The organism is Tabrizicola oligotrophica (assembly GCF_011008935.1).
In the GTDB taxonomy this organism is placed as follows: Bacteria; Pseudomonadota; Alphaproteobacteria; order Rhodobacterales; family Rhodobacteraceae; genus Tabrizicola_A; species Tabrizicola_A oligotrophica.
Map to the genome: position 1 here is coordinate 54175 of NZ_JAAIVJ010000003.1, position 55749 is coordinate 109923.

General features: G+C 64.8%; 55 protein-coding genes and 1 tRNA gene (2 of these 56 cut by a window edge). 26 read left to right on the forward strand and 30 right to left on the reverse strand.

The features are described 5' to 3' along the window. The 5 genes from G4Z14_RS06760 to G4Z14_RS06780 all read right to left on the reverse strand — a co-directional run. On the reverse strand, window positions 1-178 hold the beginning of the coding sequence (locus G4Z14_RS06760) for a 4a-hydroxytetrahydrobiopterin dehydratase (RefSeq protein WP_321573011.1). It extends 191 nt beyond the left edge of the window; only the first 178 of its 369 coding nucleotides appear in the window; its start codon is at window positions 176-178; its stop codon lies beyond the left edge, outside the window. After that, window positions 178-783: a glutathione S-transferase family protein gene (locus tag G4Z14_RS06765; protein WP_164624042.1), complete on the reverse strand. Its 606-nt coding sequence runs from the start codon at window positions 781-783 to the stop codon at window positions 178-180. Before G4Z14_RS06765 ends, G4Z14_RS06760 begins: the two co-directional genes overlap by 1 nt. A 20-nt stretch (window positions 784-803) precedes the next feature. Beyond that, complete coding sequence (locus G4Z14_RS06770) at window positions 804-1934, reverse strand: GNAT family N-acetyltransferase (protein WP_164624680.1); 1131 nt, start codon at window positions 1932-1934, stop codon at window positions 804-806. A gap of 85 nt (window positions 1935-2019) precedes the next feature. Continuing rightward, window positions 2020-2790, reverse strand: a complete 771-nt coding sequence (locus G4Z14_RS06775) for a glycerophosphodiester phosphodiesterase family protein (RefSeq protein ID WP_164624043.1) — start codon at window positions 2788-2790, stop codon at window positions 2020-2022. A 10-nt stretch (window positions 2791-2800) separates the two neighbouring features. Continuing rightward, on the reverse strand, window positions 2801-3262 hold the full coding sequence (locus tag G4Z14_RS06780) for a RidA family protein (RefSeq protein ID WP_164624044.1): 462 nt from the start codon (window positions 3260-3262) through the stop codon (window positions 2801-2803). Between the two features lie 157 nt (window positions 3263-3419). On the opposite strand from G4Z14_RS06780, the gene G4Z14_RS06785 reads away from it, so the two are divergent. Genes G4Z14_RS06785 through lpxK form a run of 3 tightly spaced genes read left to right on the forward strand, consistent with a single transcriptional unit; the run spans window position 3420 to window position 5835 of the window. Next, window positions 3420-3665: a DUF4170 domain-containing protein gene (locus tag G4Z14_RS06785; protein ID WP_164624045.1), complete on the forward strand. Its 246-nt coding sequence runs from the start codon at window positions 3420-3422 to the stop codon at window positions 3663-3665. Window positions 3666-3676: 11 nt separating this feature from the next. After that, window positions 3677-4846: a 3-deoxy-D-manno-octulosonic acid transferase gene (locus tag G4Z14_RS06790; protein ID WP_164624046.1), complete on the forward strand. Its 1170-nt coding sequence runs from the start codon at window positions 3677-3679 to the stop codon at window positions 4844-4846. After that, window positions 4846-5835: a tetraacyldisaccharide 4'-kinase gene (gene lpxK / locus G4Z14_RS06795; RefSeq protein ID WP_164624047.1), complete on the forward strand. Its 990-nt coding sequence runs from the start codon at window positions 4846-4848 to the stop codon at window positions 5833-5835. The genes G4Z14_RS06790 and lpxK overlap by 1 nt, the downstream gene beginning before the upstream one ends. Window positions 5836-5872: 37 nt before the next feature. Here the strand turns inward: lpxK and G4Z14_RS06800 are convergent, their stop codons facing one another. Continuing rightward, entirely contained in the window at window positions 5873-6358 is a 486-nt protein-coding gene (locus tag G4Z14_RS06800; RefSeq protein ID WP_164624048.1) for a peroxiredoxin, read from the reverse strand. 80 nt (window positions 6359-6438) lie between these two features. Between G4Z14_RS06800 and G4Z14_RS06805 the strand changes: the two genes are divergently transcribed. Both G4Z14_RS06805 and rsmD read left to right on the forward strand, forming a co-directional pair. Then, on the forward strand, window positions 6439-7647 hold the full coding sequence (locus G4Z14_RS06805; RefSeq protein ID WP_164624049.1) for an NAD(P)/FAD-dependent oxidoreductase: 1209 nt from the start codon (window positions 6439-6441) through the stop codon (window positions 7645-7647). Beyond that, the gene (gene rsmD, locus G4Z14_RS06810) at window positions 7644-8204 is read left to right on the forward strand and encodes a 16S rRNA (guanine(966)-N(2))-methyltransferase RsmD (RefSeq protein ID WP_164624050.1); all 561 of its coding nucleotides are present in this window, start codon (window positions 7644-7646) and stop codon (window positions 8202-8204) included. Before G4Z14_RS06805 ends, rsmD begins: the two co-directional genes overlap by 4 nt. A 15-nt stretch (window positions 8205-8219) precedes the next feature. On the opposite strand, the gene G4Z14_RS19155 is transcribed toward rsmD, so the two are convergent. Further along, window positions 8220-8882: a nuclear transport factor 2 family protein gene (locus G4Z14_RS19155; RefSeq protein WP_164624051.1), complete on the reverse strand. Its 663-nt coding sequence runs from the start codon at window positions 8880-8882 to the stop codon at window positions 8220-8222. 124 nt (window positions 8883-9006) lie between these two features. Here G4Z14_RS19155 and G4Z14_RS06820 point away from each other — a divergent pair, with 124 nt between their 5' ends. Then, entirely contained in the window at window positions 9007-9768 is a 762-nt protein-coding gene (locus G4Z14_RS06820) for a TSUP family transporter (RefSeq protein ID WP_164624052.1), read from the forward strand. A 44-nt stretch (window positions 9769-9812) separates the two neighbouring features. On the opposite strand, the gene gltB is transcribed toward G4Z14_RS06820, so the two are convergent. The 5 genes from gltB to G4Z14_RS06845 all read right to left on the reverse strand — a co-directional run bounded on the left by gltB (window position 9813) and on the right by G4Z14_RS06845 (window position 18448). Beyond that, the gene (gene gltB / locus G4Z14_RS06825) at window positions 9813-14351 is read right to left on the reverse strand and encodes a glutamate synthase large subunit (protein WP_164624053.1); all 4539 of its coding nucleotides are present in this window, start codon (window positions 14349-14351) and stop codon (window positions 9813-9815) included. Then, window positions 14338-15039 carry a hypothetical protein gene (locus G4Z14_RS06830; protein ID WP_227751578.1) on the reverse strand — a complete coding sequence of 234 codons (702 nt, stop codon included), beginning with the start codon at window positions 15037-15039 and terminating at the stop codon, window positions 14338-14340. Before G4Z14_RS06830 ends, gltB begins: the two co-directional genes overlap by 14 nt. A 14-nt stretch (window positions 15040-15053) precedes the next feature. Continuing rightward, entirely contained in the window at window positions 15054-16490 is a 1437-nt protein-coding gene (locus G4Z14_RS06835; protein ID WP_164624055.1) for an NAD(P)-dependent oxidoreductase, read from the reverse strand. A 173-nt stretch (window positions 16491-16663) separates the two neighbouring features. Further along, complete coding sequence (locus G4Z14_RS06840; protein WP_164624056.1) at window positions 16664-17464, reverse strand: undecaprenyl-diphosphate phosphatase; 801 nt, start codon at window positions 17462-17464, stop codon at window positions 16664-16666. Next, on the reverse strand, window positions 17465-18448 hold the full coding sequence (locus G4Z14_RS06845) for a complex I NDUFA9 subunit family protein (protein WP_164624057.1): 984 nt from the start codon (window positions 18446-18448) through the stop codon (window positions 17465-17467). Window positions 18449-18629: 181 nt separating this feature from the next. On the opposite strand from G4Z14_RS06845, the gene G4Z14_RS06850 reads away from it, so the two are divergent. The 8 genes from G4Z14_RS06850 (at window position 18630) to G4Z14_RS06885 (ending at window position 23550) form a co-directional block, all read left to right on the forward strand. Continuing rightward, window positions 18630-18714 (forward strand) — tRNA-Leu (locus G4Z14_RS06850). 116 nt (window positions 18715-18830) lie between these two features. Further along, entirely contained in the window at window positions 18831-19445 is a 615-nt protein-coding gene (locus G4Z14_RS06855; protein WP_164624058.1) for a ribonuclease D, read from the forward strand. Next, a complete protein-coding gene (locus tag G4Z14_RS06860; protein ID WP_164624059.1) occupies window positions 19426-20391 on the forward strand; it encodes a KpsF/GutQ family sugar-phosphate isomerase in 966 nt (321 codons plus the stop codon). Before G4Z14_RS06855 ends, G4Z14_RS06860 begins: the two co-directional genes overlap by 20 nt. Before the next feature lies 1 nt (window position 20392). Continuing rightward, window positions 20393-20995, forward strand: a complete 603-nt coding sequence (gene lptC, locus G4Z14_RS06865) for an LPS export ABC transporter periplasmic protein LptC (RefSeq protein WP_321573012.1) — start codon at window positions 20393-20395, stop codon at window positions 20993-20995. 12 nt (window positions 20996-21007) lie between these two features. After that, complete coding sequence (locus G4Z14_RS06870; RefSeq protein WP_164624060.1) at window positions 21008-21502, forward strand: LptA/OstA family protein; 495 nt, start codon at window positions 21008-21010, stop codon at window positions 21500-21502. Further along, entirely contained in the window at window positions 21502-22260 is a 759-nt protein-coding gene (gene lptB / locus G4Z14_RS06875) for an LPS export ABC transporter ATP-binding protein (protein WP_164624061.1), read from the forward strand. Before G4Z14_RS06870 ends, lptB begins: the two co-directional genes overlap by 1 nt. Window positions 22261-22473: 213 nt before the next feature. Further along, complete coding sequence (hpf, locus tag G4Z14_RS06880; protein ID WP_164624062.1) at window positions 22474-23049, forward strand: ribosome hibernation-promoting factor, HPF/YfiA family; 576 nt, start codon at window positions 22474-22476, stop codon at window positions 23047-23049. Between the two features lie 36 nt (window positions 23050-23085). After that, window positions 23086-23550: a PTS sugar transporter subunit IIA gene (locus tag G4Z14_RS06885; protein WP_164624063.1), complete on the forward strand. Its 465-nt coding sequence runs from the start codon at window positions 23086-23088 to the stop codon at window positions 23548-23550. A 7-nt stretch (window positions 23551-23557) separates the two neighbouring features. Here G4Z14_RS06885 and G4Z14_RS06890 read toward each other — a convergent pair whose 3' ends face one another. From G4Z14_RS06890 to cysQ, 7 genes are all read right to left on the reverse strand, one after another. Beyond that, on the reverse strand, window positions 23558-25255 hold the full coding sequence (locus G4Z14_RS06890; RefSeq protein WP_164624064.1) for a beta-1,6-N-acetylglucosaminyltransferase: 1698 nt from the start codon (window positions 25253-25255) through the stop codon (window positions 23558-23560). Continuing rightward, window positions 25252-26241 carry a glycosyltransferase family 2 protein gene (locus G4Z14_RS06895; protein ID WP_164624065.1) on the reverse strand — a complete coding sequence of 330 codons (990 nt, stop codon included), beginning with the start codon at window positions 26239-26241 and terminating at the stop codon, window positions 25252-25254. The genes G4Z14_RS06890 and G4Z14_RS06895 overlap by 4 nt, the downstream gene beginning before the upstream one ends. 63 nt (window positions 26242-26304) lie before the next feature. Beyond that, window positions 26305-27471, reverse strand: a complete 1167-nt coding sequence (locus tag G4Z14_RS06900; RefSeq protein WP_164624066.1) for a glycosyltransferase family 4 protein — start codon at window positions 27469-27471, stop codon at window positions 26305-26307. Window positions 27472-27510: 39 nt separating this feature from the next. Continuing rightward, a complete protein-coding gene (gene galU / locus G4Z14_RS06905) occupies window positions 27511-28404 on the reverse strand; it encodes a UTP--glucose-1-phosphate uridylyltransferase GalU (RefSeq protein ID WP_164624067.1) in 894 nt (297 codons plus the stop codon). Window positions 28405-28561: 157 nt separating this feature from the next. Beyond that, complete coding sequence (locus G4Z14_RS06910; protein WP_164624068.1) at window positions 28562-29797, reverse strand: glycosyltransferase family 2 protein; 1236 nt, start codon at window positions 29795-29797, stop codon at window positions 28562-28564. Next, on the reverse strand, window positions 29794-30582 hold the full coding sequence (locus G4Z14_RS06915) for a 3-deoxy-manno-octulosonate cytidylyltransferase (RefSeq protein ID WP_164624069.1): 789 nt from the start codon (window positions 30580-30582) through the stop codon (window positions 29794-29796). The genes G4Z14_RS06910 and G4Z14_RS06915 overlap by 4 nt, the downstream gene beginning before the upstream one ends. Further along, complete coding sequence (gene cysQ / locus G4Z14_RS06920) at window positions 30579-31373, reverse strand: 3'(2'),5'-bisphosphate nucleotidase CysQ (protein ID WP_164624070.1); 795 nt, start codon at window positions 31371-31373, stop codon at window positions 30579-30581. Before cysQ ends, G4Z14_RS06915 begins: the two co-directional genes overlap by 4 nt. Before the next feature lie 138 nt (window positions 31374-31511). Between cysQ and G4Z14_RS06925 the strand changes: the two genes are divergently transcribed. The 5 genes from G4Z14_RS06925 to radC all read left to right on the forward strand — a co-directional run bounded on the left by G4Z14_RS06925 (window position 31512) and on the right by radC (window position 37162). Continuing rightward, complete coding sequence (locus G4Z14_RS06925) at window positions 31512-32336, forward strand: ABC transporter permease (RefSeq protein WP_164624071.1); 825 nt, start codon at window positions 31512-31514, stop codon at window positions 32334-32336. After that, on the forward strand, window positions 32333-32950 hold the full coding sequence (locus tag G4Z14_RS06930; RefSeq protein ID WP_164624072.1) for an SH3 domain-containing protein: 618 nt from the start codon (window positions 32333-32335) through the stop codon (window positions 32948-32950). The genes G4Z14_RS06925 and G4Z14_RS06930 overlap by 4 nt, the downstream gene beginning before the upstream one ends. A gap of 198 nt (window positions 32951-33148) precedes the next feature. Then, window positions 33149-35056, forward strand: coding sequence for a molecular chaperone DnaK (gene dnaK / locus G4Z14_RS06935; RefSeq protein ID WP_164624074.1), 1908 nt, complete (start codon window positions 33149-33151; stop codon window positions 35054-35056). 72 nt (window positions 35057-35128) lie between these two features. Further along, window positions 35129-36286 carry a molecular chaperone DnaJ gene (gene dnaJ, locus G4Z14_RS06940; protein ID WP_164624076.1) on the forward strand — a complete coding sequence of 386 codons (1158 nt, stop codon included), beginning with the start codon at window positions 35129-35131 and terminating at the stop codon, window positions 36284-36286. 111 nt (window positions 36287-36397) lie between these two features. Continuing rightward, entirely contained in the window at window positions 36398-37162 is a 765-nt protein-coding gene (gene radC / locus G4Z14_RS06945; protein WP_164624077.1) for a RadC family protein, read from the forward strand. Here radC and G4Z14_RS06950 read toward each other — a convergent pair. From G4Z14_RS06950 to secA, 3 genes are all read right to left on the reverse strand, one after another. Further along, on the reverse strand, window positions 37159-38667 hold the full coding sequence (locus G4Z14_RS06950) for a phosphate ABC transporter substrate-binding/OmpA family protein (RefSeq protein WP_164624079.1): 1509 nt from the start codon (window positions 38665-38667) through the stop codon (window positions 37159-37161). The genes radC and G4Z14_RS06950 overlap by 4 nt on opposite strands. A gap of 18 nt (window positions 38668-38685) precedes the next feature. Beyond that, window positions 38686-39696 (reverse strand): hypothetical protein, encoded by a 1011-nt coding sequence (locus tag G4Z14_RS06955; RefSeq protein ID WP_164624080.1) that lies wholly within the window; start codon window positions 39694-39696, stop codon window positions 38686-38688. A gap of 129 nt (window positions 39697-39825) precedes the next feature. Then, the gene (gene secA / locus G4Z14_RS06960; protein WP_164624082.1) at window positions 39826-42564 is read right to left on the reverse strand and encodes a preprotein translocase subunit SecA; all 2739 of its coding nucleotides are present in this window, start codon (window positions 42562-42564) and stop codon (window positions 39826-39828) included. Between the two features lie 185 nt (window positions 42565-42749). Here secA and G4Z14_RS06965 point away from each other — a divergent pair, with 185 nt between their 5' ends. The 4 genes from G4Z14_RS06965 to G4Z14_RS06980 all read left to right on the forward strand — a co-directional run bounded on the left by G4Z14_RS06965 (window position 42750) and on the right by G4Z14_RS06980 (window position 45612). Beyond that, window positions 42750-43601 (forward strand): peptidylprolyl isomerase, encoded by an 852-nt coding sequence (locus G4Z14_RS06965; RefSeq protein WP_164624085.1) that lies wholly within the window; start codon window positions 42750-42752, stop codon window positions 43599-43601. Window positions 43602-43622: 21 nt separating this feature from the next. After that, on the forward strand, window positions 43623-44966 hold the full coding sequence (argJ, locus tag G4Z14_RS06970) for a bifunctional glutamate N-acetyltransferase/amino-acid acetyltransferase ArgJ (RefSeq protein ID WP_164624087.1): 1344 nt from the start codon (window positions 43623-43625) through the stop codon (window positions 44964-44966). Then, window positions 44963-45361 carry a (deoxy)nucleoside triphosphate pyrophosphohydrolase gene (locus G4Z14_RS06975; protein WP_164624089.1) on the forward strand — a complete coding sequence of 133 codons (399 nt, stop codon included), beginning with the start codon at window positions 44963-44965 and terminating at the stop codon, window positions 45359-45361. Before argJ ends, G4Z14_RS06975 begins: the two co-directional genes overlap by 4 nt. A gap of 110 nt (window positions 45362-45471) precedes the next feature. After that, on the forward strand, window positions 45472-45612 hold the full coding sequence (locus G4Z14_RS06980; RefSeq protein ID WP_164624091.1) for a hypothetical protein: 141 nt from the start codon (window positions 45472-45474) through the stop codon (window positions 45610-45612). Window positions 45613-45679: 67 nt separating this feature from the next. Here G4Z14_RS06980 and infB read toward each other — a convergent pair whose 3' ends face one another. The 6 genes from infB to G4Z14_RS07010 all read right to left on the reverse strand — a co-directional run bounded on the left by infB (window position 45680) and on the right by G4Z14_RS07010 (window position 52353). Next, a complete protein-coding gene (gene infB, locus G4Z14_RS06985) occupies window positions 45680-48289 on the reverse strand; it encodes a translation initiation factor IF-2 (protein WP_164624093.1) in 2610 nt (869 codons plus the stop codon). A gap of 5 nt (window positions 48290-48294) precedes the next feature. Further along, window positions 48295-48930 carry an RNA-binding protein gene (locus tag G4Z14_RS06990; protein WP_164624096.1) on the reverse strand — a complete coding sequence of 212 codons (636 nt, stop codon included), beginning with the start codon at window positions 48928-48930 and terminating at the stop codon, window positions 48295-48297. A gap of 23 nt (window positions 48931-48953) precedes the next feature. Then, window positions 48954-50561, reverse strand: coding sequence for a transcription termination factor NusA (nusA, locus tag G4Z14_RS06995; RefSeq protein WP_164624098.1), 1608 nt, complete (start codon window positions 50559-50561; stop codon window positions 48954-48956). A gap of 14 nt (window positions 50562-50575) precedes the next feature. Beyond that, a complete protein-coding gene (gene rimP / locus G4Z14_RS07000) occupies window positions 50576-51181 on the reverse strand; it encodes a ribosome maturation factor RimP (RefSeq protein ID WP_164624100.1) in 606 nt (201 codons plus the stop codon). A 152-nt stretch (window positions 51182-51333) separates the two neighbouring features. Beyond that, window positions 51334-51690: a cupin domain-containing protein gene (locus G4Z14_RS07005; RefSeq protein WP_164624102.1), complete on the reverse strand. Its 357-nt coding sequence runs from the start codon at window positions 51688-51690 to the stop codon at window positions 51334-51336. 12 nt (window positions 51691-51702) lie between these two features. After that, window positions 51703-52353, reverse strand: a complete 651-nt coding sequence (locus G4Z14_RS07010) for a carbonic anhydrase (protein WP_164624104.1) — start codon at window positions 52351-52353, stop codon at window positions 51703-51705. A gap of 135 nt (window positions 52354-52488) precedes the next feature. Between G4Z14_RS07010 and G4Z14_RS07015 the strand changes: the two genes are divergently transcribed. From G4Z14_RS07015 to G4Z14_RS07025, 3 genes are read left to right on the forward strand one after another with little or no spacing between them, the layout of a single operon-like run. Continuing rightward, window positions 52489-52878: a hypothetical protein gene (locus G4Z14_RS07015; RefSeq protein WP_227751579.1), complete on the forward strand. Its 390-nt coding sequence runs from the start codon at window positions 52489-52491 to the stop codon at window positions 52876-52878. Between the two features lie 54 nt (window positions 52879-52932). Next, on the forward strand, window positions 52933-54354 hold the full coding sequence (locus G4Z14_RS07020; RefSeq protein ID WP_407703806.1) for a leucyl aminopeptidase family protein: 1422 nt from the start codon (window positions 52933-52935) through the stop codon (window positions 54352-54354). Between the two features lie 9 nt (window positions 54355-54363). Next, window positions 54364-55185, forward strand: coding sequence for a C40 family peptidase (locus G4Z14_RS07025; RefSeq protein ID WP_164624106.1), 822 nt, complete (start codon window positions 54364-54366; stop codon window positions 55183-55185). On the opposite strand, the gene G4Z14_RS07030 is transcribed toward G4Z14_RS07025, so the two are convergent. After that, window positions 55182-55514, reverse strand: a complete 333-nt coding sequence (locus G4Z14_RS07030) for a DUF2794 domain-containing protein (RefSeq protein WP_164624688.1) — start codon at window positions 55512-55514, stop codon at window positions 55182-55184. The genes G4Z14_RS07025 and G4Z14_RS07030 overlap by 4 nt on opposite strands. Before the next feature lie 48 nt (window positions 55515-55562). Further along, window positions 55563-55749: the end of an asparaginase gene (locus G4Z14_RS07035; protein ID WP_164624108.1), read on the reverse strand. 806 nt of this gene lie beyond the right edge of the window; the window shows 187 of its 993 coding nt (coding positions 807-993); its start codon lies off the right edge, out of view; it ends in the stop codon at window positions 55563-55565.

Sequence of the window (55749 nt, forward strand, 5' to 3'; positions counted from 1 at the left end):
GATGGTGGTTCGCTTTTTCCGCCGCGAGCGCCGCGCGGGACATGAAGCCCCAGGCTTCGGAAAAGGACCGGAACTTCCAGACCTTGCGGATGGCATCGCGGTCCGGCACCGGCCCCCAGCCGGTTTCGCCCAAGGGCGGCAGCGCGGTCTCGCGTTCGGCTATGGTCAAGCGGTCCATCATGCCCCCCTTTTCATCAGCGCATCATCCAGCGCGTTTGCCCGCACCAGGGCCGGGCGGCCCTTGATCCGGTCCCAATAGGCCACCAGCTCTGGCGTGGCCGGCAGCGTGTCAAAGCCCAGCCCCCAGCCGATCTGGCTGCCGACATAGACATCTGCCGCCGAAAACCGATCACCACAGAAATAGCGGTTCGCGCCAAGATGGCCAGATAGCGTGGACAGAACATCCGCCATGCTGCCATAGCCGACGCGGCCTTTCATCTCGGGTGCAGGCTCCCACCCCATCGAGCCATTGACGACGGCCTGTTCCAGCGGACCGGCGCCAAAGAACATCCAGCGAAAGAACTCGCCCCGGCGGACCGGCAACAGACCGGAGTCGGGGAAAACCTCGGCCAGATAGGTACAGATTGCCGCCGCCTCGGTGATGATCTGGTCATCATGCACCAGCGCCGGCACCTTGCCCATCGGGTTCACCGCCAGATAGGTCGGGGCCTTCATCATGGCACCAAAGGCCAGCACAACCGTCTGATAGGGCCGGCCAATCTCTTCCAGCATCCAGCGGACCATGCGGCCGCGCGACATGGGGTTGGTGTAGAAGGTCAGCATGTCGGCTCCTGTCGCCCTTGTCAGCTTTCCCCATCCACTTTCCGGAACGGACCATAAGCGGTCAAGACCTCTATCTCCTCGCCCACGGCGCGGCGTTCCTGATCCAGATAGCGCGCCACTGCCCGCGCAAGACCGGGATCGGCGATCCAATGCAGCGAGTGGGTTGCGTGTGGCAGATAGCCCCGTGCCAGTTTGTGCTCCCCCTGCGCCCCGGCCTCGACCCGGGAAAGGCCCCGGGCAATGGCCCAGTCGATGGCCTGATAGTAGCACAGTTCGAAATGCAGGCAGGGGTAATCGGCGATGCAACCCCAGTACCGACCATAAAGCGCCTCGCGTCCGATGAAGTTCAACGCCCCGGCGACAGGCCGCGCCCCGTCAAAGGCCAGCACCAGCAGCACGTCGCCGCGCATGCTGCGGTGGATCTCGTCAAAGAACCCGCGTGTCAGGTAGGGCCGGCCCCATTTGCGACCGCCGGTGTCTTGATAGAAGGCCCAGAAGGCATCCCAATGGGCAGAGGTGATCTCTTCGCCAGTCAGGGCGCGGAGGGTCAGCCCATGGGCCAGTGCGGTTTCGCGTTCCTTGCGGATCATCTTGCGCTTGCGGCTGGACAGATCGGCCAGAAACGCCGCGAAATCGGCGTAACCCCGGTTTTCCCAATGGAACTGCTGGGTGATGCGATGCAGCGTGCCCTGCACCCCGGCCAGCGCCAGCGCCTCCGCCTCGGTGCAGAAGGTGATGTGCAGCGAGGACAGGCCGTTGGCCTTCGTCACCGCGATCGCCGCCTGCATGAGCGTCGCGCGAAGGGTCTCGGGGCCAAGAAAGCGCCGGCCCGTCACCGGCGTAAACGGCACGGCACCCTGCAATTTCGGGTAATAACGCCCACCTGCGCGGTCGTAGGCCTCGGCCCAGCCGTGATCGAAGATGTATTCGCCCTGACTGTGCGTCTTGACGTAAAGCGGCATCGCCGCGACCACCCGGTCATCGTGCCGCACCACCAGCGGCCGGGCCTGCCAGCCCGTGCCCGCGCCGGTCGAGGTGGAGGCTTCCAGCGCCAGCAGGAAGCGATGGGTGGTGAAAGGATCCAGCGCCCGGCCCGAAACCGCCTCGGGGCAGGCAAGCGCATCCCAGATCTCCGCCGGGATTGCCGCCATGTTTTCAAGCAGTTCGACCGTCTCGGCCACGCAGAAGCCCTCGGGGGAAATTGCAACGCAAAGGATGCAACCCCCGACCGAAAGGTCAAGCCGGAAGCGACGCCAGATAGCCTTCGAAGGTCACATTGTCGGCAACCTTGCGGGCAAGGCTCTCCTCCTGCGGGCTGCGGATGGTCCAGGTCAGGATCGCGGCCCCGCCGGCCTTCAGCGCGGCGACACGCGGGCTGGCCAGATCGGCGGCCTCGTGGCTGATGAACGACGCCCCGACCCGGTCGTAATCGGCGATATGGCGCAACTCGTCGCAGCGCGCCGGCGGCAGGGGCGCCCAGCCGTCATGGTCATAGGCCGCCGTTGTCAGCCCGTGTGGGACGGCGGGGGCAAGGCGGGCCATGTTGGCCACCGCATGCGGGTTGAAGGACATCACGGCAACCGGCGCCTGATAGCCAGCCAGGGCCCGCGTCACCGCCGCCTCCAGCCGTCCGTCGGTTTCGGCCATGCGGTCGGTCTGGTCCTTGATCTCGATCAGCACCGGCACGCGGCCCGCCACCAGCGCCAGCACCTCGGGCAAGGTCGGGATGCAATCGTCGCAATCGCGCAAGCGGATGCGGCCCAGTTCGGCGGCGGTATAGTCCTTCACAAAGCCCGTGGCGTCGGTCAGGCGCTCCAGCCATTCGTCATGGAACACCACCGCCTGACCGTCCGCGGTGCCCTGCACGTCGATCTCGATGCCATAGCCCGCTGCCACGGCCGCACGAATGGCCGCGGGCGAGTTTTCGGGCCGCCGCTCGGCCCGGTTGTGCAGGGCACGATGGGCAAGCGGCAGGCGCAGGAACACGGCAGGCAGGGGCATCGTCATGGCCGTGCGCTCAGCGGATCTGGAAGATGCCTTCGATCTCGACCGCCACGCCCAGAGGCAGCGAGGCGGCCGACACCGCCGACCGCGCGTGCCGCCCGGCATCGCCAAGGGCTGCCACCATGAAATCGGACGCGCCGTTGATGACCTTGGGCTGGTCGATGAAATCGGCGGTGGAGTTGACAAAGCCCACCAGTTTGACCGCCCGCACCACGCGCGACAGATCGCCGCCGCAGGCCTTCTTCAGCTGCGCCAGCAGCGAGACGGCGCAGGACTTGGCCGCTTCGGCGCCCGCCGCCACATCCAGGTCGGCGCCGAGACGCCCCTTGATGAGCCCGGCCGCGTTCTGGCTGATCTGGCCCGAGATATGCACCAGATCGCCCACCTGCACGAAGGGTACATAATTGGCCGCGGGGGCGGGCGCGTCGGGCAGGGTGACGCCAAGCTCGGCAAGACGGGTTTCGATGCTGGACATGAGAGGAACCTCGGGATTGGGAGTCGGGAATTGGAATTTCGCGGCGAAGCTAGCGGCGTGGCGCGGTCGGGGCAAGGCCGCATCGGCGCTGCCCCGCTTGTCCCCGCCCGGCCCTGCCGCTAGGTTGCGCTCCAACGCGCGCCCGAAAGGATCTGCCATGACCCAACGCCTGCATCTCGTCTTTGGTGGCGAGTTGATCGACCCGCAGAAGAACGTGTTCCGCGAGGTGAAGGACATTCACATCGTCGGCATGTTTCCCGACTATGCCACCGCGTTCTCGGCCTGGAAGGCCGAGGCGCAGCGCACGGTCGACAATGCCCATATGCGTTATTACATCGCCCATATTCACCGGCTGCGCGATGAAAGCTCGGCCGTGTCGGCAACCGAAGAACTGGGCGCATGACGCACTGACCCATGGCCCTTTCGATTGGTCGGCGCCTTTACAACCTGACAAGCCGCCGCGAAGCGCCGGAGGGGCCGTCATGGCCGCCGCGGCCCAAGGGCCGGTTGATCTGGCTGCATGCGCCACGGGCCGAAGCGGTGCAGGGGTTGGTGCAGCTGGCCAACAAACTGGCGGAAGAAGACGGGCTGGCCACGCTCATGACCGGTCCCGCCGAAAGCGGCACGCTCGCCCCGCCCACCGATCAGCCTGCCGAGGTGAAGGCTTTTCTCAACCATTGGCAGCCCGATGTTCTAGTGCTGGCCGAAGGCGAGATTCGTCCGGCCCTGCTGTTTGAAGCCGAGGCGCGGGCCATCCCCGTCATGGTGGTCGACGGGCGCGAGCCCTATCTGTCGCGGGGCCGGGATGGTTGGTTTCCGGGGCTTCTGCGCGGGGCGGTGCAGTCGTTGCGCCAGGTCTTCGCGCTGGATGACACCGCCGCGCGCGCCTGGCGCAAGGCCGGGGCCGCGCAGGTTGAAACCGCCGGTCGCATGGAAGAACTGTCGGCCGCCCTGCCCTGTCATGAGGGCGAGCGGTCGGCCCTGGCCGAGGCGATGAAGACGCGGCCGGTCTGGCTTGCCGCCGCCGTGCCTCAGGCCGAAGAAGGCGCCGTCATCGCCGCCCATCGCGCGGCCCTGCGGCTGTCGCATCGGCTTTTGCTGATCTTTGTTCCCGACAACTGCACCCGCGTCGACGCGCTTGCCAAGGAGTTGGAGGCGCAGGAGGGCTGGATCGTCGCCCGCCGCGACCGCGAGGATGAGATCGACGCCGAAACCTCGATCTATCTGCCTGACAGCGATCAGGAATTCGGCCTGTGGTATCGGCTGGCTCCCGTCACCTATCTGGGCGGCAGCCTTGCCGGCACCGGGGTCCAGCGCAGCCCGCTGGAGCCGGCGGCGCTGGGATCGGCGATCATTCACGGCCCGCGCCCGGGCGCGCATGGCGCGATGATCGGGCGGCTGGGGGCGGCCAGCGGCGCACGGGCGGTCGGATCTGCGGCGGATCTGGCCGAAGCCCTGGCCGACCTGCTGGCCCCGGACCGCGCCGCGCTGATGGCACAGGCGGCGTGGACAGTCGCCTCGGACGGGGCGGAAGTCACCGAGAGGGTGCTGCGACGCCTGCGTCAACTGATCGGAGACGGCTGATGCGCCCGCCCGGTTTCTGGCAGAACCCGCCCGATCGTCCCGGCCTTGTGGCGTGGTGGCTTGCGCCCTTGGGTCGGATTTACGCCGCAGCGACGGCACGCCGGCTGCGCCAGCCGGGGTTCAAGGCCCCGGTGCCGGTGATCTGCATCGGCAACCTGAACGCAGGCGGAACCGGCAAGACCCCGACGGCCATGGCGCTGGTGGACCGCCTGATGCAGCGTGGCGCCAAGGTCCATGTCGTCAGCCGGGGCTATGGCGGCAACCTGCCCGGCCCGGTGCGGGTGGACCTTGCGCGCCATAGCGCGGCAGAGGTCGGGGATGAGCCGCTGCTGCTGGCTGCCTTTGCGCCGACATGGGTGGCAAAGGACCGGGCGGCAGGGGTGAAACAGGCGGTGGCCGGGGGGGCCGGCGTGATCCTTCTGGATGACGGGTTCCAAAATCCCGCCGTGGTCAAGGATCTGTCGCTTGTCGTCGTCGATGCCGAACAGGGCTTCGGAAACGGGCGCTGCCTGCCCGCCGGTCCGTTGCGCGAACCCGTGGCGGTTGGCCTCGCCCGTGCCGATCTGGTGCTTTCGATCGGGCCGCAGGCGGCACAGGCGACATTCGCCGCGCACTGGGGTTCCGCCATCCACCCGCCCCTGCTGCGCGGCCATCTGCACCCGATTGAAATGGGCATCGACTGGCAATCCGAACGGGTCATCGCTTTTGCGGGCATTGGCAGGCCGGAAAAGTTCTTTGCCACCCTGCGCAGTCTTGGCGCCACAATCCTTCGGGCCGAGGCGCTGGACGACCATCAGCCACTCTCGGACACGCTGATCCGGCGGCTTGAGGCCGAGGCCCTGCTTGCCGGGGCGCAGCTTGTCACCACCGAAAAAGACGCGGCACGTCTGCCTGCTGCCTTCCGGTCATCGGTGCTGTCGCTGCCAGTGCGGCTGCACCTTGACGACTGGTCGGCGATTGACGCGGCGTTCACGCGGCTGGGTCTGTGAACGGCCGGGGCAGAACAAGCCACCCCGGCCTGCCGCATCAAATGGCCGCGACCATCGCCTCGCCGCCCGAAATCTCGCAGGCACTGGTTTCCTGACCCTGGTTCAACACCTGCACAACGCCATCGACGGCATAAAGCGCATAGCGTTTGGAGCGGTCAAAGAATGCCAGATGCGGCACCGTGAACGCCTGTCCGATGGCCTTGGTATAGGAGGCATCGCCGTCGGCCAGGAAGGTGATGCCCGGAGTGGCCCCCGTGGCTTCGCCCCAAGCCTTCATGACGAAGGGATCGTTGACCGCAAGGCAGATCACCTCATCCACGCCCTTGGCCTTCAGCTTGTCCATCACCCTCAGGAACGACGGCACATGCGAGGTGGTGCAAGTGCCGGTAAAGGCGCCGGGCAGGCCGAAGATCACGACCTTGCGGCCCTTCAGCTTGGTTTCCATGTCCACCGCTTCGGCTCCGTTCTCGCCCATTCGCAGAACCTTGCCCCCCGGCAGTTTATCCCCGACAGAAATCGTCATTCCAACAGTCCTCGCGCGTTGCGTTTCATCCCGCCCCGGATATAGGCTCCGCCCGGGCATTCGACCAGAGGGAGCGGGCAATGACGCATGTGGTTGTGGTAGGAGCGGGTCAGGCGGGATCGGCCGTGGTGGCAAAGCTGCGGGGTCTGGGCTTTGACGGCCAGATCACCATGATCGGCGAAGAACCCGCCCCCCCCTATCAGCGCCCGCCGCTGTCGAAGGCCTATCTTCTGGGCGAGATGGAGGAAGAACGGCTCTGGCTGCGGTCGAACGCCTATTACGCCGAAAACAACGTGACGATGAAGCTGGGGGTCAAGGTCACGGCCATTGACCGCGCCACAAAGACTCTGACGGCGGGCGGCGAAACCCTGTCTTACGATCATCTGGTGCTGACCACCGGCTCGACCCCGCGCCGGCTGCCGGCAGCCATCGGTGGCGAGCTGGCCGGGGTCTACACCGTGCGCACGCTGGCCGATGTCGACGCCATGCGCGCCGAGTTCCAGGCCGGCCACCGGGTGGTGATCGTCGGCGGCGGCTATATCGGGCTGGAAGCGGCCGCCGTCGCCCGCAAGTTCGGGCTTGAGGTGACAGTGCTGGAAATGGCTCCGCGCATCCTGCAGCGCGTCGCGGCCCCCGAAACCAGCGACTACATCCGCAAGCTGCACAGTGACCATGGCGTGACCATTCTGGAATCCACCGGGCTGGACCGGCTTTTGGGCGAGGGCCGTGTGACCGGCGTTCGCCTGGCGGACGGGCGCGAGCTGCCGGCCGATTTCGTGATTGCCGGGGTCGGCATCATTCCCGGTCAGGCGCTGGCCGAAGCGGCAGGCCTGGAAATCGAGAACGGCATCAAGACCGACGCCCACGGCCGGACCTCGGACCCGGCGATCTGGTCGGCGGGGGACTGCGCATCCTTCCCCTACAAGGGCGGACGCATCCGGCTGGAATCGGTGGGCAATGCCATTGATCAGGCCGACCTTGTCGCCGAAAACATCATGGGCGCGAACAAGGAGTATGCCGCGAAACCGTGGTTCTGGTCGGACCAGTACGAGTGCAAGCTGCAAATCGCAGGCCTGAACACCGGCTATGACAACATCGTCACCCGCGGGCCGGATGGCGAGGCGGTGAGCTTCTGGTATTATCAGGGCGACACCCTGCTGGCGGTCGATGCGATGAACGACCCACGCGGCTATATGGTGGGCAAGCGGCTGATCGAAATGGGAAAATCCCCTGCCAAGGCACAGGTGGCGGACCTGTCGATTGCCATCAAGGATCTTCTGAAGGCATGAGGATCGTCGGAGGTCGCGCGCGGGGCCTGAAGCTGGCCGAAGTGGGCGCAGGCGACCCCCGGGCGCATCTGCGGCCCACCTCGGACCGGGTGCGCGAGGCGATCTTCAACCTGCTGGTGAACGGCGGCTATGGCAACCCGCTGCACGGCGCGCGGGTGCTGGACCTGTTCGCGGGGACCGGAGCGCTGGGGCTGGAAGCCCTGTCGCGCGGGGCCTTGCACGCCACCTTCATCGAGAACGGCAAGGCGGCGCTGGCGCTCTTGACCCGCAACATCGCGTTGATGCGGGCAGAGGCGGAGACGGCGATCCACCGCCGCGATGCCCTCACCCCCGGCCCGAATCCCGCGGCACCTTTCGAGGTGATCTTCCTTGATCCGCCCTATGGCAAGGCCATGGGCGAGGCCGCCTTGCAGGCCGTGTTGGCAGGGGGCTGGATCGCGCCCGGCGCCCTGATCGTCTGGGAAGAAGGCACCCCCCCTGCCCTTCCCGACGGCGTAGCCCTGGAGGATCAGCGCAAGTACGGCGATACGCTGGTGACGATCGCCCGCGCGCCCTGATCGGCCCGGCTCTGCTTACCCCCGCGCCTTGCGATAGCTGTCTTTCAGCGCGATCCTGTCGCCGTCGAAGGCAAAGACATCGCAGCCGCACAGATCCACGTCCCTTCCCGCCTTGTCGGTGCCGATGAAGCGCCATGACGACATCCCGGTTTCCCCCGAAACCGCATGGGTGCCTTCCGTCCATGCCGCCTGCGGAAAGCTGTCGAAAATCGCGGCATAGGCGGCCCGCACTGCAGCGCGGCCCTCGTGGCGTGTGCCCACCACCTCTGGCCCGGCAGCAGAATGAAAAGCGCAGTCCTCGGCCATGCAGGCCATCACCCCCTCCAGATCGCGGGCGTTGAAGGCCTGCATCAACCGTTCCATCGTGGCGCGGCGCCGATGGGCGATATGGTCGTCCACCACCTCGACCTCAAGGAAGGCGAGGTAATCCTTGCCCGCATTGGTGACGTTATGCTCCACCCCCTCGCGGCGGGAATAGGGGATGTGGCGGGACAGATGCGCAGTCATCGTCTGGTTCCGCGGCAGGTCGAGGCCCAGCGTGCCATCGGTCAGCGGCACGATGACATAATCGTGGCCGTGGCGATGCCACCCCGTCTCGGCCCCCGGCTCGAACTGCCATTCGGTCACTTTGAAGCGGTCATCATCCAGATGCAGAACGGCTTTGGCGCTTGGCGGCATCGCGGGCTCCTTCGGTTTCGCCCAGCCTATGTCCGGCCGGCGGCCCGGTCAGCCGTTTTCCGCGCTGGCTTTACATTCCGTGCGCCACTGGAAAGAAAGGCCCGATGCCAGAAAGGCCGCGCCCATGTTCGAAATCGCCACCCACCTCGCGCTTCTCCTGATCGTTGCGGCCTTTGTCGCGGGGTTTGTCGATTCCATCGCGGGCGGCGGCGGGCTGATCGCCATGCCGATGCTGCTGATCGCAGGGGCCTCGCCGCTGGAGGCTCTGGCGACCAACAAATTGCAGGGCGCTTTCGGAGCCGGCACGGCAACGGTGGCCTATGCCCGCGCCGGCCATGTGCGGCTTGGAGAACAGTTGGGCATGGCGACGGTTTCTGCCCTTGCCGCGGCGGCAGGGGCCGTGGTGGCCAAGGCGATGCCGGCCGACATCCTGCGCCTTCTCATGCCGGTGATCCTTGTCGCCGTCGCGGCCTTCTTCGCGCTGAAACCGGGGCTTACCGATCTGGAACAAGTGCAGCGGCTGGCGCCTGCCGCCTTCACCTTTACCGCCGTGCCGCTGATTGCCGGCTATGACGGATTCTTCGGGCCGGGGACCGGCAGTTTCTTCATGCTGGCCTTTGTCCTGCTGGCGGGGCTTGGGATGCTCAGGGCCACGGCGCACACCAAACTGCTGAACTTTGCGTCCAACATCGGATCTCTGGCCGTATTCATCCCTTCCGGCGCAATGTGGTGGGGGGTCGGCATCGGCATGGGACTGGCGCAGATCGCCGGGGCCGCGCTTGGGGCGAAGATGGCGATTCGGGTGGGCGCACGACTTATCAAGCCCTTGATCGTGACGGTGTCTGTCGCCATGGCGCTGCGCCTGTTGTGGCAGGCGCTCGGCTGACACCCCTTCAATGAAAAAGGCCCCCGCGCGGGGGGCCTGATCCTTTACTCCGCCGGAACTTTCATCGGCTCATCCGACAAGGGGTGGGCCAGATGCGGCAGCATCTCGCGCGGGCAGACTTGCAGGAAGTTCGCCCGCTCGCCTTCCCAGTTCGCCAGAATGCGGCTTGCCAGCCGGCTGCCGGTCTCGGCCGCATGAGCCTCGACCAGGCCTTTCAACTGCGCCTCCCAGTGGCCATGGCCGATGCCGCAGGTGACAAGGCTTTCGGGGTTGACGAAATCCTCGGCCGTGCCCGCCGGGTCATAGATATAGGCCATGCCGCCGGTCATGCCCGCAGCGAAGTTGGCACCGATCCGGCCAAGGATCACGGCCACACCGCCGGTCATGTATTCACACCCGTTGGAACCGCAGCCCTCGACCACCACCGAGGCGCCCGAGTTGCGCACCGCAAAGCGTTCGCCCGCGCGGCCGGCGGCATAGAGGAAGCCGTCGGTCGCGCCGTAAAGCACGGTATTGCCGATGATGGTGTTGTCCGAGGCCGTCAGCGGCGAAGACATCTGCGGCCGCACGGTAATCGTGCCGCCTGAAAGGCCCTTGCCGACATAGTCGTTGGCATCGCCCTGCACCTCGATCTTGAGGCCCCGCACCGCAAAGGCCCCCAGCGACTGACCGCAAGAGCCCGAGAGCTTCACGGTCAGATGGTCGGGCTGAAGATTGTTCTTCATGCCGAACTTCTTGACGATGTGCGACGAGGCCCGGGTGCCGATGGTGCGCAGCGTGTTGCGCACGGCGTAGCTGAGTTGCATCTTCTCGCCGTCTTCAAAGAAGCGGTGTCCGTCCTTGATGATTTCCGCATCCAGCGTGTCCGGCACCGCATTCCGGGGCTTCGAGCGGTCATAGGTGATGCGGTTTGCCCCATCCACTGTGATAAGCAGCGGGTTGAGGTCCAGATCATCCAGATGCGCCGAACCGCGCGAGACCTGCGTCAGCAGATCCGCCCGACCGATGATCTCATCCATCGACCGCGCGCCGATGGCGGCGAGGATTTCCCGCACTTCCTGCGCGTAGAAGGTAATCAGGTTCACCACCTTGTCGGCGCTGCCGGTGAACTTGTCGCGCAGCTTCTGGTCCTGGGTGCAAACCCCAACCGGGCAGGTGTTCGACTGGCACTGACGCACCATGATGCAGCCCATCGCGATCAGGGCCGCCGTGCCGATGCCGTATTCCTCGGCACCCAGCATGGCCGCCATCACGATATCGCGCCCGGTGCGCAGACCGCCGTCGGTGCGCAGCGTCACCCGCTCGCGCAGGTTGTTCATCGACAGCACCTGATGCGCCTCGGTCAGGCCCATTTCCCACGGCAGGCCAGCGTATTTGATCGACGTGGCCGGGCTGGCCCCGGTGCCGCCATTATGGCCCGAGATCAGAATGATGTCGGCCTTGGCCTTGGCCACGCCTGCGGCGATGGTGCCCACGCCCGAGGCCGCCACCAGCTTCACCGTCACCTTGCAGCGTGGGTTGATCTGCTTCAGGTCATAGATCAACTGGGCAAGGTCTTCGATCGAATAGATGTCGTGGTGCGGCGGGGGCGAAATCAGCGTCACGCCCTTGGTCGAATGGCGCAGCCGCGCGATCAGTTCGGTCACCTTCATGCCCGGAAGCTGGCCGCCCTCGCCGGGCTTCGCCCCTTGGGCGACCTTGATTTCCAGCTCTTCGCAGGCGTTCAGATATTCCGCCGTCACGCCAAAGCGGCCCGAGGCCACCTGCTTGATCTTGGCACAGGGGTTGTCGCCGTTCGGGAACGGATGCTGGTGCACCGGGTCCTCGCCACCCTCGCCCGAATCCGACTTCGCGCCGATGCGGTTCATGGCGATGTTCAGCGTCATATGCGCTTCGGGGCTAAGGGCACCCAAGGACATGCCGGGCGTGACAAAGCGCTTGCGGATCGAGGTGATGCTTTCCACCTCTTCAATTGGCACCGCCTTGCCAAGCGCCTTGATGTCCAGAAGGTCGCGGATGTGGATCGGCGGGTTGGCCCGCATTGCCGCCGAATACTGCTTCCAGATGTCATAGGACGCCCGGTCACAGGCCGATTGCAGCATGTGCATGGTTTGGGCCTCCCAGGCATGCTTTTCGCCCGAGCGCCGCGCCTTGTAGATGCCGCCGATGGGCAGAACGTCGGAACCGCCCAGCCAGCCCTTCGCGTGAATTTCCTCCAGCTTCTGCTCGATCCCGTGCAGACCGATGCCGGAAATCCGGCTTTGCATGCCGGGGAAATATTCCGCCACCATGGCGCGGCTCAGACCCACAGCCTCGAAGTTCAGGCCGCCGCGATAGGAGGAGATCACCGAAATCCCCATCTTCGACATGATCTTCAAGAGACCCGCGTCGATCGCATCGCGGTAAAGCCGCATGGCATCGGTGAGCGAGCCTTCCAGCAGGCCACGGTTGATGCGGTCGGCCAAGGAATCTTCGGCCAGATAGGCGTTCACCGTGGTCGCGCCGCAGCCGATCAGCACGGCGAAATAATGCGCGTCGATGCATTCCGCCGAACGGACGTTGATCGAACAGAAGGTGCGCAGGCCCTTGCGGGTCAGCCAGGAATGAATGGCGCTGGTCGCAAGGATCATCGGCATGCCGACCTTGCCCGTCCCCTGATGTTCGTCGGTCAGCACAAGCTGGCCCGCACCCGAGCGCACGGCGTCTTCGGCCTCGGCCCGGATACGCTCCAGCGCCTGCCGCAGGTCATCATGGCCGGGCGTCACCGGGAAGGTGCAGTCGATAAACGCCACCTGTGCGCCAAAGCGCTTCACCAGCACCTCATACTCGGCATTGCCGATGAAGGGGCTTTCCAGCACCAGAATCTCGGTCTGGCTGGAGTTTTCGTCCAGCACGTTGCGCAGGTTGCCGAAGCGGGTTTTCAGCGACATCACCCGGCCTTCGCGCAAGCTGTCGATCGGCGGGTTGGTGACCTGAGAGAAGTTCTGCCGGAAGAAATGGCTGAGCGGCCGGTAGATCGACGACAGCACGGCGGCGGGCGTATCATCGCCCATCGAGGCGACCATTTCCTTGCCGTCTTCGGCCATCGGCGTCAGGACCTGTTCCAGCTCCTCCACCGAATAGCCGGCGGCGATCTGGCGCTTGCGCAGCTCGGCCCCCTGGAACTGCGCTCTTTCCGGCACGTCTTTCAGAAGCGCGTTCAGGTCAACGATCTTGCCGATCCAGTCGCCATAGGGCTGTGCGGCGGCGAGTTTGTTCTTCAACTCGGTGTCGTGGTAAAGCTTGCCCGCCGCCATATCGACGGCAATCATCTGCCCCGGTCCCAGCGCGCCCTTTTCGCGGATCGTGGTTTCATCGACCGGCACCATGCCGGCCTCGGACCCGGCGATCAGCAGGCCGTCGCCCGTCACCACATAGCGCATCGGCCGCAGCCCGTTGCGGTCAAGCCCGCCGCAGACCCAGCGGCCATCGGTCATGGCCAGCGCCGCCGGGCCGTCCCAGGGCTCGATCACCGAATTGCAGTAGGAATACATGTCAGCCCAGGCCTTGGGCATGTTGGTGGTGGCCTTCGACCAGGCTTCCGGCACCAGCATGGTTTTCGCCATCGGCGCCGACCGGCCCGAGCGTACCAGAACCTCGAACACCGAATCCAGCGCACCCGAATCCGACGTGCCGCCGGGGATGATCGGCTTGATGTCTTCGGCCATGTCGCCGAAGGCCGAGGAGGCCATGCGAATCTCATGGCTCTTCATCCAGTTGACGTTGCCCTTCAGCGTGTTGATCTCGCCGTTATGCGCGAGCATGCGGAACGGTTGCGCCAGCCACCACTGCGGGAAGGTGTTGGTGGAATAGCGCTGGTGGTAGATCGCAAAGGCGCTTTCAAACCGCTCGTCTTCCAGATCGGGGTAGAAGGTCGAGACCTGCTCGGCCAGCATCATGCCCTTGTAGATAATCGAGCGGCACGACAGGCTGCACAGGTACATCCCGGCGATGCCCGAGGCGGTTGCCGCCTTTTCGATCCGACGGCGGATGATGTACAGCTCGCGCTCGAACTGCTCCTGGTCGATGTCCTTTTCGCAGCGGATCAGGATCTGCTCGATTTCCGGGCGCGTGGCATTGGCCTTGTCGCCCAGAACGCTGGTGTCCACCGGCACATGGCGCCAGCCATAGATGTAATGGCCCATGCGCAGCACTTCGGTTTCCACGATGGTCCGGCAACGCTCCTGCGCGCCGAAATCGGTGCGCGGCAGGAAAACCTGACCAACCGCGATCAGCTTGTGCAGATCGGGCTCATGCCCGGTGCGGCGCACCTGATCGTAGAAGAACTTGACCGGGATCTGCACATGGATGCCCGCGCCGTCGCCGGTCTTGCCATCGGCATCGACCGCGCCGCGGTGCCAGACCGCCTTCAGCGCGTTGATGCCGTTTTCCACGACCTTGCGCGAGGGCTTGCCCGAGACCGAAACCACCAGACCGACGCCGCAAGACGAATGCTCATCCTCGGCCTTGTAAAGCCCGTTGGCATCCAGCCAGGCGCGCTTTTCTTCCTCAGCTTTCACCCAGGCTGCATCAAAGTTGGTCATGGGTCAGGCCCTCCTTGGAAAGCTGCGACAGCACGGCGTCACAGTCGAAAATCGGTTGAGTGGATTCAAAGCCCTTGTCGCCGGGGCGAAAGAACTTCACCGGGTGGCCGTCCATCGGCAGCCAGCCGCCATTGCCGTCGTCCCATTCGGACGCGCCCGAGAAGAACATCCGCCAGTCGCGGCTGATGTATTCATTCCCCCGCGCCCGGCGCAGGATGGTGCCGGCAGCATCGGTTTCGGTGTATTCGAATTCGGTCTCGTCCAGCGTCACGCCGTCGATGGTCACGGTCTTGCCGGTCAGCCGGTCATAGCCGCGCACTTTGGAATGCTCGCCCGTGTCCTTCGACAGCTCGAAGATGAAGTCGTCGCGCCCGGTTTCAACCAGTGTGCTGAAGCTGGCCGGATCGTCGGGGTTCGCATCCAGCGTCTGCGTCACCACCGGGTTCAGCTCGATGCTTTCGATCCACTGGGTCTCGTCGTCGATCCGGCTCAGGAAGAACGGACCTTCCTGATCGAAATCCGCCCGCCATTTGTGCCCCGCCGGATCGGCCTCGCAGGTGTAGTAATTCGCCACATAGCAGCCGCGCGACTGCACGGTCAGATAGGTCGCACAGCCCTCGGGCGCAACAAAGCTGCCCGCAAAGGCGGGGGAGGCGGCAAGCAGAAACGGCAGGGCGAGGGCTTTCATCGGTGAACCTGACGTCATTCCGCCGCAACGGCGTTCGGTTGAGCCAGATAGCCAAGGATCGCCTCGGCCGCCTCGCGGCCATCGCGGATCGCCCAGACCACAAGGCTCGCGCCCCGCACGATGTCGCCGGCGGCATAGACGCCGGGCAGATTGGTGGCATGGCTGCGGAAATCGGCCTTGACGGTGCCCCAGCGGGTGACGCCCAGATCCGGCACGCCCCAGAGCGTCGGAAGATCTTCCGGCTCGAACCCCAGCGCCTGCACCACCAGCTCGGCCGGCTCGGCGTAATCCGCGCCCTCGATCACTTCCGGCGACTGGCGGCCCGAGGCATCCGGCGCACCAAGGCGCATCTTCTGCACCAGAACCCCGTCAACCGCGCCATTGCCGGTAAAGCCCCGGGGGGCCGAGAGCCAGACGAAATCGACGCCTTCCTCCTCGGCGTTCTGCACTTCGCGCATCGAGCCGGGCATGTTCGCCTTGTCGCGGCGGTAAAGGCACTTCACTGAAACCGCACCCTGCCGAATGGCGGTGCGCACGCAATCCATCGCGGTATCGCCGCCGCCGATCACCACCACGCGCTTGCCCTTGGCATCCAGCGTGCCGTTGTCGAACTCGGCCACATCATCGCCAAAGGACTTGCGGTTGGAGGCGGTTAGGTAGTCGAGCGCCTTGACGATGCCCGACAGACCCGCGCCCGGCGCCTCGATGGCGCGCACCTTGTAGACGCCGGTCGCAATCAGCACCGCGTCATGCTGGCCGCGGATGGCATCGAACGAGATGTCCACGCCCACGTTGCAATTCATCACGAACTGCACCCCGGCCTTTTCCAGCTGTTCGATGCGCTGCATCACCACCGGCTTTTCCAGCTTGAAGCCGGGGATGCCATAGGTCAGCAGCCCGCCCGCGCGGTCGTAGCGGTCATAGACCGTGACCTGCACGCCCTGCCGGCGCAGCATGTCGGCGGCAGCAAGACCACCCGGGCCAGCGCCGATGATGCCGACCGATTCCGAACGCTCGGCATGGGGCTTGATCGGCTGGACCCAGCCCTGTTCCCATGCGGTGTCGGTGATGTATTTCTCCACCGCGCCGATCGTCACCGTGCCGTGGCCCGACTGTTCGATGACGCAGTTGCCCTCGCACAGCCGGTCCTGCGGGCAGATGCGGCCGCAGATTTCGGGGAAGGTGTTGGTGGCCTGACTGATCTCATAGGCCTCTTGCAGCCGGCCCTCGGCGGTGAGGCGCAGCCAGTCGGGGATGTTGTTGTGCAGCGGGCAATGCGACTGGCAATAGGGCACGCCACACTGGCTGCAGCGGCTGGCCTGTTCGGCCGCCTTTTCCGAGGCAAATTCGCGGTAGATTTCGTGGAAATCGGTCGCCCGGTTGGCCGCTTCGCGCTTGGTCGGCATTTCCTTGCCGACCGTGACGAATTTCAGCATCTTCTGCGTGGCCATGGCTGCGCGCCCCCAAAGGATTTTCGACAGAGTTTTCTTCCGTCGCAGGGATACTTTGGGATGCCGACAAATAAAAGTCAGCACAGCTGACCTATTGGCGGTAATTTCCGCCCCTATACGCCCAGCTTCTCATTTATCTCGCAAAAAATGGTCAGCTAGATTTACCTATTTCCTCAATACCCCAGCGAAAGCGCCCCAAGCGCGGCGGCGCCGAGGATGATTCGCCACCAGCCGAACAGCACATAGCCATGCCGGCTGATGTAGCCGAGCAGCCATTTCACCACGATGACACCCGTCAAGAACGCCAGCCCGAACCCGACGCCGATCTCGGACAGCGCCGAAAAGTCCAGCACGTCGCGGTTCTTCAACAGATCATAGCCCACCGCCGCCGCCATGGTCGGCATTGACAGGAAGAACGAAAACTCCGCCGCCGCGCGCTTTTCGACGCCAAGAAACAGCGCGCCGACGATGGTGGCACCAGACCGGGACACGCCGGGAATCATCGCCAGACATTGCACCACCCCGATCACCAGCGCCTTGCGGAACGGCAGCGCCGTGGCGTCATGGTGCCGGGGCTCCGGGGCAAGCCGGTCAACGAACAGCAGCACCACGCCACCAAGGATCAGCATGACCGCGATCAGGCGCGGCGTTTCGAACAGCACGGACTTGATGAAGTCATGCGCCAGAACGCCCACCACCACGGCGGGCAGAAAGGCAAGCGTCACCGAAGCGACAAAGCGCGCCGAGGCCGGGTCACGATGGACTGTCGAGAACACCTGCCAGAGCTTGCCGAAATAGACGGTCAGAAGTGCCAGCACTGCGCCAAGCTGGATCACCACCTCAAAGGTCTTGCCGGCACTTTCAAAGCCCAGAAAATGCGAGGACAAGAGCAGATGCCCAGTGGAGGATACCGGCAGGAACTCGGTCAGGCCCTCGACAAGGCCCAGAAAAGCAGCGGTCAGCAGATCGCCCAATCAGGCTTTCCGCAGATTCTTGGCCGATTCCATGATGGCGGCATACTGGCCCGAGGGCCGGTGGCACCACAGATATTCCGGCAGCACCGAGTCCATGTCGGTGGGTTCAATCCCCAGATCGGCAAAGCCCCTGGCGCCCGCCGAGACTACGTTGTCGGATTTCAGGCTGTCGACCTGATCGCGGGTCAGGATCTTGTTCGGGATCAGGCCCAGCGTCAGGGCAGAGCCGAAATCAAGCGCCGTGGCCATGGCCTTGGCCACGAAGAACGGCGTGTTCAGCACCAGACGGCGGCGGCGGATGATGCCCAGCATCTTGCCCATCAGGTCACGGAAGGTCGCCACTTCCGGTCCGCCGAGTTCATAGATGCCATGGGCCTGCCCCAGCACACCCTTGACTGCAGCCTGCGCCACATCGTCGACATGCACCGGCTGGAAACGGGTGCCGGCACCGACAACCGGCAGGATCGCCCCAAGGCGGGACATCGCGGCAAAGCGGTTGAAGAAATGGTCCTCGGAGCCGAAGATCACTGACGGCCGCAGGATCATGGCATTCGGGAAGGCCGCCAGAACGGCCTTCTCGCCCTCGCCCTTCGACCGCGCATAAAGGCTGCCGCCTTCGGGATTGGCGCCGATGGCCGAGATATGCACCAGTGTCTGCACGCCGCTTGCCGCCGCGATGCGCGCGATGCGGCCCGGCGCTTCGGCCTGCACGGCGCTGAAGTTGTTCTTGCCGCCGCGGTCAAAGGTGCCGACGCAGTTCACCACCGCATCCGACCCCGCCATGGCAGCGGCCACCGAGGCATCGTTGCGCACATTGCACAGCACCGGCTCCACCTGACCGACGACGCCATAGGGCTTGACGTGCAGCGCCTCGTTCGGGCGGCGCACCGCCACCCGCACCCGCCAGCCTGCCTGCGCCATGCGCCGGGCAATATAACGCCCGACGAAACCCGAACCGCCGTAGATGGTGACAAGCTTGCTCATGGCCAAACCCCTTGCTGGCACACGGAGGACCGGCCTCCGGTTTGGCCCTGAATAGCTTTGCCGCCGGTCACGGGCAAGACCAAAGGCCGTTTTCACGTCGCGACGAAAAAACACAAAAAGCCGCCGAAAAGCCCGTTGACTCCCCCATTTGCCGCGGCTACACCCCGCCCCACTGAAGCGTGCCCAGATGGCGGAATTGGTAGACGCACTGGTTTCAGGTACCAGCGCCGCAAGGCGTGGAGGTTCGAGTCCTCTTCTGGGCACCAACTACTCTCAAGAGGCCGCCTTCGGGCGGTCTTTTGCTTTTCGGCCCGCGTCAACGTTGACCCCTCCCCTTGGCAGGTCTAAGCCGAAGCCGACATATTCGGAACGGAACCCCGCCTTGACCATCCACCTGCACGCAAATGACCTGCCTGACGGCCTGACCCTTGGCCCGATCGTGGCGATCGACACCGAGACCATGGGCCTTGACCCGCGCCGCGACCGGCTTTGCGTGGTGCAGCTGTCGGATGGCAAGGGCGACGCCCATCTGGTGCAGATCGCCCGTGGCCAGACCAGCGCGCCCAATCTGGAGCGGCTTCTGACCGATCCGGCGGTGCTGAAGCTGTTTCACTTTGGCCGCTTTGACGTGGCCGCGCTGCAAAAGGCCTTTGGCGTCCGCACGGCGCCGGTCTGGTGCACGAAGATCGCCTCGAAGCTGATCCGCACCTACACCGACCGGCACGGGCTGAAGTACCTGCTGGCGGAATATGTCGGGGTCGATGTGTCCAAGGCGCAGCAGACTTCGGACTGGGGCTCGGCGACACTGACCGAGGCGCAGAAGGAATATGCCGCCTCGGACGTGCTGTATCTGCACAAGCTGAAGGACGCGCTGGAGGCGATCCTGCTGCGCGAGGGCCGGATGGATCTGGCGCAGCGCTGCTTTGATTTCCTGCCTGCCCGGGCGGAACTGGATCTTCTGGGATGGGACGAGCCGAATGATCTCTTCCACCACTGATTTTCTGGCCACCGGCCGCCGCGTCATCGCGCGCGAGACCGAGGCCCTGGGCATTCTGGGCGACAGCCTTGGCGACAGTTTCGGCCGCGCGGTGGAACTGATCCTTGCCGCGCAGGGCCGGGTGATCGTTTCGGGCATGGGAAAATCGGGCCATATCGCGCGCAAGATCGCGGCGACATTCGCCTCCACCGGGACGCCCGCGCACTTCGTCCATCCCGCCGAGGCCAGCCACGGCGATCTGGGCATGGTGACGTCGGGCGACGTGGCGCTGGTGCTGTCGAATTCGGGCGAGACCTCGGAACTGGCCGACATCATCGCCCATACCCGGCGGTTCTCCATCCCGCTGATCGGGATTGCCAGCCGCGAAGGCTCGACCCTGCTGCGGCAATCCGATGTGGCGATCTTGCTGCCGCAGGTGCCGGAAGCCTGCGAAACCGGGATCGTGCCGACCACCTCCACCACCATGACGCTGGCGCTTGGCGATGCGCTGGCGATTGCGCTGATGGAACACCGGCGGTTCACGCCCGAGCATTTCCGCATGTTCCACCCCGGCGGCAAGCTGGGCGCGAAGCTGCTGAAGGTCGCGGACCTGATGCATGACGAGGTGCCGCTGATCGGCTGGGACCGCCCCATGGGCGAGGCGCTGATCGAGATCAGCCGCAAGGGGTTTGGCGTCGTGGGCGTGACCGATGATGCCGGGCTTCTGGCCGGCATCATCACCGACGGCGACCTGCGGCGGCATATGGAGGGGCTTCTGGCCCTGACCGCCGGGCAGGTGATGACGAAGAACCCCCGCGCCATCGCGCCCGAGGCACTGGCCGAAAAGGCTGTGGCCGAGATGAACGACCGCAAGATCACCAGCCTGTTCGTGGTCGATCCGGCCGATCCCGGCAAGCCGCTGGGCATCGTCCACATCCACGATTGCCTGCGCGCCGGAGTGGTCTGAGGTGGCCCGCCCGGCCAGCGACAACCTGCATTCCAGGGTGGTGATGATCCTGAAAGTCAGCTTGCCGCTGGTGGCGCTGGCAATCCTGTCCTCGCTTTTCCTGATCTCACCGCCGATCGACCCCGAGGATGCCATCCCCTATGCCGATGTCGAAATCGCTGACCGCCTGGCCGAGCCCCGCATGACCGGCGCGGGTTTTGCGACCGTCACCTCGGACGGCGCAACGCTGACACTTTCTGCCGACCGGGCAGCGCCTGTTGCCGGCGGGGCAGAGGTGGCGGGGCTGCGTGGACAGCTTGCGTCTGCCGACGGGGCGGTGACCGAAATCACGGCTGCCGCCGGAAAACTTGACCGCACAGCGGGTCAGCTGGAGTTGCACGACGGGGTCAGACTTTCCACATCGACCGGGTATGAGGTGGTGACCGACAGCCTGACCATGGGCACCGACCGCAGCTTTCTGGAAAGCGGCGGGCCGGTCACCGCGACGGCGCCGATGGGAGAGCTGACTTCGGGTGGCCTGCGACTGGACCGCGCGGCGGATGGCTCTACCCATCTTCTGGTTTTCAACAAGGGCGTTCGCCTGATATACCGGCCCCAGCCTTGACGGATTTTCCCGATGCTTGATCGTTTCTTCCCCGCTTTGCTTGCCTTGGCCCTTGGCCTTGCCAGCGCTCCGGCCATGGCGCAGGGGACAGAGGTTTCCTTCGGCGGGCTGAAGGCCGATACCGGCCTGCCCGTCGAAGTGACCGCCGAAAGCCTGTCGGTCAATCAGGCCGACGGCACCGCGATCTTTGCCGGCGAAGTTCTGGTCAAGCAGGGCGAGATGCGCCTGCAGGCCGGCGAGGTGAAGGTGGAATATGATGCAACCGGCAAGGCCATTGACCGGCTGCACGCGACCGGCGGCGTCCTGATGGTCAATGCCACCGACGCGGCCGAGGCCGCCGAAGCCGTCTACACTATCGCTTCGGGCGAAGTGGTGATGATGGGCGGCGTACTGATGACCCAGGGCGCCACCGCGATCAAGGGCGACACGCTGCACATCAACCTGAAAACCGGCACCGGGCGCATGGAGGGCGGCGTGACCACCACCTTCATGCCGGGGGGCAACTGATGAGCCGTCCAGATCTTGGCGTCACCGAAGGCACAGGCGGCCTGACGATCCGCGCGCTGCGCAAAAGCTACAAGCGCCGCCCGGTGATCCGCGACGTGTCGATGCAGTTGAACCGCGGCGAGGTCGTCGCGCTTCTGGGCCCGAACGGCTCGGGCAAGACCACGACCTTCTATTCCATCGCCGGGCTGGTGACGCCCGAGGGCGGGCAGGTGTTGATCGACGGGCGCGATGTGACCGCGCTGCCGATGTATCGCCGGGCGCGCCTGGGCATCGGCTATCTGCCGCAAGAGGTGTCGATCTTCCGGGGCCTGTCGGTTGAAGACAACATTCTGGCCGTGCTGGAGATTCGCGAAGGCGATCGGCACAAGCGGCGCGAGCGGCTGGAAGAACTCCTCAGCGAGTTTTCCATCACCCATCTGCGCCGCGCCCCAGCGCTGGCCCTGTCAGGCGGAGAACGCCGGCGGGTCGAGATCGCCCGCTGTCTGGCTGCCGATCCGAAATACCTGCTGCTGGACGAGCCGTTCGCCGGGGTTGACCCGATTGCAGTCGGGGAAATCCGCCATCTGGTCCATGATCTGAAATCGCGCGGCATCGGCGTTCTCATCACCGACCACAACGTGCGCGAAACGCTGGAAATTGTTGATCGCGCTTATATTTTGCACGATGGCACGGTGCTGAAGCACGGCACAACCGACGAAATCATCCGCGATGAAATGGTGCGCCGTGTCTATCTCGGCGAGAACTTCCGCATCATTTGACCGAAGGCCATACGCCGCAGTTGACAAGTGCCCCTGCGCGTCCCCAAATGAAGGGGATGCAACCGTCACTTGCCCTTCACGGTCCTGACGATGCGGCCAGCCCCCGGCCCCGCCATGATCGCCGGTTGACTGCCAGACCCCCCATAAGAACAACGAAAAATTCACAGACCTCGGCGGAAGTCCGGGGCTGATCACCTGCGCGAAGGAGGCATCATGCGCTATCAAATCAGCGGTAAACAAATCGACATCGGTGAGGCGCTTCAGACCCATGTGAAGGCCGAACTTGGCGAAGTTGTGGAGAAGTATGCCCAGCGGCCGACCGAGGCGGTGGTGGTGTTTTCCAAATCCGCGCATGAGTATGTCTGCGAGGCGACCATTCACCTGTCGACCGGGCTGAATGCCCAGGCCAAGGGGCATGCCGCCGAAATCTATGCCGCCTTTGAATCCTGCCGCGAGAAGATGGACAAGCAGCTGCGCCGCTACAAGCGCCGCATCCGCAACCATCACCAGAACCGTCCGGCCCCTGTTGAATTCGGCGGGGCGTCCTCGTATATCCTCGCGCCAACAGAGGAACCCGAAGACGGTGACTCCGGCGAATTGCAGCCGATCGTCATTGCCGAGATGGAGACGAAGATTCCTTCGATCACCGTCGGCGAAGCGGTCATGCAGCTTGAGCTGGGCAGTCAGCGGATGCTGGTGTTCCGCAATGAGGGACATGGCGGGGTGAACGTCGTATATCGCCGGGATGACGGCAATATCGGCTGGATCGACCCGCGCAACAGCAAATGAGCCGTCCGTCACGGGCGGCGGATACGGGAACGGCCGATGGACCTGTCTAAACTTCTGACCCCTGCCGCGGTGCGGGTGCTGGGCCAGATGACGTCGAAGAAGCGTCTCTTCCAGGAACTGGGGGAGATCGCTTCGCAGGCCTATGGCCTGACCGCCGCCACCGCCATCGACGGGCTGCAAGAGCGCGAGAGCCTTGGACCGACGGGTGTGGGCAATGGCATTGCCCTGCCCCACGCCCGTCTGGTCGGGATGGAGAAGATCACCGGCATCTTCCTGCGGCTGGAAAAGCCGCTGGATTATGAAAGCGTCGACCGCCAGCCGGTCGACCTGGTGTTCTGCCTGCTTGCCCCCAAGGATTCCGGGGTGGACCATCTGAAGGCTCTGGCGCTGGTCAGCCGGACGATGCGCGATGCCGGCACCTGCGCCAAGCTGCGCGCCAACAGCGACCCGTCCAAGCTGTATGCCATCCTGACCGAAGCCAAGGCGCCGGCTGCCGCCTGAGGGTGGATCACTTGACCAGATAAGGCCGGCCGCGGCGGGATGTTCCGTTTGGTAGCGCCCCGGAGGTCGGGAAATCGCCCATGAGAACCGGCTGCATCCCCTGATTGCGCAGGTTTTGCAGAAATTGCCCAAAGCCGGTCAGATCGGCGAGTCGCGGCGCCTCGGTCAGGCGGCGCATGGAGCGTGGGCTGATCTCGTCAACGATGGTCTGCAACGGCTCCATCGGGCTTTCGACGAATTCGGCCAGCGTCCAGGTGCGGACCCGCGCCTTGACCCAGGAGGCCCGCAGGATCGACAGAAATTCCGCCTCGATCTTCTGCAACTGCGCCGCCTCGCGCCGGATATCCCCGAAATTGCGGTTCGAATGGAACAGCGGGATCGCCCAGGCCCCGGAAATTACCGAAATCTGCGCGTTTGAATCGCCCGCGACGAAGCCTGCAAGCTTCTGATTGTCGGCCGGCCCGAACTGGAAACACTGACGCTCGCCCCGGGTGTTCCAGATCAGGTTGGTCAGAAAGCTTTTCGAGTTGTAGTCGCGCATCGCCGCGCTGTCGGAAAGCGCGCCGTTGTAGACCGCATCGCCTGCCGCGAAATGCACCCGTTCCGGCGCGAAAAGATGGCCATGAACCCGGGTGCCGGTGGCCTTGCCAAGCCAGATCTCGAAATTTTCGAACAGGTCGGAAAAGCCCTCGAACACGGAATAGGGCGCGGCGGTGCGGCCGTTTTCCCAGTTCACGTTCGGATAGCGCGATTGCATGTAAAGCCCGGCCCGGCCCTTTGTCCGCCGCTCGACCGCGCGGGCAAAGAGCCGGTCAATCTTGCCGGGGTTCGGTTCGGCCGCCGGCTGGTTGCCGGGATCGTCGGACAGGAACGTGGCGTAAAGCCGTGCCGCATGCGGCCAGATCTTGCGCGCGACAAAGCAATCGGACCGGCGCAGGATTTGCAGGTGGTCATCGTAGAAGATGTGCGGCTTGCCCTGGAAATCGAACTTCGACAGCGTCAGCGATCGGCTTTCGACATTGGCCGAGACCTGACGGACCAGCGTCTGGAAGTAGGATTCGTCGGGAATCCAAACCCGGCGGAAATAGCGGTCGATCTCCTCCCGCTCCGGGTTTTCCAGGATGGCCGACAGGGTTTGCCGCGTCAGGCACCACCACTGGCTGCCCAGATGCGGCACGATACCCGCCGGGATGCGACGGCGAAAGCGCAGGCGGCGCTGCAGGCGGACATAGCCGTCAAACAGCCGCCGTTGCTTGCGCCACGAAAACGGGAACCGCAGGGTGAAGCGTTCGACATCCAGCCCGCCGATGGTCCAGCCGACATCTTCGGTGGTGACGCTTTCGATGAAATCGGTGCGCTGGCGTTCGTCGAGATAGCGCACCAGCTCTTCCACCGGGCGCAGCGGCAGGCAGGAACCGGAGGACAGATAGACGTGCCGCACCTTCGGAAAGTGCCGCAGCATGATGGTCGAGGCTTCCTGTGTGGCAGCAACGATGCCCCAGGTGCCCCATTCACAGGCATGCCGCCCGGAAAACCGCACGTTCTGCAAATCGGCCAGCGCCCGCACCAGCCCGTCATAGGCCTTGCGCTTCACCCGCTTGTCGACATGGATCACCACCGGGCAGTCATGCGTGGCCCAGTGCCGCGCCACCTGCGCCGCCCGGTCCAGTGCCGTGTGGCACAGCATGACGAAGCCGACGGTCACGCCCAGTTCCCCTTCGACATCAGGCCCAAAATCTCCAGCTGGCGCCAGTTGATGTATTTCTCGGACCATTTGCACCACAGATCGGGCTCTCTGGCCATGGCCAGCCGATAGGCGCGATATTCGTGGCTGTTGGCGTAGTGCTGCTTGCGCTCCATCTCTTCTTCGGCCTTGCGCGCGAAGGTGTCGAGAAACTTGGCATGAAGCAACACGCCCGAAGCCTTTTCTCCGCCCCATTCGTCATAGACCTGATTGAGCCCGCGCGGCAAAAGCATGTGGGTCGAGGAAGCATAGGCATAAGACCGATGCCATTTGACAAGCGGGACCTTGTTCAACGCCGGCGCCCGTTCAGGCAGGTCGGCGAAGAATACCCGGGCGCGTGGGCCGCCCTGGATCCACAGGTTGCCGTATTTGCGGTTACGCTCGATCGTGTAATTGCCGCTGTCGAACCACTGCGCGATTTCGAACGGGTCCTGCCCTTCGTGATAGGTCTGCGCGTCAAACGGTCCCTTGGGATACATGTCAAGAAGCATCGCCGAAAACGACTTGATCGACGAGGCGTCCAGCCAATCGGTCAGCGCCCGCAGCGGCCGCGTGTCGCAGAACGGATAGACGAAGAATTCGTCCGGATCGACGACAAGGCACCAGTGGTCGTGCCCGTATTTGAATTGCAGCCAGTTCAGCCAGTCGACTCCGAAACGCGACCGTTTATAGCTGTGGCCCGTGGTCCACAGCGACACATCCGGCTGCGCCGCCAGGTATTCCCGGCCCCCGTCATCGCTGCCATTGTCCACCATCAGGAAGTGGTTAACGCCGAGGTCGCGATAATAGCTCAGAAAGAACGGCAGCCGCACCCGTTCATTGCGGAAGGTCGAGTAAAGCAGGATGTTGCCGGGGGCGATCCGCGCCGTGCGCTCCGACACCGCCCGCAGCTCCCGGCGTTTGCGAAAAGCCCGGATCAGCCAGCGCTTGCGCGCAAGCCGAAGCATGTATCTGGAAAAGACGCTCAAACCCCAGACTTTCTGCTCACTGCCTCATCCGTTCCAGCATGGTTATCCGCCAAGACTTAAGACCGCGTTGAAATGATCCGCCCAGAGAAGGCGGATCGGCGGCTCTGTTCCGGGCCTGCCATCTTGTGGAAAAGCCGATTGCCTCACGATTGCTTCCACCCAAGAATATATGTCGTCCGGGGGCAGGTAAACTGCCTTGTTCCCAATGGTTTCACGGGTAACCGGCAGGTCTGCGGCGATCACGGGGATGCCAAGACTGGCGGCCTCGAGCGGGGGAAGGCCGAACCCTTCGGCGCGGCTTGGCGCCAGAAGCGCCGTGGCACGCGACAGAAGTGCTGCGACGGCCCCGTCGGACAATCCGTTGATTTCCTGAACGGGACCACCGCGAGGAAGGGCATCAAGCCGGGCCAGCAGGTCTTTGTCTGCCCAGCCCCGATTGCCGATGATGAACAATGTCGGGGCCGGCTGTGGCAGGCGCTCCCAGACATCAAGCAAAAGCGGATGGTTCTTGCGCGGCTCGATGGTGCCAAGGCACAGGTAGAAAGGCGGTGTCGGCGCCAGCCCTTCGGGCAGGGCGGCAGGGTCGGGCTGCGCAAGATCGACGCCCAAGGGCGCCACCAGGGCAGGGGGAATGCGGCCCAGCCGGGCAAACTGCGCCTCGGTGCCCTGCCGCGTCGTGTTGGTCAGATGGATCACCCGGTCGGCATGATGCGCCACCGCCGCCAGCTTGCGCCGGAAGACCTGCACCGTATCGGGGCGGACAAACTCGGGGTGATCCAGCGGGATCGTGTCATGCACCATCACGGTGACGGACAATCCCGCCGCCTTCAGCGCGGCAAGCCCCTGATCGGTCAGGTTCGCATGTCCGACGTTGAAATAGGTCGTGGCAGGCGGCAGGCGGCGCAACAGGCGGGAAAGACCGGACCGGGCGGCACGGGCCAGGGCGGTCTTCCTTGCCGCGGTTTCCGCCCGGGCGCGTGTCTTGTCCTTGCGGTGCAGAAGGCGCGACAAGAGATCTGCGGGCGGCAGCGGGGCCTCTGCCTGCAGCAGGTGCAAAAGCCGGGCGCAACCGGACCGGTCCAGCAGCAGCCAGCCCGCCGCCGTGCGGATCAAGGCAAACAGCGGAGCGGCCTCCGACAGGAAATGGCGCAGATAGGCAAGTTCGACCCGGTCGATGCCCGTCAGCGGCCCCCTGCCCAAGCGCGACACCAGCCGCGTCAGATCAAGAAGCCGCGCCGCCGCCACCGCTTACTGCGCGGCCTTTTGCAGCGCCATCATGTCCTGCAGATAGGCGCCGAATTCCTCGCGCAGGTCGGGCCGGGCAAGGCCGAAGGCCACGGTGGCCTGCAAGAACCCGGCCTTCGAACCGCAATCATAGCGCTGGCCGCGGAACCGGTAGCCATAGACCTTGCCGGTCCTGGTTTCCTCGGCGATGGCGTCGGTCAGCTGGATTTCGCCGCCCGTGCCCTGCTTCAGCTTGTTCAGGTTGGTCAGCACCTTGGGCGACAGAATATAGCGCCCGATCACCGCCAGATTCGAAGGCGCATCCTCGGGCTTTGGCTTTTCCACCATGCCCTTGGCCTGCACGATCGAACCCATGTCCTCGGCAATGTCGAGAACGCCATAGGACGAGGCCTTGGCCGGCGGCACCTCCATCGCGGCGACCATATTGCCGCCGGTCTGGTCATAGGCTTCCATCATCTGCTGCAGGCAGGGCTTTTCGGCGGCGATCACGTCGTCGGGCAACAGGACGGCAAAGGGCTCATCGCCGATCAGGCGGCGGGCGCACCAGACGGCATGGCCAAGACCCATCGGGCGGTTCTGCCGCAGATAGGCGATGGCCCCGGAATCCATGTTGGTTTCCTTGAGAATCTCCAGAAGCTCGTCCTTGCCGGCCTTGCGAAGTGTGTTTTCCAGTTCCGGGGCGTGGTCGAAGTAATCTTCAAGTGCGGATTTGCCGCGCGAGGTGACGAAGATGAACTCCTTGATACCGGCCGCGCGGGCCTCGTCGATCGCATACTGGATCAACGGCCGGTCGACCAAGGTCATGATTTCTTTCGGGATCGACTTCGTCGCGGGCAGGAAGCGCGTGCCCATGCCGGCAACCGGGAAAACTGCCTTCGTAACTTTCTTGGCCTTCATCGTAACAACCTTCGGTCTGCCCGCCTTGTTTTTGCCATATTACGCACCAGCGGGAAACAATTAACAGGTTTTCCGCCGACTATGGCGGTTCCTAACTGCACATTACGTCACTTTACACACAATTCTGGCAAGATTGCGGGGAATAACCCGTCAATTCTCACCGAACCGGGCGAAACGGTGCGACACGCGCCGTTTCCTCGGCAACGCGAGCCGAAAACCGCGTCAGGCGCAGGCGCGGGCCTTGACGGGTGGACCAGCCGAACAGACCGCCGGTTTGCAGCCAGAAGCCCTGGTCGGTGAACTGGACGCGATGGGCGCGCGGGCTGGGGGCAAGGCAGAAGACGGTGACGATTTCGCCTGCCGCGACGGCCGCCGCCGCCTGACGCAACAGGCGCGGCTTTTGCCACGGCCGCCCGGCGATGACGCGCCCCGGCTTCGGCCCGGTGCCGGCAAGGCGCAAGAACTCCGACGGCACAGCGGCAATCGGCGGCAGCGGGCCCAGCGGGCGGGCCATGCCATCGTCCCATCCGGCTGCAAGCGTGTCCAGCAGGGCCTCGGCCTCGGGCGGCGAAAGCCGGTTTTCGGCGCGCAGGCGGGCAACGCGGTCGCGCTGAGCCTCGATCGCGGGGAGGGTGTCCAGCTCCAGCATCTCGGGCGCGTGGCGGCGCAGGAAGACGGCGATGCTGGCCGCAATCTCGTACAGGCTGGTCGGCACCCGATCCTGCCGCCGCCGCGCGCTGGCGGCAAAGGCGTGATGGACCCGGGCTTCGGGTACAATGGCGGTCAGCCCCTGCGGGGCAAGGCGCAGGCCGATGTCGGCATCTTCAAGATAGAACCGGTAGGCCGGATCAAACCCGCCAGCCGCCAGCAGGCTTGAGCGGCGGAAAGCGCAATTGGTGCCAACGGGTTTGACCGCACGCAGCAGGGTTCCCGCGTGCAGGCTGATGCCAGAGGTGATCGGCAACGGATGGTCCTGCCCGGCAGCATCGGTTTCCGCCGCCGCCCACTGCAGCGAAATCCCGTTGCGGCCAAGGGTATATCCCGTGGCCGCAACCACCTGCGGATCAAGAAAGGCGCGCGCCAGACGGCTGGCCCATGTGGGCTCTGGCACGGCGTCATCGTCGATGAAGGCCACCACCTCGCCCTGCGCCACGCCAAGCCCCATGTTGCGGGCAAGACTGATGTTGTTGCCGGGGTTGGCCACGACCCCCGCGGTGCAGCCCGCAGCGCGCATCGCGTTGCAGGCCTGCTCGCTGGAAGCGCCGTCCGCCACCAGCCGGATTTCCAGCGCCGGATGATCCTGTTGCTGCAAAGCCAGCAGACAGCGCCGCAATGTTACCGGCCTTTGCCAACTGACAATCACCACCGAGACACTGGGCAGCGTCTGGCTCATCCCATCGCGGCCATCATGGCCTCGATCACCGGCACGTCGCTGGGGTTGTTCAGTTCCCAGAACTGGCGGCCCTTGGCCTGCACTTCGACGCACAGCACATGGCGGCCGTTTTCAAGGAAGCGCAGCTGCTCCAGCCCCTCCAGCTTTTCCAGGGGACCGACCAGCCACGCGGGATAAGCCGCCAGCGCGGCGGGGCGATAGGCATAGACGCCAACATGATGGAACACCGGGGTTGCCTCGTCGTCGGCATAGGTCTTGCCGGTAAAGGGGATCACCTCTTTCGAGAAGTAAAGCCCGCGCATCCCCGCCCCGAACACCGCCGTCGTGCCCCCCACCCGGCCCGCGCGGCGGTCGGCGAGCAGGCCATTCAGCCCACGCCCGTCGCAGCGCAGAACCGGGGTGGCAATGTCGGCGGCAGGATCGGCGATCAGGCCCTTGACCAGATCCTCGACGAACCAGGCCGGCGTCAGCGGCGCGTCGCCCTGCAGGTTCACCACCACATCGAACCCCGGCAGCTTTGCCGCCACTTCGGCGCAGCGCTCGGTGCCGTTCTGGGCGTCCGGGGAGGTCATCACCACCTCGGCCCCGAAGCTTTCGGCATGGGTGCGGATGCGGTCGTCATCGGTGGCCACCACCACCCGGTCAACGCCCGCAACTGCCATGGCGGCCTCCCACGAGCGGCGGATCAAGGTCTTGTCGCCATCGGGACCTTTCAGCGAAACCAAGGGCTTGCCGGGATATCGGGTCGAGGCATAGCGGGCGGGAATGGCAACGAGAACGCTCATTTCTTCAGGTCCACGCCGGGCGCATGGGCGATGAAGAACGGGTTGTCCCAGCCGGACTTGCCGTAGGTCAAAGGCGTATGGTCGTCAAACCGCACCACCTGCCCGCCCGCGCCGCGCAGCACGGCGTCGCCGGCGGCGGTGTCCCATTCCATGGTGCGGCCAAGGCGCGGGTAAAGGTCGGCCTCACCGGTCGCCACCAGACAGAACTTCAGGCTGGAGCCCGCGGATTTCATGTCCTTGCAGGCATATTTGCCGATGTAGTCGTCGGTTGCCGCATCGCGGTGCGACTTCGAGGCCACCACCATCAGCGCGCCATTGTCGGGGGCCGAGACCTTGACCGGCTGCACCGGCCCTGTGGCATCCTTTGCCAAAATGCCGGTTTCCTCGACCGACTGGCCGTCGGCCTGCGTGTAGAACAGCCGCCCCTGTGCGGGGGCATAGACCACTCCGCGCAGCGGCACGCCATCTTCGACATAGGCGATGTTCACCGTGAAATCGCCGCGGCGCTGGACGAATTCCTTGGTGCCATCCAGCGGATCGACGATCAGGAAGGTCTGGGCGGTCAGCGCGTGGCTGTCGGCCTGCTCTTCGGTGATCAGCACCACGTCGGGAAACGCCGCCCTGAGCCCCGCCGAGATCAGCGCATCGGCCGCCTCGTCGGCCTCGGTCACCGGGCTGGCGTCGCCCTTCACCTTCACCTCGAAATCCGGGCCGTTGTAGACCTGCATGATGGCCTCCCCCGCCTCGAGCGCAAGGCGGCGGATGATCGGGATCAGGCGGTCGAAATCCATGGGAACTCCTGGGCAGGCGGGCCATCACGGCCTTGACGTTGATTTAACACAGAGCGGCCTTTATCATGTGCTGAAAAGGGAACAACAAGATTTCCCGCGCAAACCGGGCGGCAAGGCCCCGGATGAGGTAGTGCAGCGATGTTCCGTCCCACCGCGCCGACAAGCCGGATCGGCAGCACCTTCGCGCTGCTCGAGCTGATCTTCCATGCCTCGGTGCGTCACGTCCGCAAGTCGAACGGCAATGCGATCGTGGGTCTTCTGGTGTCCATCGCGCAATCGCTGGTCGGCATCGGGGTGATGCTGCTGATGTTCAACCTGATCGGCCGCAGTGTCGGCACGCAGGTACGCGGCGATTTCATCCTTTACATCATGTCGGGCATCTTCAGCTTCATGACCCATGCCAAGGCGATCAAGGCGGTGTCCGGGGCCGAAGGGCCGACCTCGTCAATGATGAAGCACGCGCCGATGAACACCATCGTTTCGGTCTCGGCCGCGGCGCTTTCGGCGCTTTACATGCAAACCCTGTCAGCGGCGGTGATCCTGTTCGGCTATCATGCGCTCTGGACGCCGATCTCGATTGACGAACCGGTGGGCGTGGCCGCGATGTATCTGCTGTCGTGGTCGTCGGGCATCGGCATCGGGCTGATCTTCAAGGCGATCACGCCTTGGGCGCCCGACTTCTTCTCGGTGGCCACCACGGCCTATACGCGTGCGAATTTCGTCTTTTCCGGCAAGATGTTCGTGGCCAACATGACGTCGATGTACATCCTGTCGGTCTTCATGTGGAACCCCTTGTTCCACTGCATCGACCAGACCCGCGGCTACATGTTCCTGAATTACGAGCCGCGCTATACTTCGGCGCTTTATCCGGTCATCACGACCTTCGTCCTTCTGGTCATCGGCCTGATGATGGAGCGGTATACCGAAAAGCACATCTCGGCGAGCTGGAACGCCAAGCGATGAAGCTTTGGCTTGGCCTCGCGCTCGCGGCCACGCCGGTCATGGCCGAAACGGCCTATCCCTCCTTGCATGATGTGGCCGGCGTGGCGGCAACCGATGTGCTGAACATCCGCGCCGAACCCCGAAGCGCAAGCGCAATCATCGGAAGTCTCACGGCGACTGAAACCGGTATCGAGGTCGTCGCCATCAGCCCCGACGGCAGGTGGGGACGGGTCAATACCGGCGAGACCTCGGGTTGGGCGGCCTTGGCCTATCTGCGGGTGCAGGACAGGCCGGCGTGGTTCGCATTGCAGGGGAGCCTGCACTGCGCGGGGGCCGAGCCGTTCTGGGCCGCACAGATCGACCCGGCAGGCGCCGGGCTCGTCACCTTTGGCACACCGGAGACCGACGATCTCCCGTTGCAGATTCAAGCTCTCTGGCCGGGGGATGACTGGCGCCCGGTTGCCGGCCTGAGCCTTGCCTCGGCGACAGCGACCGGCATGGCCGTGATCCGCGCCGAGAGCTGTTCCGACGGCATGTCAGACCGGGCGTCCGGCCTTGGAATCGACCTGTTCCTCAACCTCGGCAACGGTGGCGAGGCCCGGGCGCTGCGCGGCTGCTGCGCCCTTGCCCCATGAGCCGTTGCCCCTCCGTCCGATTTCTGCGCATTCGAGCCAGATTCGATTGCCAAGCCCGCTTGCGGCCCCAAAATCCCCTCCCTATATACGCCCAGAAGCCGGACCGGGCGGCCGCCTGTTCCGGGTCTCACATGGGATCGGGTCGGGATGCCTTCTTGGGTTCCGCCCCACAACATCGCCGAAGGAAAGGGACCACTCATGGCCAAAGTCATTGGTATTGACCTCGGGACGACCAACTCTTGCGTTGCCATCATGGACGGCTCGCAGCCCCGGATCATTGAAAACTCGGAAGGTGCGCGCACCACGCCCTCGATCGTCGGCTTTACCGACACCGAGCGTCTTGTCGGTCAGGCCGCCAAGCGTCAGGCGGTGACGAATGCCGCCAACACCATCTTCGCGGTCAAGCGTCTGATCGGGCGCCGCTATGACGATCCGGTGATCGTCAAGGACCAGAAGAACATGCCCTACAAGATTCTCAACGGCGGCAACGGCGACGCCTGGGTCGAGGCTCGCGGCGAGAAGTATTCGCCGAGCCAGGTTTCCGCCTTCATCCTGCAGAAGATGAAGGAAACCGCCGAGGCCTATCTGGGCGAAACCGTGACGCAGGCCGTCATCACCGTTCCGGCCTATTTCAACGACGCCCAGCGTCAGGCCACCAAGGACGCCGGCAAGATCGCCGGGCTTGAGGTGCTGCGCATCATCAACGAACCGACCGCTGCCGCGCTGGCCTATGGTCTGGACAAGAAAGAGACCAAGACCATCGCCGTCTATGACCTTGGCGGCGGCACCTTCGACATCACCATTCTGGAAATCGACGACGGCCTGTTCGAAGTGAAATCCACCAATGGGGATACCTTCCTTGGCGGTGAAGACTTCGACATGCGCATCGTCAACTATCTGTCGGACGAGTTCAAAAAGGAACATGGCGTCGATCTGTCGATGGACAAGATGGCCCTGCAGCGCCTGAAAGAGGCGGCGGAGAAGGCCAAGATCGAGCTGTCGTCCAGCCAGCAGACCGAAATCAACCAGCCGTTCATCTCGATGGACAAGAACACCGGGCAGCCCTTGCACCTGGTGGTCAAGCTGACCCGCGCCAAGCTGGAAAGCCTGGTCGACGACCTGATCAAGAAGTCGATCAAGCCCTGTCAGGCCGCTATCAAGGATGCCGGCGTGTCGATCTCGGACATCGACGAGGTGGTGCTGGTCGGCGGCATGACCCGCATGCCGCGCGTCATCGAGGAAGTGACCAAGTTCTTCGGCAAGGAACCCCACAAGGGCGTGAACCCCGATGAAGTGGTGGCCGCCGGTGCCGCCATTCAGGCCGGCGTGCTGCAGGGCGACGTGAAGGATGTGGTCCTTCTGGACGTGACCCCGCTGTCGCTGGGCATCGAAACGCTGGGTGGCGTCTTCACCCGCCTAATCGACCGCAACACCACGATCCCGACCAAGAAGAGCCAGATCTTCTCGACCGCCGAGGATAACCAGAACGCCGTGACGCTGCGGGTGTTCCAGGGCGAGCGCGAGATGGCGGCCGACAACAAGATGCTGGGCCAGTTCAATCTGGAACAGATCCCGCCGGCCCCGCGTGGCATGCCGCAGATCGAGGTCACCTTCGACATCGACGCCAACGGCATCGTGACAGTGAAGGCCAAGGACAAGGGCACCAACCGCGAACAGGCCATCACCATTCAGGCCTCGGGCGGGTTGTCGGACGATGACATCGAAAAGATGATCAAGGACGCCGAGGCGAACGCCGAAGCCGACAAGGAACGCCGCGAACTGGTGGAAACCAAGAACCAGGGCGAAAGCCTGCTGCACTCGACGCAGAAGTCGCTCAAGGATCACAGCGACAAGGTGGACCCGTCCACGGTTGAAGTGATCGAACTGGCGATGGGCCCCCTGGAAGAGGCGCTGAAGGGCGACGATGTCGGCAAGATCAAGGGCGCGATCCAGAACCTGACCGAAGCCGCGATGAAGCTGGGCGAAGCGATCTACAAGGCGCAGCAGGCCGAAGGCGGCGATGCCGAGGAGCCCGGTCCGCGTGACGTGGATGATGACATCATCGACGCCGACTTCGAAGATATGGGCAACAGCAAGCGGAAGTGATCCGCAGGGAACTTCCGGGGGCGGCCTTGAAAAGGGCCGCCCTTCGCCTGTTCCCCATCTTTGGGGTTTGCCATGGCAAAACGCGACTATTACGACGTGCTGGGTGCCAAGAAGGGCGCATCGGCCGATGAGCTGAAAAAGGCCTATCGCCAGAAGGCGAAAGAGCTTCACCCCGACCGCAACTCCGACAACCCCAACGCCGAGTCCCAGTTCAAGGAAGTGAACGAGGCCTATGACGTGTTGAAGGATGCCGACAAGAAGGCCGCCTATGACCGCTACGGTCATGCCGCCTTTGAGGGCGGCATGGGCGGTGGCGGACAGCGTGGCGGCTTTCAGGGCGGTGGTCAGGGCGATTTTGCCAGCGCCTTTTCGGATGTGTTCGAAGACCTGTTCGGCGATTTCATGGGGCGCGGTGGCGGTGGAGGCGGCGGGCGCAGCCGGGCACAGCGCGGCTCTGACCTGCGCTATAACCTGCGCGTCTCGCTCGACGAGGCTTTTGCCGGGGTGCAGAAAACCATCAACGTGCCGACCTCGGTTGCCTGCGAGGCCTGCCACGGCACCGGCGCCGAAGGCGGCTCCGAGCCGACCACCTGCCCGACCTGCTCGGGCATGGGCAAGGTGCGGGCGCAGCAGGGTTTTTTCACCGTGGAACGCACCTGCCCGACCTGCTCGGGCGCGGGGCAGATCGTCAAGAACCCCTGCAAGTCCTGCCACGGCCATGGCCGGATCGAGAAGGAACGCGCGCTGTCGGTGAACATCCCGGCAGGCGTCGAAACCGGCACGCGCATCCGCCTGGCGGGGGAGGGCGAGGCCGGCCTGCGCGGCGGGCCGACGGGCGATCTCTACATCTTCATCGAGGTGAAAGAGCATCCGATCTTCCAGCGCGACGGGGTGCATCTGTTCTGCCGCGTGCCGATCAGCTTTACCGCAGCCGCCCTTGGCGGCGAAGTCGAAGTGCCGACGATCGACGGCGGCAAGGCGCGGGTGAAAGTGCCCGCGGGCAGCCAGACCGGCAAGCAGATGCGGCTGCGCGGCAAGGGCATGCCTGCGCTGCGCGGCGCGGGCGCGGGCGACATGCTGCTGGAGCTTGCCGTCGAGACGCCGGTGAACCTGACTACGCGACAGAAGGAACTGCTGCGCGAGTTCGAAGCGCTTTCCGAAGAGAACAACCCCGAGGGGTCGAGCTTTTTTTCCAAGGTCAAGGGCTTCTGGGACGGCATGAAAAGCTGACCTGGCGCGCGTCGTGCGCCTTCGGCTTCTCCTTGCGGGGAGCGCCGGAGGCGACGACGAGCAAAGGCGGTCGTTAACCGTTTTTTCATGATGCTGTGCCACCCTTGCGCCATGGCTCAGCAAGGTTTCTCCGACGGCATCCTGCCACTTTTCCCCGCCGAGGACAGTGACGAGGCGCTGGCAACTCCGGTTTCGGGCCGGTTGCCGAGCTATATCGCCAGCCACCGCGCCCGCCTGCGCACCCGCTTCCGCGAGGGCGGGGCTGCGGCCCTGCCGGATTATGAGTTGCTGGAACTGGTGTTGTTCCGCGCCGTTCCGCGGCAGGATGTCAAACCGCTGGCGCATCTGCTGCTGGAGACGTTCGGCGATTTCAACCGCGTCATCACCGCCAGCCCGGCCCGGCTGTCGCTGGTCAAGGGCGTGGGAGAGGCGATTATCACCGAACTGAAGATCGTCGAGGCCGCAGCCCATCGCATGATGCGCGCCCGCGTGCTGCACCGGCCGGTGCTGTCGTCGTGGGATGCGCTGCTCGACTATTGCCACACCACCATGGCCCACCGCGAGACCGAGCAGTTCCGCATCCTGTTCCTAGACCGCAAGAATGTCCTGATTGCGGATGAGGAGCAGGCCAAAGGCACGGTCGACCACGTGCCGGTCTACCCGCGCGAAGTGGTAAAACGGGCGCTGGAGCTGAATGCCTCGGCGCTGATTCTGGTCCACAACCACCCCTCGGGCGACCCGACGCCGTCAGAGGCTGACCTCAGCATGACCCATCAGGTGCAGGATGCCGCGCAGGTACTGGGCCTTGTGCTGCACGATCATCTGATCATCGGAAAGTCGCGCGAAATCAGCTTGCGCTCCGCCGGGTATCTTTAGGGGGCCTTGCGCGCCTCCGGCACGGCCCAGACCTCAACCCGCCGGTTCAGCCTGCGGCCTGCCGTGGTCTGGTCGCAGGCCATCGGCAGGGCCTCGCCAAAGGGTTCGACGCGCGGCAGCTGGTCGGTCGGCAATCCGGGCAGGGCGGCGCGCAACGCTTCCCGCACCTGTTCCGCCCGGTCGCGTGACAGACCCAGATTTTCGGCCGCCACGCCGGACCCATCCGAAAAGCCCGCCAGCACCAGATCCTGCCCGGCGACGACACCGGCCTCGATCATCCGCGCAAGGTCGGCCAACGTGTCGCGGCTGGCTGCATCCAGTTCGGTCGAGCCATCCTGAAACCGGAAGGTGTAGGACAGCCGGTCCGCCCCGTCCATCGCATCCACCAGACGCTTGAGATCCTCCAGCGTGATGTCTGCGCCAGCGCCCTGAATGGCATTGATCAGGCGCAGCCCGTCGCCGGTCATGGCCTGACGGGTCAAGCCCCGCCCGACAAGCCCGGCCGCCTCGACCACCTCTTGCGCCGGAGGCAGGGCAAGGAATTCCAGAAACTCGCGGGCGACCAGCGGCAGGCGGCGGCGCGGGGTCAGGAAATAGACCGGCAAGGTCAGCGGGTAATCCTCGGCCTTCACCGCCAAGGGCGTGGCTTGCAGCGGAAAGCCGCAGCTGTCGGTCAGACCGGGCACCCGCGCGGCCCCGGTGACGGACCGGCCCGTCACCGCCAGCGCCCAGGGGTCGCGCGCCACGGCCTCGGCCAGTGCCTCGGGCGTGTCATGCACCACAGCGGCGGCAATCTTGCGGCCCAACCGTGCGGCAAGGGCGCGGCTCAGATCGGCCTCGTCCGACAAGCCGTGCAGCACCATGGGCATGTCCGCCCCGCCCAACTCGGACCAGTTGGTCACGTCGCCGGTCAGGGCGCGGGCCAGATCGGGAGTGGAAATCGCGTGCAGCGGATTGTCCGGCGCCGTGATCGCAACCAGAGGGTCAAGCCCCAACGTGCGGCTGCCAAAGGCCGGATCACCGGCGGCCGCAAGCATCAACTCTGCCCGCCCGGAGGCAAGCGCGTCATGAGCCGCGCCAGAACCAAGCGGCTGGAAGCTGAACTCGGCCAGAACCTTGCCCGTTGCCGGATCGACCAGCCGCGTCGGCGCATCCGGGGCCTCCGGCGCGCGAAGCTGCCAGCCCTGACTGCGGGCGAAGCCCGACACCAGACCGGGAACCAGCTTTTCGCCAAGTGCCGCGGCGCCGACGATGCGGATCACTGCCTTGGGGGCCGTCAGGTCCGGGCAGGCCGGTCCGTCGCAGATCACCCCCTGCGCATCGACCGTCAGCAGGCCATAGGCGCTGTCGATGCGGTAGAACTCGCCGTCATAGCCCTGCAGCTGCCCAGAAACGGCCAGCGCCCCATCGCGCGAGGTCAGCGTCACGTCCTGCGCCCCGGCGTGCGAGGCAAGGCCCGAAAAGACAAGCGCGGCGAGAACCGCCGCGCGCATCAGGAGCGTCATGACTGTGGGCCTGATCCGTTAATTTGCGGCGGCCATATTCAGGTCAAGCACAAGATTCTTCAACACCAGATAATCGCCCACCGCATCGCATTGCGGCATGGCTAGCGTCAGATCGGTGACAAAGACCGTGCCGCCGGTGCTGGTCAGCGTCTCGGCAAGCAGCTCACGGCCGCAGGTCTTGTCGGTGACGGCGGCTTCGACCACCACCTCGGGCCTGATGGCGGGATCAGCCGGGAAGGTGTAGATCTCGGCCAGCAACGGATTGGGCGCAGTTGCGTCGCCCAGCTGCGTCAGGAAACCGCCTTTCGCCTCCAGCCCCGGCGGGGGCAGATGCGGGTCGGCGGCCGAGACATGGCCCGGCCCGCCATAGCTGGCCTCGCCTTCGAAGGCATGCAGCTGGAAGGCGTCGTCGGCCTGCCACTGCACGCCAAAGCGGCGCAGGGTGGCCAGTTCGGGCATGGCAAGCTCGCCCCTGGCCTTGGTGCCGTCGGCGAAGGCAACTTCCACCACCGACTGGCTCTCTAGCGCCGGAAGCGCAGTGAACAGCGCGCCGGTCGAGGTGGTCTGACCGGTCACAGCCAGCCCGCCATGCTGCAGCACGACACGCTGGCCCGGATAGCAGGGGGCGACAAGCGTCACGCCGATCATGGCGTTCGGTTCGGTCATCAGGTCGAGCGAAACGTCGCAGGCCGTGGCGGTCGACACTTCGGGCGTCGCCGACGCCGGGCTGGCTTTGCGAACCTCGACCTTTACCTGAGGCGCAGGCGGAAGCGTGGCCTCGGGCACCGTCGCGGCAAGTGGGGCTGCCGGCAAGGGAGCCGTGCTGTCTGCCGGTTTTGTCACCGACGCGGCCGCCGCGGCCTCTGGCCCGGCGGCAACGGTTTCGACCTTGGCAGGTTTGTTCGTCAGATCGGCCGAAGCCACCGGCCTCGGGGCAGGCTTGTTGCCCATGCTTTGAACCAGATGCCCCGCCGCCAGCGCCACTGCCAGAACGACAATTCCACTCGCCGCCTTACGTTTCACATCCATCGTCACACCCAATAAAGCCAGAATTTCCTGGCTGCACCCTGTCAGCGAATCCGGGCAATCCAATGGCGGAAACTTGGAATGTTTCCGCCGGATAAACGAACAAGGGGCGGTCCAAGCCGCCCCTTTCCGTCATTCCAGCTTGCCGTGGCAGTGCTTGAACTTTTCGCCCGAACCGCAGGGACAGGGATCGTTGCGCGAAGGGTTGCCCCAGGTCGCCGGATCGGCCTCGTCAAAGCCGGCCAAAGCCTCTGCGGCCACGGGTGCAGCAACCGCCGCCACCCCGGCGGCCATCAGCTCGCCATTGGCCTTGGCCTGCGCCTGCTGGGCCTGATAGGCGGCGAGTTGCGCCTGATACTGCTCCATCAGCGCCTTTTGCTCTTCTTCCGAGATCGGGCGGATCTGCGACAGTTTCTGCGTCACATCCTGCCGCAGCGAATCGAGCATGTTCTCGAACAGCTGGAAGGCTTCGGTCTTGTATTCGTTCAGCGGGTCGCGCTGGGCATAGCCGCGGAACCCCACGACCGAGCGCAGGTGATCCAGCCGCAAGAGATGCTCGCGCCATTTCGCGTCGATGGTCTGCAACAGGAGCTGCTTTTCGATCGACCGCATCGCCTCGGCGCCAAAGGCGGCCAGCTTTTCGTCCATCATGGCATCCGACTGGGCGGTCAACCGCTCGGTCATCGCCAGCTGATCGACGCCTTCTTCGGCGGCCCAAGCGGCAATCGGCAGATCCATGGACAGCTTTTCGCGGACCGAAACCGTCAGCCCGGCGATGTCCCACTGATCGGCGTAGGACTTCGGCGGCATGTGATCGTCGATCAGGTCTTCCACGACCTGATGGCGCATGTCGCGGACGATGTCGCCCAGATCGTCGGCCTCCATGATCTCCAGCCGCTGGGCAAAGATCGCCTTGCGCTGGTCGTTCATCACGTCGTCGAACTTCAGAAGCTGCTTGCGGATGTCGAAGTTGCGCCCCTCGACCTTGGCCTGCGCGCGCTCCAGCGATTTGTTGACCCAGGGGTGAACGATGGCCTCGCCTTCCTTCATCCCCAGCTTGGACAGCACGTTGTCCAGCCGCTCCGAGCCGAAAATCCGCATCAGATCGTCTTCCAGCGACAGGAAGAAGGCCGAGCGGCCAGGGTCGCCCTGACGGCCCGAACGGCCGCGCAGCTGGTTGTCGATCCGACGGGATTCGTGGCGTTCGGTGCCAAGGACAAACAGGCCGCCCGCGGCCTTGACCGCCTCTTCGGCGGCCTTGTGTTCTTCCTCGATGCGGGCGCGGATGGCGGCGTGGTCGGCTTCGGGATGCGCGGCGATGGCCTGCATGATCTTGAACTCGACATTGCCGCCGAGTTTGATGTCGGTGCCGCGACCGGCCATGTTGGTGGCAATCGTCACCGCGTTCAGCTTGCCCGCGTCGGCAACGATCTGGGCCTCCTGTTCGTGCTGGCGGGCGTTCAGCACGTTGTGGTGAATGCCTGCCTCTTTCAGAAGGCCCGACAGGAATTCGGATTTCTCGATCGAGGTGGTGCCGACCAGAATCGGCTGACCCTTTTCATGGGCCTCGTGGATGGTCTTGACGATGCCTTCGTATTTCTCGCGCGCAGTGCGATAGACGGCGTCGTGGTCATCCTTGCGCTGCACCGGACGGTTGGTCGGAACCTCGACCACGCCCAGCTTGTAGATCTCCATGAATTCATCGGCCTCGGTCGCCGCCGTGCCAGTCATGCCGCCGAGCTTTTCGTAAAGCCGGAAGTAGTTCTGGAAAGTCACCGATGCCAGGGTAACGTTTTCCGGCTGGATCGCCACGCCTTCCTTGGCCTCGATCGCCTGATGCAGACCGTCCGACAGGCGGCGGCCCTTCATCATGCGGCCGGTGAATTCGTCGATCAGCATGACCTCGTTGTCACGCACGATGTATTGCTGATCCCGGCTGAACAGCTTGTGCGCCTTCAATGCCTGCGTGACGTGGTGGACCAGCGTCGTGCTTTCCGGGTCATACAGGCTCTGCCCCTCGGGCAGCAGGCCCGACTGGTGCAAGAGCTGCTCGATGAACTCGTTGCCATCCTCGGTATAGGTGACGTTGCGGGTCTTTTCGTCGATCTTGAAATGCGCCTCGCCCAGCTCGGGGATCAGCGCGTTGACCTTCTGATAAAGGTCGCTGCGGTCCTGACTCGGCCCCGAGATGATGAGCGGCGTGCGCGCCTCGTCGACCAGAATCGAGTCGACCTCGTCGACGATGGCGAAGAAATGCCCGCGCTGGGCCATTTCTTCCCGGCTGCCCTTCATGTTGTCGCGCAGATAGTCGAAGCCAAGCTCGTTGTTGGTAGCATAGGTGATGTCGGCGCGGTAGGCGGCCTTCTTCTCGGCATCGGGTTGATAGGGGTAAACCACGCCCGTCGTCAGACCGAGCTGGGCATAGACCTTGCCCATCCATTCCGCATCGCGCTTGGCCAGATAGTCGTTCACCGTGACGACATGCACGCCCTTGCCGGTCAGCGCGTTCAGATAGGCCGGGAAGGTGGCGACAAGGGTCTTGCCCTCGCCCGTGCGCATTTCGGCGATATTGCCCTGATGCAGGAAAATCCCGCCCTTCAGCTGCACGTCAAAGGCGCGCAGGCCAAGCGCCCGGCGCGCACCCTCGCGGCAATTGGCGAAAGCCTCGGGCAGAATGGCGTCAAGGCTTTCGCCGCCGTCCTGCACCCGGCGCTGGAATTCGCGCGTCTTCTCGATGATACCCTCATCCGACAGGGCGGCAAATTCCGGCTCCAGTGCGTTGATCCTTGCGACCAGCGGACGAACCGACTTCACCATTCGATCATTCGGCGTGCCGAAAATCTTTTTCGCGAGCGCCCCAAAACCCAGCATGTTTTCTCCGACTGGCCGTATCTGACAGGATCGTGTGAGGCTCTGGCCTTGCCCGCCCCTCCGGCCTTCCCTAGAAGGGCGGTCAAGGCCGGACGGCCCCGTCGCACGCGACTGTCGCGATGTAAGGGGAAGGGCCGGGATAGTCAACGTCGCGCGGGTGCGCGGCACGATCAGGAGTAAGTGAGATGGCAAAAGCGATGCGTTTTCTGGCAGGGGCGGCGCTGGCCGCCGGGCTGGCGCTGCCGGTCTGGGCCGAAGAGGCGCCCACCGCCGACACGGTGGTTGCCACGGTGAACGGCACGGCCATCACGCTCGGCCACATGATCGTCGCGCGCGAGGCTCTGCCCGAGCAGTACAAATCCCTGCCGCCGGATGTCCTTTTCAAGGGCATCCTTGACCAGCTGGTGCAGCAGACCGCGCTGGAACAGTCGATGGAGGGCAAGCTGACCCGCCGCGACACGTTGCAGGTGGAAAATGACAAGCGCGGCTACGTTTCGTCGCGCGCGCTTGAGGCCGTGGTTCTGGGCGCGGTGACGGACGAGGCACTGCAGGCCGCCTATGACGCCCGCTTCAAGGATGCCGCGCCGCAGACCGAATACAGCGCCTCGCATATTCTGGTGGCCGACGAAGCCAAGGCCGCAGAGCTGCTGACCCAGCTCGAAGGCGGCGCCGATTTTGCCGAACTGGCCAAGGCCAATTCCACCGACACCGGATCGGGCGCCAATGGTGGCGATCTGGGCTGGTTCGGGCTGGGCATGATGGTGAAGCCCTTTGAAGAGGCGGTCGTAGCCGCCGAGGTGGGCAAGGTGGTCGGCCCGGTCAAGACCGATTTCGGCTTTCACCTGATCCTCGTGAAGGAAACGCGCATCGCCGCACAGCCGACGCTGGACGACATCCGCGACGAACTGGCCGCCGAGATCGAGCAAAAGGCGATCGAGGCCCATGTGACCGCCATTACCGAAGCGGCAACAGTGGAAAAACCCGGCGAGGGCATTGACCCGGCGCTCTTGGGTGATCTTACTCTCCTCGACAAGTAAGCGGGCACAAAGGGGCAGGCGATGGGCAAGAAAGACTGGAAGGCCAAGGCCAGGGCCTTGAAGGCGAAACTGAAGGCCCTGAGCGGTGGCGTGCCGGTTGCGGCCGATGCGCCCGCGAAGCCGGCGAAGGCCGCCAAGCCGGTCTCGCCGCTTGCCCCCGCCAGCTTTCCCACCCTGCCCGTCATCAAGGGCGCAGAATTTGCCGCCATCGGCGCGGGGATCAAGTATCAGGGCCGCAAGGATGTGATGCTGGTCCGCCTTGCCCCCGGCACCGCCATGGCCGGGGTCTTTACCCGCTCGACCACCCGCTCAGGCTGCGTGCGCGATTGCCAGACCAAGCTGGCGACCAAGGTGCCCGAAGGCGCCGGCGCGGCGATCATCGTCAACTCCGGCAATTCCAACGCCTTCACCGGCGCGATCGGCGACACTGCCGTCGCTGCGGTGACGGGTGGCGTGGCCGCGGCGCTGGGCGTTCCGGCCAGCCGCGTGTTCTCCTCCTCGACCGGGGTGATCGGCGAGCCTCTGCCCTTTGAGAAGATCACCGCCGTGATCGGCGCCCTGTCCAGCCAGCTTTCGGAAGCCGCGATTCAGGGCGCGGCCGAGGCGATCATGACCACCGACACCTTCCCGAAAGGCGCGGCGGCCGTAGTGCAGGGCGACGGCGGGCCGATCCACATCTCTGGCATCGCCAAAGGCTCGGGCATGATTGCGCCCGACATGGCGACGATGCTGGTCTACATCTTCACCGATGCCAAGATCCCCGCCGTCACACTGCAGAAGATGATCTCGCGCAACGTGGACGAGACTTTCAACTCGATCACCGTCGACAGCGACACCTCGACCTCCGACACGCTCTTGATCGCCGCCACCGGCCAGTCCGATGCCGCCGAGGTCAAAGGCCCGGTTGCCAAGGCGTTCGAGGCGGCGCTGCGCGGCGTCATGATGGACCTTGCCCATCAGGTGGTGCGTGACGGCGAAGGTGCGACCAAGTTTGTCGAGGTCCGCGTGACTGGCGCGGCCAGCAATGCCGACGCCCAGAAGGCCGCGCTGGCCATCGCCAATTCTCCGTTGGTCAAGACCGCCGTCGCCGGGCAGGACCCGAACTGGGGCCGCATCGTTGCCGCCATCGGCAAGTCCGGGGCCGAGGCTGACCGCGACCGGCTTTCCATCCGGTTCGGCGATATTCTGGTGGCCGAAAACGGCTGGCGGTGCCCCGACTACAAGGAAGAGGACGGGGCGGTTTACATGCTGAACCCCGAATTGCTGATCCATGTCGACATGGGCCTTGGCAAGGCCGCGCGCTCGGTCTGGACCTGCGATCTGACCAGCCGCTACATCGAGATCAACGCCGACTACCGCTCGTGAAGATCATCCTTGTCTCTGCCGTCGCCCTGATCGACACCGATGGCCGCGTGCTGCTGGCCCAGCGGCCCGAGGGCAAGTCACTCGCCGGCCTGTGGGAGTTTCCCGGCGGCAAGGTTGAAACCGGCGAAAGCCCCGAAGTGGCGCTGATCCGCGAATTGCGCGAGGAGCTTGGCATTGAAACCAAGGCCAGCTGCCTTGCGCCGCTGACCTTTGCCAGCCACAGCTACGAAGACTTTCACCTGCTGATGCCGCTTTTCGCCTGCCGCCGCTGGGACGGCATGGCCACCGGACGCGAGGGCCAGACCCTTGCCTGGGTAAGGCCGGAAAAGTTGCGCGACTATCCCATGCCCCCCGCCGACTTGCCGCTGATCCCTATCCTGCGCGATTGGCTGTAAAATCAGCGCGTTCCCCGTTGGGCTGCCGAAGTTTGTGGCAGATTTGTAATGCTTTTTCAACGAATCGGCAGTAGCCTGCGATCAGGCAAAGCTGATTGGGGGATTGGCATATGCTTCGCACCATTGCTGTCGGAAGCTGCGTTTCGGTTCAAGGTGTTCTGGTGGGTCACCTGTCGGATGGCAAGATCATCGTCAGGGTCGATGACAAGACCTTTGTCGGCGTTCCGGTGCCCACGGTCCGTGCCGCCTGATCTGGCCACTACCGCATGAAAAAGGCCGGGGTTTCCCCCGGCCCTTTCTTTTGTCCTGTCGCCAAGGTCAGTCCAGCGTGCGCTGGACCTCCTCGCGCTCGAAGATCTCGATGACATCGCCGGCGCGGATGTCTTCGTAGCGTTCGAAGGCCATGCCGCATTCCTGGCCCGAGATGACTTCCTTCACCTCGTCCTTGAAGCGTTTCAGCGTCTTCAGCGTGCCCTCGTGGATCACCACGTTGTCGCGCAGCAGGCGCACGCCCGCCGAGCGCCGCGCCACGCCTTCGGTGACCAGACAGCCCGCCACGTTGCCGATGCCGGTGATCTTGAAGACTTCCTTGATCTGGGCATAGCCGATGAAATGCTCGCGCACTTCGGCCTTCAGGAGACCCGAGGCGGCTTTCTTGATGTCATCCACCAGATCGTAAATGATCGAGTAGTAGCGGATATCGACACCCTTCTGATGCGCCGAGTTGCGGGCCGAGGCATTGGCACGCACGTTGAAACCGATGATCGGGCATTTGCTGGCTTCGGCCAGACCCACATCGGTATCGGTGATCGCGCCGACCCCGTAATGCAGCACGCGCACGCGCACTTCCTCGTTGCCGACCTTTTCCAGCGCCTGAACAATGGCTTCGGCCGAACCCTGCACGTCGGCCTTGACCAGAACCGGCAGTTCGGCCACGTCGAGATCGGCCTTGGCCTTGGCCATCAGCTGTTCCAGCGTGGTTGCGGCCCCGGCGGCGGCGCGCTTGTCCTTGGCGGCCTTGATCCGGTAATCGGCAATCTCGCGGGCCTGCGCTTCGGTCTCGACGACGTTCAGCGTATCACCCGCCGACGGCGTGCCCGACAGACCCAGCACCTCGACCGGCACCGACGGGCCGGCTTCGGCCACCGTCTCGCCCTGCGAGTTGATGAGCGCGCGGACCTTGCCCCACTGCTCGCCGACGACAAAGATGTCGCCCTTCTTCAGCGTGCCATTCTGCACCAGAACGGTGGCAACCGGGCCACGACCCACGTCGAGCTTGGCTTCGATCACCGCGCCCGCCGCCGAACGATTCGGGTTGGCGCGCAGTTCCAGAATTTCGGCCTGCAGACCGATGGCTTCCAGAAGGTTGTCCAGACCCATGCCGGTCTTGGCCGACACTTCCACGTCCTGCACATCGCCGGACATCGCTTCGACCACGATTTCGTGCTGCAGAAGGTCGGTGCGCACCTTGGTCGCATCGGCGCCGTGCTTGTCCATCTTGTTGATGGCCACGATCAGCGGAACCTTGGCGGCCTTGGCGTGGTTGATCGCCTCGATGGTCTGCGGCATCACCGCGTCATCGGCAGCGACCACCAGCACGACGATGTCGGTGACATTGGCCCCGCGGGCCCGCATCGAGGTAAAGGCGGCGTGGCCGGGGGTGTCGAGGAAGGTCAGCACCTGCCCGCGCTCGGTCTTCACCTGATAGGCGCCGATGTGCTGGGTGATGCCGCCGGCCTCGCCCGAGACCACATTGGCCTTGCGGATCGCGTCCAGAAGCGAGGTCTTGCCGTGGTCGACGTGGCCCATGATCGTGACGATCGGCGGGCGCGTGACCAGATCGGCCTCGGCGTCCTTGACCGTTTCGATGGCCTGTTCCACGTCGGCGTCCGAGACGCGCACGGCCTTGTGGCCAAACTCTTCGATCACCAGTTCGGCGGTGTCGGCGTCGATGGCCTGGTTCATGGTGACCATCATGCCCATCTTCATCAGGGCCTTGACGACATCGGCGGCGCGCTCGGCCATCCGGTTCGCCAGTTCGCTGACGATGATGGTTTCCGGCAGCTGCACGTCGCGCACCTGCTTTTCGGCCTTCTGGCCAAAGCCCAGCGCCTTGTTGCGGGCCTTTTCCTGCTTGCGCTTCATCGCGGCAAGGCTGCGCGTGCGCCCGCCTTCGCCATCCAGCGCCGACGAGAGCGTCAGCTTGCCGGCGCGGCGGCCTTCGTCGCCCTTGGCCTTGGCATTGCGGTCGCGTTCCTCGCGCTCACGGTCCACCTTGCGCGGCGTCGGCAGGCCGGGCTTGGAGCTGGCCGGGCCGCGTTCGGCATCCGCACCAGCCGCCGGAGCGGCGGCAGGGGCACCACGGCCGGCACGGGCCGGAGCGGCAGCTTCGGCGGCAGCGGCGGGCGCTTCCGGTGCGGCGGGCTTGCGGCGCTGGGTGCCCAGAATGTCGGCCTTGCGCTGCTCGGCGCGGGCGGCGGCCTCGGCAATCGCGGCCTGCTTGGCACGCTCTTCCTCTTCGGCCTTGGCGCGCAGGGCAGCTTCGCGGGCGCGGTCCTCGCGCTCTTTCGCCTCGATCTCCTCGCGGCGACGCTGACGCTCTTCCTCGCGCTGACGCTCGTCATCGGCACGCTTGGCAGCTTCTTCCTGCTCGCGGGCCTTGGCCTGACGCAACGCGGTCAGACGGCGTTCCATCTCGGCGTCGGAAATCCCGGCGGGGCGCTTGGCGGGATCCCCAAGGTTCGGGCTGGTCGAGGCCGTGCCGCCTGCAGCAGCGCCGGGCTTGCCCGGCGTCGGCACCACAACGCGCTTGCGTTTGGTTTCAACCACCACGGCATGGGTCCGGCCATGGGAGAAGCTTTGCTTCACCGAGCCGGAACGAGGTGCGCCACCCAGACCGAGGGGTTTCTTGCCGTCAGTATCGCTCATGCGTCCTACATATCCTTCATGGCGGTCTCGCCGCCGTCCTGCTTTTCAGCCTGCACCCGCAGGCCGGAAAGCCTTGCCGCTTCCTCTACAACACGCGTCGTGAGTCCACCAGCGCCAAGCGCCGCGTGTATTGCACGTTCGCGACCGAAAGCCAAACCCATTTCCCCGGCGGTCAGAAGGCCGATGAAGGTGCCTTCGCCCTCGGGGGGGCGCAGCTTGGTCTTGCCACGTTCCGACCCGTCCGAGGCCTGCACGAGAACCCGTGCCTTGCCCGAGGCGAGCCAGTCTTTCACCTTCTCATAGCCCATCACCGCCGCATTCGCCTTGCGGCACATGCTGATAAGGTCAACCACCCGGCGGGCGAGCAAGGCCTCGACCAGATCGGGCAGGCCGTCGGGCACTTTCACCGGCTGGCGCGCAGCGCGCGAGAACAAGCCCTTCGTCGCCGCCTTGGCAATCGCCGCCCGGTCGGCGGCGACATAGATGCCGCGCCCGGGCAGACGGCCCAGAATATCGGGCACCACCTGATTGTCAGGCCCAATGCAGAACCGCACCAGACCCGCCTTGGGCTGGCTTTCCCCGGACACAATGCACTTGCGTTCGGGGTCGTCCTGATCCTTTTCCCGGCCGCCGCGTGTCACGGGCAAAGCTCCGAGGCCTGAAATCAGGCCTCGGCCTCCTCGTCGGCTTCGCCCTCGTCGGCGGTTTCCATCTCGGTCGGGTCAACCCAGCCCAGCATGACGCGGGCGGTCATGACCATGGTCTGCGCTTCTTCCAGCGAGACGTCGAACTTCTCCAGCACGCCTTCGTCCTTCTTGCGCTGGCCGTTCTCGGTAGTCCAGCCGCCGGCCAGTTCCCAGTCGGCGCAGGTGGCGAAGTCTTCCAGCGTCTTGATGCCGTCCTTGGCCAGCGCCTCGAGCATCTGCGGGGTCAGGCCTTCGAAGTTGACAAGGCTCTCCTCGACCCCCATGGCGCGGGCTGCTTCCAGCGCCTTGCGGGCCTGCTCTTCCAGATAGTCGCGGGCGCGGGCCTGAAGTTCGGCCGCCGTGCCTTCGTCGAAACCGTCGATCGACAGCAGCTCGTCCTCCTCGACGTAGGCGACCTCCTCAAGGTTGGTGAAGCCTTCGGCAACCAGAAGCTGCGCCATCATCTCGTCGACGTCCAGCGTGTCCATGAACAGCTTGGTGCGCTCGGCGAACTCGGCCTGACGGCGGGTCGATTCGTCGGATTCCGTCATGATATCAATATCAAGACCCGTGAGCTGGCTGGCCAGACGCACGTTCTGGCCCCGGCGGCCAATGGCCAGCGACAGCTGCTCATCCGGCACCACGACCTCGATCTTGCCGGCTTCCTCGTCGATCACGACCTTCGACACCTCGGCCGGCTGCAGCGCGTTCACCAGGAAGGTCGCCTGATCGCCATTCCACGGAATGATGTCGATCTTTTCACCCTGAAGCTCGTTCACCACAGCCTGCACCCGGCTGCCGCGCATACCGACGCAGGCGCCGACCGGGTCGATGGAGTTGTCATAGGAGATGACGGCGATCTTGGCGCGCGAGCCGGGATCCCGGGCCACGGCCTTGATCTCGATGATGCCGTCATAGATTTCCGGCACTTCCATCTTGAACAGCTCTGCCATGAACTGCGGATCGGTGCGCGACAGGAAGACCTGCGGGCCGCGCGGTTCGCGGCGCACGTCCTTGATGTAGCAGCGGATGCGGTCGCCGGGCCGGTAAGCCTCGCGGCCGATCTTCTCGTTGCGGCGCAGGATGGCTTCGCCACGGCCGATGTCGACGATGACGTTGCCGTATTCCTCGCGCTTGACCTGACCGTTGATGATCGAGCCCTTGCGGTCCTTGAATTCTTCATACTGGCGGTCACGCTCGGCTTCGCGGACCTTCTGCAGAATCACCTGCTTGGCCGATTGCGCGGCGATGCGGCCCAGATCAACGGGGGGAACCTCGTCGATCACCTCGTCGCCGATCTGCGGATCCTTGAGGTAGGACTTGGCCTGCTTGACGGTCAGTTGCGCATGGTGATTCTCCACCAGCTCATCCTCAACCACGGTGCGGATGCGGGCAAAGGTGGCGCGGCCGGTCTTGCGGTCGATCTTCACCCGAATGTCCATGTCGGCGCCGTAACGCGACTTGGCGGCCCGGGCGAGGCTGTCTTCCATCGCCTGGATCACCAGATCCGGGTCGATCATCTTCTCGCGCGCCACCGCCTCGGCGGTTTGCAGAAGTTCAAGCTGGTTGGCAGACGTAATCGCCATGGGTCTCTCCCGGCTTAGTGTTTGGTATCATCCAGGGTGTCGTCCTCGTCACCCTCGGTTTCGTCAATCTCGTCGAACTGCGATTCGTCGATCACGCCCGACGCCTTCTTCTGGCGCAACATTTCGGTGATCAGCTCGTCGGTGAGAATCAGCTTGGCGTCGGAGAGCCAGTCGAACTGCAGCCCGATGACGACGGTCTCCTTGCCCTCATCCAGCGCGATCAGCACTTCCTCGCCTTCCACGCCCGCAAGCGTGCCCTTGAAGCGGCGGCGGCCGTCGATCAGCTCGGTCGTCTCGACGCGCGCCTCCCAGCCCTTCCACATCTCGAAATCTTTCAGACGGGTCAGCGGCCGGTCGATGCCGGGGGAGGAAACCTCCAGCACATAATTCTCTTCAATCGGGTCCTCGACATCCAGCACGGCGGAAACCGCGGTGGAGATGTCGCCGCAGTGGTCGACCTCGATCCCGCCTTCGGGCTTGTCGGCCATGATCTGCAGCGTGCGCGTCGCCCCGCCCATCAGGCGGATGCGCACCAGCTCGAACCCCAGCCCTTCGATGACGGGCTGAACGATATCGGCCAGACGGCGGTCCATGGCAGTTTTAGCGATCAGATCGGACATGCATATCCCAGAAACAAAAAACGGGCCCACAGGCCCGCCGTGACTTTCGGTAGCCTCAGGTGTGGACCCCGAAACCGCTGTTGAAGGCCATATAGGTCCGATAAACCGAATCTGCAAGGGAAATGCGCCGGCCCGATGCGCAGTGCCCGGCCTCAGCCCTGCGTGATGACATAGATCTTCCGCACCCGCTCGACCACGCGCCAGATGCCCTTCCAGCCCTGCGGCAGTGTAATCGCATCGCCCGGACCAAAGGCCTGAACGCGGCCGTCCTCGTGCGTCATCTCGATCCGGCCCGACAGGAAGTGGCAGAACTCGGTGGAGGCGCTGCGATCGGCGGTGAACCGCCCCGGCGTGCATTCCCAGACGCCAAGGCTGATCCGGCCATCGGGCGAGGCCCAAAGCTCGACCGCCGCCTCCTGCTGGTCGCCCTCGAACGAAGTCGGCTTCGGCGCGAAGGGGCCGATGTCCATCTGGGCAAGCGCAAGGTGGCTGGCAAAATCGGGTATCATGGGGCGACCCTTTCAGATGGCGACGAAACCGCCGCGGGCGGGGTCATATTGCTCCAGCTCGCCCTCACCGATGTTGTTCCAAAGCCCGTGCAGCGTCAGCCGGTCATCGGCCACCGCATCCATGACAAAGGGGAAGGTCATCAGGTTTTCCAGCGACACCAGCACCGCCTGCTTTTCCAGCGCCCGCAGAATCTGGTCTTGCGGCAGCGTGGCGACACGTTCGTAGCCGGGCTTCAGAATATCCAGCCAGCGTCCGACGAAACTGGTCTTTTCTTCCAGTTGCGGCGAATGACCCGAACACATGTCATGGCAACCCTTGACCCCGCCACAGCCGGAATGGCCCAGAACGATGATATGCGCGACCCCCAGCGAGGTGACCGCATATTCCACCGCCGCCGAGGTGCCGTGCCGTTCGCCGTCCGGGTTATGGGGCGGCACAAGGTTGGCGATATTGCGGTGGATGAAGAACTCGCCCTCATCGGCCCCGAAGATCGAAGTGACATGCACGCGGCTGTCGCAACAGGAAATCACCATGGCGCGCGGGTGCTGGCCGCTTTCGGCAAGGCGGCGATACCAGGCCTTGTTGTCCTGATAGCTGGTCGCGCGCCAGCCATTGAAGCGGCTGACGAGATAGGCGGGAAGGGGGCGGGCGGTGACGGTCATCGTCGGCATCCTTCTGAGGTTTCCTTCCGTTAGGCTGCATTCGCAGAAAATGCGAGAGGCTTTTTCCGGCCGGATGAACCTTTTCTTCAGCACGACGCGCAAGGATGGCAACGGGTGTTGCTGAAAGGGTGTGTCATGTCGCGCGAAAATGTTGTGGCCTTGCCGGTCAAGGAACGGGTCCGGCAGGATTCCGAACCCATTGCCACGATCTACCGCAATCTGGGAACCTCTTCCGCCGAACAGGTCGTGACCCGCGCCTTGGGAGAGTTGGCGCTCACCATGGCGGGTCTGGCGGCACAGGTGCGCGAAAGAGAGCTGCAGGATCTGGCCCGGCAGCTGCGGCGCTTGCAGCGCATGTCGGAAAATCTGGGCATGGTCAGCCTTGGCCTTGTGGCCGGCGACGTCCGCACCTGCCTTGACCGCGGGGACGTCACCGCCTTTTCCGCGGTATGGGCGCGGCTGGTGCGGGTGGCAGAGCGCTCTCTGGCACCGGACAAGGCGCTGCTGGATCAGACCTTCAGCTAGGGCGCCGCACCGGGCACTCTTGCGGGCCGCGCGGGATGGGTTAGGCTTCGCGCCATGTTCCCAGATCCGCAGGATGCCATGCCTTTTCCCGCCTTTGCCGCACCGGACGCCCCGTCACGCCCCTTGCATGTCGTGTCGCCCGAGGGGCTGGCCAGTTTCCTGTCGGCCCTGCCCGACCCCGCCGCCGCGTGGCTGCAGGCCACCGGTTTCGAGGCCACGGCAGGCGATCTGCGGCTGATCCCGGCCGAGGATGGCTCCCTGCGCGCCGCGGTGGCCGGGGCTGGCACGCCCAAGTCCCGCGCCCGCGGCCGGTTCCATCTGGCGAAGGCCGCAGCCGCCCTGCCACCGGGCGAGTGGCATCTGGAGGGCGAGATGTCCGCGCAGGACAAGACCGAGGCGGCGCTGGCCTTTCTGCTGCAATCTTACCGCTTTGACCGCTACCGCCCCGGCAAGGCGCCGACCGAACCCGCGCGGCTCAAGGCGCCCGGCGGCGTTGATGCAGCCCGCCTTGTCGCCATGGCCGAGGGTGAATTCCTGACGCGCGACCTTATCAACACCCCCGCGCTCGACATGGGTCCGGCCGAGCTGGAAGCCGCCTTCCTGACGCTGGCCGAGACCTTTGGCGCCACGACCCGGATCGTTCGCGGCGAAGAACTTCTGGCGCAGAACTTCCCGATGATCCACGCGGTCGGTCGCGCTTCCAGCCGCGCGCCGCGGCTTCTGGAACTGGCCTGGGGCAGCACCGGTCCGCATCTGACGCTGGTCGGCAAGGGCGTGTGTTTCGACACCGGCGGGCTGAACATCAAGCCCTCCTCCGGCATGCTCTTGATGAAGAAGGACATGGGCGGGGCGGCAACCGTGATGGGGCTGGCCCATATGATCATGCGGCTTGGCCTGCCGCTGCGCCTGCGCGTGCTGGTTCCGGCGGTGGAAAACGTCATCGCCGGCAATGCCCAACGACCAAAGGACATCCTGACCAGCCGCAAGGGCCTGACGGTCGAGGTCAATGACACCGATGCCGAAGGGCGGCTGGTTCTGGCCGACGCGCTGGCCTATGCCTGCGAAACCCCGACCGACGCGGTGATCTCCATGGCCACCCTGACCGGGGCGGCGCGGGTCGCGGTTGGGCCCGATCTCGCGCCCTATTACTGCGATGACGACGACATGGCGCAGGCGCTGGAAACCGGGGCAAAGCAGGGTTTCGATCCGGTCTGGCGGCTGCCCTTCTGGACGCCTTACGAGCATATCATCGAGCCTGGCATCGCCGATCTCGACAACGCGCCGGGTTGGGGATTTGCCGGCTCCGTCACCGCCGCGCTGTTCCTGCGCCGCTTTGTCGAAGGCCCGCGCTACATGCATTTCGACATCTACGGCCACACCCCCGCCGAATTGCCCGCCCGTCCCAAGGGCGGCGCGGGTCAGGGCGCCCGAGCCATCCTTGGCGCCTTGCCCGCCATCCTTGGCCTGAAGCTCTGAGGCGCACCGATGGACCGTCGTCTTATCCCCGCCACTCCGCGCATCGCGCATATCTCGCTGAAAGGTCGGGTGGAGGTTCCCGTCTATACCGACGGCACGCCCATGCGCGTCGCCCAGCCCGTCGCCGACCTGTTGCGCAGCCCGCATGGCCCGCGCGAGCGCCAGCTTCTGCAGGGGGAACCCTTCACCGTCATCGACCGCAACGAGGGACACGCCTTCGGCTTTGCCGGCAAGGATGGTTACTGCGGCTGGCTGGCCGACGCGGCCCTGTCCCGCGATCCGGTGCCCAGCCATTGGGTCAGCACCCCCGGCACCCATCTTTATCCCGAAGCCAGGATACAGGCACCCGAGGTCTGCGCGCTGTCGCTGGGCGCGCAGGTGGCCATCACCGCAAACCACGGCAAATGGCTGGAAACCACCCAAGGCTTCTTGCCCGCCTGCCATTTGCGCCCGCTTGGCGACTGGCTTGCCGATCCGGTGGCGGTGGCCGAAAGCCTTTTGGGCACGCCCTATCTCTGGGGCGGAAATTCGCGCGGCGGGATCGATTGCTCGGGTCTGGTGCAACTGGCGTTCTGGGCCTGCGGCATCAGCCTTCCCGGCGACAGCGACTTGCAGGAAAGCGCAGGGACCGAGATCACGCCGGACGCCGCCCTGAGACGCGGCGACCTGATCTTCTGGAAAGGCCATGTCGCGCTTGTCGTCGACGAGACACGGCTGATCCATGCCAACGGCCATACGATGTCCGTGGCCCATGAGGGTATTCAGGCCTGCATCGACCGCATTCAGGCTCAGGAAGGGCGGCCCGTCAGACACCGCCGCCGCGTGCTCTAGTCGATCGGCCGCAGCGGCTTTTCCAGCACCCGCAGCGCCGCCGCCAGATCATGACCGCGCCGCAAGACCTGACCCTCGCCGCCCAGAACGGCATAGATCCCTTGTCGGGTCCGCAGCTTCGGGCGCTTTTCGATGCGGTACAGCGGCACCTCGGCGGTGCGGCGGAACACCGAGAATTCGGCCACCTCGGGCAGGAACGACATCGCATAGTCGCGCCACTCCCCGGCGGCGACCATGCGACCATAAAGCGACAGGATGGCACCAAGCTCGGCGCGGTCAAAGCTGACCACCTCGGCGGAAGAGTGCGGGAAGGGCACCGGCGCGTTCATGACAAAACTGTACCTGAGCCCTGTCACGAATCAAGCCCGTCGACGCGCTTACACAAAGCCCTCGGACAAGCGCAATTCACCCGTGGTGAAACCCCGGCAGTTGATCTGCGGCGCCGGCAGGCGCTTTTGGGCCATCGGATGCGCCGCATCCAGAACCCCAAGCTGCGACAGGATGCCGACCAGGGCTGCCTCGGAGGCCCGCACATTGCCGTCTTCGATCTTCAGGGCCAGCCCC

Bases quoted from the DNA above. Each gene is read 5' to 3' on its own strand.
- G4Z14_RS06955 (WP_164624080.1), bottom strand. From the start codon at position 39,696: ATGGATGTGAAACGTAAGGCGGCGAGTGGAATTGTCGTTCTGGCAGTG.
- dnaK (WP_164624074.1), top strand. From the start codon at position 33,149: ATGGCCAAAGTCATTGGTATTGACCTCGGGACGACCAACTCTTGCGTT.
- G4Z14_RS07020 (WP_407703806.1), top strand. From the start codon at position 52,933: ATGTTCCCAGATCCGCAGGATGCCATGCCTTTTCCCGCCTTTGCCGCA.
- G4Z14_RS07010 (WP_164624104.1), bottom strand. From the start codon at position 52,353: ATGACCGTCACCGCCCGCCCCCTTCCCGCCTATCTCGTCAGCCGCTTC.
- G4Z14_RS06925 (WP_164624071.1), top strand. From the start codon at position 31,512: ATGTTCCGTCCCACCGCGCCGACAAGCCGGATCGGCAGCACCTTCGCG.
- G4Z14_RS06870 (WP_164624060.1), top strand. From the start codon at position 21,008: ATGCTTGATCGTTTCTTCCCCGCTTTGCTTGCCTTGGCCCTTGGCCTT.
- cysQ (WP_164624070.1), bottom strand. From the start codon at position 31,373: ATGGATTTCGACCGCCTGATCCCGATCATCCGCCGCCTTGCGCTCGAG.
- G4Z14_RS06885 (WP_164624063.1), top strand. From the start codon at position 23,086: ATGGACCTGTCTAAACTTCTGACCCCTGCCGCGGTGCGGGTGCTGGGC.
- G4Z14_RS06800 (WP_164624048.1), bottom strand. From the start codon at position 6,358: ATGACGATTTCTGTCGGGGATAAACTGCCGGGGGGCAAGGTTCTGCGA.
- G4Z14_RS06780 (WP_164624044.1), bottom strand. From the start codon at position 3,262: ATGTCCAGCATCGAAACCCGTCTTGCCGAGCTTGGCGTCACCCTGCCC.
- argJ (WP_164624087.1), top strand. From the start codon at position 43,623: ATGGGCAAGAAAGACTGGAAGGCCAAGGCCAGGGCCTTGAAGGCGAAA.
- G4Z14_RS06775 (WP_164624043.1), bottom strand. From the start codon at position 2,790: ATGACGATGCCCCTGCCTGCCGTGTTCCTGCGCCTGCCGCTTGCCCAT.
- G4Z14_RS06845 (WP_164624057.1), bottom strand. From the start codon at position 18,448: ATGAGCAAGCTTGTCACCATCTACGGCGGTTCGGGTTTCGTCGGGCGT.
- galU (WP_164624067.1), bottom strand. From the start codon at position 28,404: ATGAAGGCCAAGAAAGTTACGAAGGCAGTTTTCCCGGTTGCCGGCATG.
- G4Z14_RS06910 (WP_164624068.1), bottom strand. From the start codon at position 29,797: ATGAGCCAGACGCTGCCCAGTGTCTCGGTGGTGATTGTCAGTTGGCAA.
- secA (WP_164624082.1), bottom strand. From the start codon at position 42,564: ATGCTGGGTTTTGGGGCGCTCGCGAAAAAGATTTTCGGCACGCCGAAT.
- G4Z14_RS07030 (WP_164624688.1), bottom strand. From the start codon at position 55,514: ATGAACGCGCCGGTGCCCTTCCCGCACTCTTCCGCCGAGGTGGTCAGC.
- hpf (WP_164624062.1), top strand. From the start codon at position 22,474: ATGCGCTATCAAATCAGCGGTAAACAAATCGACATCGGTGAGGCGCTT.
- G4Z14_RS06805 (WP_164624049.1), top strand. From the start codon at position 6,439: ATGACGCATGTGGTTGTGGTAGGAGCGGGTCAGGCGGGATCGGCCGTG.
- G4Z14_RS19155 (WP_164624051.1), bottom strand. From the start codon at position 8,882: ATGCCGCCAAGCGCCAAAGCCGTTCTGCATCTGGATGATGACCGCTTC.
- G4Z14_RS06770 (WP_164624680.1), bottom strand. From the start codon at position 1,934: ATGGCGGCAATCCCGGCGGAGATCTGGGATGCGCTTGCCTGCCCCGAG.
- rsmD (WP_164624050.1), top strand. From the start codon at position 7,644: ATGAGGATCGTCGGAGGTCGCGCGCGGGGCCTGAAGCTGGCCGAAGTG.
- lpxK (WP_164624047.1), top strand. From the start codon at position 4,846: ATGCGCCCGCCCGGTTTCTGGCAGAACCCGCCCGATCGTCCCGGCCTT.
- G4Z14_RS06860 (WP_164624059.1), top strand. From the start codon at position 19,426: ATGATCTCTTCCACCACTGATTTTCTGGCCACCGGCCGCCGCGTCATC.
- radC (WP_164624077.1), top strand. From the start codon at position 36,398: ATGGCTCAGCAAGGTTTCTCCGACGGCATCCTGCCACTTTTCCCCGCC.
- nusA (WP_164624098.1), bottom strand. From the start codon at position 50,561: ATGGCGATTACGTCTGCCAACCAGCTTGAACTTCTGCAAACCGCCGAG.
- G4Z14_RS07015 (WP_227751579.1), top strand. From the start codon at position 52,489: ATGTCGCGCGAAAATGTTGTGGCCTTGCCGGTCAAGGAACGGGTCCGG.
- lptB (WP_164624061.1), top strand. From the start codon at position 21,502: ATGAGCCGTCCAGATCTTGGCGTCACCGAAGGCACAGGCGGCCTGACG.
- rimP (WP_164624100.1), bottom strand. From the start codon at position 51,181: ATGTCCGATCTGATCGCTAAAACTGCCATGGACCGCCGTCTGGCCGAT.
- G4Z14_RS06950 (WP_164624079.1), bottom strand. From the start codon at position 38,667: ATGACGCTCCTGATGCGCGCGGCGGTTCTCGCCGCGCTTGTCTTTTCG.
- infB (WP_164624093.1), bottom strand. From the start codon at position 48,289: ATGAGCGATACTGACGGCAAGAAACCCCTCGGTCTGGGTGGCGCACCT.
- G4Z14_RS06965 (WP_164624085.1), top strand. From the start codon at position 42,750: ATGGCAAAAGCGATGCGTTTTCTGGCAGGGGCGGCGCTGGCCGCCGGG.
- G4Z14_RS06820 (WP_164624052.1), top strand. From the start codon at position 9,007: ATGTTCGAAATCGCCACCCACCTCGCGCTTCTCCTGATCGTTGCGGCC.
- G4Z14_RS06980 (WP_164624091.1), top strand. From the start codon at position 45,472: ATGCTTCGCACCATTGCTGTCGGAAGCTGCGTTTCGGTTCAAGGTGTT.
- G4Z14_RS06895 (WP_164624065.1), bottom strand. From the start codon at position 26,241: ATGCTTCGGCTTGCGCGCAAGCGCTGGCTGATCCGGGCTTTTCGCAAA.
- G4Z14_RS06835 (WP_164624055.1), bottom strand. From the start codon at position 16,490: ATGGCCACGCAGAAGATGCTGAAATTCGTCACGGTCGGCAAGGAAATG.
- G4Z14_RS07025 (WP_164624106.1), top strand. From the start codon at position 54,364: ATGGACCGTCGTCTTATCCCCGCCACTCCGCGCATCGCGCATATCTCG.
- G4Z14_RS06785 (WP_164624045.1), top strand. From the start codon at position 3,420: ATGACCCAACGCCTGCATCTCGTCTTTGGTGGCGAGTTGATCGACCCG.
- G4Z14_RS06930 (WP_164624072.1), top strand. From the start codon at position 32,333: ATGAAGCTTTGGCTTGGCCTCGCGCTCGCGGCCACGCCGGTCATGGCC.
- G4Z14_RS06765 (WP_164624042.1), bottom strand. From the start codon at position 783: ATGCTGACCTTCTACACCAACCCCATGTCGCGCGGCCGCATGGTCCGC.
- gltB (WP_164624053.1), bottom strand. From the start codon at position 14,351: ATGACCAACTTTGATGCAGCCTGGGTGAAAGCTGAGGAAGAAAAGCGC.
- G4Z14_RS07005 (WP_164624102.1), bottom strand. From the start codon at position 51,690: ATGATACCCGATTTTGCCAGCCACCTTGCGCTTGCCCAGATGGACATC.
- dnaJ (WP_164624076.1), top strand. From the start codon at position 35,129: ATGGCAAAACGCGACTATTACGACGTGCTGGGTGCCAAGAAGGGCGCA.
- G4Z14_RS06915 (WP_164624069.1), bottom strand. From the start codon at position 30,582: ATGAGCGTTCTCGTTGCCATTCCCGCCCGCTATGCCTCGACCCGATAT.
- G4Z14_RS06830 (WP_227751578.1), bottom strand. From the start codon at position 15,039: ATGAAAGCCCTCGCCCTGCCGTTTCTGCTTGCCGCCTCCCCCGCCTTT.
- G4Z14_RS06790 (WP_164624046.1), top strand. From the start codon at position 3,677: ATGGCCCTTTCGATTGGTCGGCGCCTTTACAACCTGACAAGCCGCCGC.